The organism is Streptomyces enissocaesilis, assembly GCF_039533765.1.
Taxonomy (GTDB): domain Bacteria; phylum Actinomycetota; class Actinomycetes; order Streptomycetales; family Streptomycetaceae; genus Streptomyces; species Streptomyces enissocaesilis.
The window spans coordinates 113058-168756 of sequence record NZ_BAAAUD010000018.1 but is presented as its reverse complement, the minus strand read 5'-3'; the positions used below and the strand labels follow the sequence as shown (position 1 = coordinate 168756).

The window sequence follows — 55699 nt, the reverse complement described above, 5'->3', positions numbered from 1 at the left end:
ATGATGTCGACGAGGTTCTTGCCGATGTCGTGCACATCCCCGCGGACGGTGGCCAGCACGATCGTGCCCTTGCCCTCGTCGTCGGTCTTCTCCATGTGCGGCTCCAGATGCGCCACCGCGGTCTTCATCACCTCGGCCGACTGGAGTACGAACGGCAGCTGCATCTGCCCCGAGCCGAACAGCTCGCCGACGACCTTCATGCCCTCCAGCAGCGTGTCGTTGACGATGTCCAGGGCCGGGCGGGTCTGGAGGGCCTCGTCGAGGTCGGCCTCCAGGCCGTTCTTCTCGCCGTCGATGATGCGGCGCTGCAACCGCTCGTCGAGCGGCAGGGCCATCAGCTCCTCGGCGCGGCCGGCCTTCATCGACTTCATGTTGACGCCCTCGAAGAGGGCCATCAGCTTCTGGAGCGGGTCGTAGCCCTCGGCGCGGCGGTCGTGGATCAGGTCGAGGGCGACCTTGACCTGCTCCTCCTCCAGGCGGGCGATGGGCAGGATCTTGCTCGCGTGCACGATCGCCGAATCCAGCCCGGCCTTGACGCACTCGTCGAGGAAGACGGAGTTCAGCACCACGCGGGCGGCCGGGTTCAGACCGAAGGAGATGTTCGACAGGCCCAGGGTGGTCTGGACGTCGGGGTGGCGGCGCTTGAGCTCGCGGATCGCCTCGATCGTGGCGATGCCGTCGCCCCGGGACTCCTCCTGCCCGGTGCAGATGGTGAAGGTGAGACAGTCGATGAGGATGTCCGACTCCTCGATGCCCCAGTTGCCGGTCAGGTCGGCGATGAGCCGCTCGGCGATGGCGACCTTGTGCTCGACGGTGCGGGCCTGGCCCTCCTCGTCGATGGTCAGCGCGATCAGGGCGGCGCCGTGTTCCTTGGCCAGGGCGGTCACCTGGGCGAAACGGGACTCCGGGCCGTCGCCGTCCTCGTAGTTGACCGAGTTGATGACCGCGCGGCCGCCCAGCTTCTCCAGACCGGCCCGGATGACGGGCAGTTCGGTGGAGTCCAGCACGATGGGCAGGGTGGAGGCGGTGGCGAAGCGGCCGGCCAGCTCCGCCATGTCGGCCACGCCGTCGCGGCCGACGTAGTCCACGCACAGGTCGAGCATGTGCGCGCCCTCACGGATCTGATCGCGCGCCATCTCCACGCAGTCGTCCCAGCGGGCCTCCAGCATGGCCTCGCGGAACTTCTTCGACCCGTTGGCGTTCGTCCGCTCACCGATCGCCATGTAGGCGGTGTCCTGGCGGAAGGGGACCGACTGGTAGAGGGAGGCGGCGCCCGGCTCGGGGCGCGGGTCGCGCTGCGCCGGGGCCAGGCCGCGGGCCCGCTCGACGACGGCGCGCAGGTGCTCCGGCGTCGTACCGCAGCAACCACCGATCAGGGACAGACCGTAGTCGCGGACGAACGTCTCCTGGGCGTCGGCGAGGCCGTCGGGGCCGAGCGGGAAGTGCGCGCCGTCCTTGGTGAGCACCGGCAGGCCCGCGTTGGGCATGCACATCAGTGGCGTACGCGAGTGGCGGGCCAGATAGCGCAGGTGCTCGCTCATCTCGTCCGGGCCCGTCGAGCAGTTCAGACCGATCAGGTCGATGCCCAGCGGCTCCAGGGCCGTCAGCGCGGCGCCGATCTCCGAGCCCAGCAGCATGACACCGGTCGTCTCGAAGGCGAGCGAGCAGATCAGCGGTACGTCGATGCCCAGGGCGTCCATCGCGCGGCGCGCGCCGATCAGGCTCGACTTGGTCTGGAGCAGGTCCTGGGTGGTCTCCACGATCAGGGCGTCCGCACCACCGGCGAGCAGTCCTTCGGCGTTTCGCTGGTAGCCGTCCCGCAGCACGTCGTACGCGATGTGGCCGAGCGAGGGCAGCTTGGTGCCGGGGCCGATCGAACCCAGCACCCAGCGCTGGCGGCCGTCCCTGGCGACGAACTCGTCGGCGACCTCACGCGCGATGCGCGCACCCGACTCGGACAGCTCGAAGATCCGGTCGGCGATCTCGTACTCGTTCGCCGCCGAGTGGTTCGCGCCGAAGGTGTTGGTCTCCACGCAGTCCACACCGACCGCGAAGTACTCCTCGTGGACCGAGCGCACGATGTCCGGGCGGGTGATGTTGAGGATCTCGTTGCAGCCCTCGAGATTCTCGAAGTCCTCCAGGCTGGGGTCCTGCGCCTGGAGCATGGTGCCCATCGCCCCGTCCGCGACGACGACTCGGCTGGCGAGCGCTTCGCGGAGGGCGTCTGCGCGGCTGCTGTGGCTGGCAGGCGTGGGGGTCGGCAACGAGGCCATGGATCTGCTCCCTGGAGTGCGACGGCTGTCGGCTTTGCCCTTTCCCGGCGGAAGGGGCACCCGGCCAGCGTAACCGTGCCCCCGCCCGCGGCGTGAAGGCGTCCCACGGGGCGGACGGGCACCGTGTTCTGATGGCTCCGGCCGTCGGCGCGGCCGTCGACGGAGCGGTCGGCAGAGCGACTGACGGTGACGCCAGGTCGACATGAGCCGATAGTGTTCAGCATTGTCGAACCGAGGTGGAGGTGCCCGATCGTGGCGAAGAACATCCAGTCGCTCGAGCGGGCGGCGGCGATGCTGCGCCTGCTCGCCGGCGGCGAGCGCAGGCTCGGCCTGACCGAGGTGGCCTCGTCCCTCGGCCTCGCCAAGGGTACGGCGCACGGCATCCTGCGCACCCTCCAGGCGGAGGGTTTCGTCGAGCAGGACCCCGCCTCCGGCCGTTATCAGCTGGGCGCCGAACTGCTGCGCCTCGGCAGCACCTATCTGGACGTGCACGAGCTGCGCGCCCGCGCGCTGGTGTGGACCGACGACCTGGCCCGCTCCAGCGGCGAGAGCGTCTACCTCGGCGTCCTGCACCACAAGGGCGTACTGATCGTCCACCATGTCTTCCGCCCGGACGACAGCCGGCAGGTGCTGGAGGTGGGCGCGATGCAGCCGCTGCACTCCGCCGCCCTGGGCAAGGTCCTCTCGGCGTACGACCCGGTGGCCCACAACGAGGTCCTCGAGAACGAGCGCGAGGCATTCACCCCGCGCACGATCACGGACCCGGAGGGTTTCGAGGCGGTGCTCGACCTGACCCGGGCGCGCGGCTGGGCCGCCGACGTGGAGGAGACCTGGGACGGGGTGGCCTCGATCGCCGCCCCCATCCACGACCGGCGGCGGATGCCCGTCGGCGCGGTCGGTGTCACCGGCGCCGTCGAGCGGATCTGCGCGGGCGGAGAGCTCCGCCCCGACCTCGTGGCCGCCGTACGGGACTGTGCGCGCGCGGTGTCGCGGGATCTGGGCGCCGGGCGCTTCTGAGGCGCGTACCACCCTCTCCCGCCCCGCCGGTAACGATCGCGATACCGGTCGCAGAACCCTTGACGTGTGTGGTGACGGGGACAAAACTGCCGTTCATCGGTCGGCATTGTCGAACACCTACCGGCAATACGCGTTAGAGTGTGGCAACGCCAAGGGACCGGCTAGGCCCTCGATGAGGGCGCGAACCACCGGAGGGACCCGGAGTTCGCCTTTCCCCTGGACGAAGGACAAAGGAGTCGCGGGTGTCCAGCTCCGACATCTTCATCGGCGAGACCATCGGTACCGCCGTGCTCATCCTGCTGGGCGGCGGCGTCTGCGCCGCCGTCACGCTCAAGCGCTCGAAGGCCCAGAACGCGGGCTGGCTCGCCATCACCTTCGGGTGGGGTTTCGCCGTGCTGACCGGCGCCTACCTGGCCGGCGGCGTCTCCGGCGCGCACCTCAATCCCGCGGTCACCGTCGGCCTCGCGATCGAGGGCGGGACCCAGTGGAGCGACGTACCGCTCTACTTCCTCTCGCAGCTGTTCGGCGCCATGATCGGCGCGGTGCTCGTCTGGCTGACGTACTACGGCCAGTTCCGCGCGCACCTCACCGACCCCGAGATCGTCGCGGCGCAGCCCGCCGAGGAGGGGATGGTCGACCAGAAGGCCGCCCCCAAGGCCGGCCCTGTGCTCGGCGTCTTCTCCACGGGCCCCGAGATCCGCAACGCCGTGCAGAACGTCATGACCGAGGTCATCGCGACCGTCGTGCTGGTCCTGGCCATCCTCACGCAGGGCCTCAACGACGACGGCAACGGCCTCGGCACGCTGGGCGCGCTGGTCACCGCCCTCGTCGTGGTCGGCATCGGCCTCTCGCTCGGCGGCCCGACCGGTTACGCGATCAACCCGGTGCGTGACCTCGGCCCCCGGATCGTGCACGCTCTGCTTCCGCTGCCCAACAAGGGCGGTTCGGACTGGGGCTACGCGTGGGTCCCGATCGTGGGTCCGCTGATCGGCGGCGCCGTCGCCGGCGGCATCTACCGGATCGCCTTCGCCTGAGCCCCCTGCCGGACAGAGCCCGTACCGAGCCGTACAGACTTCATGGAGCACACCGTGACCGACGCACACACCACCGGCCCCTTCATCGCGGCCATCGACCAGGGCACCACGTCCAGCCGCTGCATCGTCTTCGACAAGGACGGCCGGATCGTCTCGGTCGACCAGAAGGAGCACGAGCAGATCTTCCCGAAGCCGGGCTGGGTCGAGCACGACGCGGCCGAGATCTGGACCAACGTCCAGGAGGTCGTCGCCGGCGCCATCCGCAAGGCGGGCATCACGCCCGCCGACGTCAGGGCGATCGGCATCACCAACCAGCGCGAGACCACGCTGCTGTGGGACAAGAACACCGGCGAACCCGTCCACAACGCCATCGTGTGGCAGGACACCCGCACCGACGCGCTCTGCAAGGAGCTCGGCCGCAACGTCGGCCAGGACCGCTTCCGCCGCCAGACCGGCCTGCCCCTCGCGTCGTACTTCGCGGGCCCCAAGGTGCGCTGGCTGCTCGACAACGTCGAGGGCCTGCGCGAGCGCGCCGAGGCCGGCGACATCCTCTTCGGCACCATGGACTCCTGGGTCATCTGGAACCTGACGGGCGGCACCGACGACGGCGTGCACGTCACCGACGTCACCAACGCCTCGCGCACCCTGCTCATGAACCTGCACGAGATGCGGTGGGACGAGAAGATCCTGCAGTCGATGGAGATCCCGGCCGCCGTGCTGCCGGAGATCCGTTCCTCCGCCGAGGTGTACGGCGTCGCCAAGGCGGGGCCGCTGGCGGGTGTGCCCGTCGCCTCCGCGCTCGGTGACCAGCAGGCGGCGCTGTTCGGCCAGACGTGCTTCTCCGAGGGCGAGGCCAAGTCGACGTACGGCACCGGCACCTTCATGCTGATGAACACCGGTGACAAGCCCGTCAACTCCTACAACGGCCTGCTGACGACCGTCGGTTACCAGATCGGCGACCAGAAGCCCGTCTACGCCCTCGAAGGCTCGATCGCCGTCACCGGCGCGCTCGTCCAGTGGATGCGCGACCAGATGGGCCTGATCAAGTCGGCCGCCGAGATCGAGACGCTGGCCTCCTCGGTCGAGGACAACGGCGGCGCGTACTTCGTGCCCGCCTTCTCCGGCCTCTTCGCCCCGTACTGGCGTCCCGACGCCCGCGGTGTGATCGCCGGCCTCACCCGGTACGTCACCAAGGCGCACATCGCCCGTGCCGTCCTGGAGGCCACCGCCTGGCAGACCCGCGAGATCAGCGACGCCATGACCAAGGACTCCGGGGTCGAGCTGACGGCCCTCAAGGTCGACGGCGGCATGACCTCCAACAACCTGCTGATGCAGACGCTCTCGGACTTCCTGGACGCACCGGTCGTGCGCCCGATGGTCGCCGAGACCACCTGCCTCGGCGCCGCCTACGCCGCCGGCCTGGCCGTCGGCTTCTGGACCGGCACCGACGAACTGCGCGCCAACTGGCGCCGGGCCGCCGAGTGGACCCCCCGCATGGACGCGGCCACGCGGGACCGCGAGTACAAGAACTGGCTCAAGGCCGTGGAGCGGTCCATGGGCTGGCTCGACGACGAGAGCTGACGAGGAGTTACCCACCATGACCATCCTGCAGAGCGTTCCGGCCCTCGGGACGCACCCGGCCGACGGTTCCACAGCGAGCCGCGCCGAGACCCGGGACCAGCTTTCCAAGGCGGCGTACGACCTCCTGGTGATCGGTGGCGGCATCCTGGGCATCTCCACCGCCTGGCACGCCGCGCAGTCCGGGCTGCGGGTGGCCCTGGTGGACGCCGGCGACTTCGCCGGCGCCACCTCCTCCGCCTCCTCCAAGCTGCTCCACGGCGGACTGCGCTACCTCCAGACGGGCGCGGTCAGGCTGGTCGCGGAGAACCACTTCGAGCGCCGGGCCGTCTCGCGCGACGTGGCGCCGCACCTGGCCAATCCGCTGACCTTCTACCTCCCCGTCTACAAGGGCGGCCCGCACGGCGCGGCCAAGCTCGGCGCGGGCGTCTTCGCCTACTCGGCGCTGTCCGCCTTCGGGGACGGGGTCGGCCACGTCATCAGCCCGTCGAGGGCGGCGCGTGACGTCCCGGAGCTGCGTACGGACAACCTCAAGGCCGTCGCCGTGTACGGCGACGACCAGATGAACGACTCGCGCATGGCCCTGATGACGGTCCGCGCCGCCGCCCAGTCGGGCGCGACCGTCCTCAACCACGCCGAGGTCACCGGCCTGCGCTTCACCCGCGGCCGGGTCACGGGCGCGGAGCTCAAGGACCGGCTGGACGGTTCGGAGTTCGGCGTCGACGCCCGTCTGGTGCTCAACGCCACCGGCCCGTGGGTCGACCACCTGCGCAAGCTGGAGAACCCGGACGCGGCCCCCTCCATCCGGCTCTCCAAGGGCGCGCACCTGGTCCTCAGGCGCACCGCCCCCTGGCGGGCCGCGCTGGCCACGCCGATCGACAAGTACCGCATCACCTTCGCGCTGCCGTGGGAGGACCAGCTCCTGCTCGGCACGACCGACGAGGAGTACGAGGGCGACCCGGCGGACGTAGCCGTCAACGAGAAGGACATCGCCCAGATCCTGGACGAGGCCGCCTTCTCGATCCGCGACCAGCAGCTGTCCCGCGACCTGATCACGTACTCCTTCGCGGGCCTGCGGGTGCTGCCGGGCGGTCCCGGCGACACCTCGAAGGCGAAGCGCGAGACGGTCGTCACCGAGGGCCGCGGCGGCATGCTGTCGGTCGCGGGCGGCAAGTGGACGACGTTCCGTCACATCGGCCGCACCGTCATGAACAAGCTCGCGGCCCTCCCCGGCCACCCGCTGGGCGAGGACATGGAGCCGATCTCGCGCCTGCCCAGGAAGCTGCCGCTGCCGGGCATCTCCAACCCGAACGCGGTGGCCCACCGGCTGCTCGTCGACGGCGGTACGCCGGGCCCCCGGATGTCCGCCGACACCGCCCGTCACCTGGCCACGCACTACGGCTCGCTGTCCTTCGACATCGCGCGCCTGGCCAACGAGGACGCGGCGCTGGCCGAGCGCATCCACCCGGACGCGCCGGAGATCTGGGCGCAGGTGGTGTACGCCCGTGACCACGAGTGGGCCGAGACGGCGGACGACGTGCTGCGTCGCCGTACGACGCTGACGATCCGGGGCCTGGCCACGGACGAGGTCCGCGCCAAGGTCGAGGACGTGCTGGGCAAGAAGGCCTGACCGCGCGCCCTTCCGCAGTGGCGTGGGTGAGGGGCGGCCGTCGGGACGGCCGCCCCTCACCCACGCCACTCGTCACCCACATAATGGGCTCATACACCGGATGTCCGAGCGACCGGGAGACCCGCCGTGGCCGTCACCGACGAGGCGATCGAAAAGATCAAGGAAATGATCGTCTCGGGGGCCCTGGGCCCCGGTGACCGCCTCCCCAAGGAGAGCGAGCTCGCCGCCGGGCTGGGCCTGTCGCGCAATTCGCTGCGCGAGGCGGTGCGGGCGCTGTCGCTGATCCGGATCCTCGACGTACGGCAGGGCGACGGCACGTACGTCACGAGCCTCGCTCCGCACCTGCTGCTCGAAGCGATGAGCTTCGTCGTGGACTTCCACCGGGACGACACCGTGCTGGAGTTCCTCGCCGTACGCCGCATTCTGGAGCCCGCCGCCACCGCAATGGCCTGTTCCCGGATCACCGAGGCGGAACTGGACGCGCTGAGCAGCCAGTTGGACTGTCTGGGGCCGGCCCCCTCGGTCGAGGAGCTGGTCGCGAGCGACCTCGAATTCCACCGCCGCATCGTGCAGGGCTCCGGCAACTCGGTGCTGTGCTCGCTGCTCGACGGGCTCTCCGGGCCGACGACCCGGGCCCGGATCTGGCGCGGGCTGACCCAGGAGGACGCGGTCAGCCGGACGCTGCACGAGCACCGCGCGATCCTCGCGGCGCTGCGCGACCAGGACGCGGAGGCGGCCAGGGCGTGGGCGACGGCGCACATCGCGAGCGTCGAGCAGTGGCTGCGCTCCACTCTCTAGTACGTCATCCCGCACGTCGGAGCTCCTCCGGCCGGCCGGACTCGAATGATTCGGCGGGCGCAGGGCACGCTTTCCGCGTGCGCGGCAGCCGCCACCGGGTCCGCCCGGTCGTGTACGGGGGCTGCGGCCGGACCTGCTGGACGCCGTAAGGTTGATGCGTGGACAAGAGAACTTCGGAAGGAGGCACTGGGTGATCGAGCTCGAGGGGGTTCCCGAGCTGATCGACCCGGTCATGGTGGCCGCGTTCGAGGGCTGGAACGACGCCGGCGACGCCGCCTCCACCGCGGTCGCGCACCTGGACCGGGAGTGGAAGGGCGAGGTCTTCGCGGCGCTCGACGCCGAGGACTACTACGACTTCCAGGTCAACCGGCCCACGGTGTTCCTGGACGGCGGGGTCCGCAGGATCACGTGGCCCACCACCCGGCTCTCGGTGGTGCGGATCGGCGGCGACAAGCCCCGTGACCTGGTGTTGGTGCGCGGCATCGAGCCCTCCATGCGCTGGCGTTCGTACTGCAACGAGATCCTCGGTTTCGCGCACGAGCTGGGCGTCGAGATGATCGTGATCCTGGGCGCGCTGCTCGGCGACACCCCGCACACGCGGCCGGTGCCGGTCAGCGGCGTGACGTCGGACGCGGACCTGGCGCGGACCATGGACCTGGAGGAGACCAGGTACGAAGGCCCCACGGGCATCGTCGGAATCCTCCAGGAGGCGTGTACGCACGCGGGCGTACCGGCGGTGAGCCTGTGGGCCGCCGTGCCGCACTACGTCTCGCAGCCGCCCAACCCGAAGGCCACGCTGGCGCTCCTCAACCGCCTCGAAGACCTTCTCGACCTGCGGATCCCGCTGGGCGAACTGCCCGAGGACGCGCGGGCCTGGCAGGTCGGCGTGGACCAACTGGCCGCGGAGGACAGCGAGGTCGCGGAGTACGTGCAGTCGCTGGAGGAGGCGCGGGACACCGCGGAGCTTCCCGAGGCGTCGGGCGAGGCCATCGCCCGCGAATTCGAGCGCTACCTGCGGCGGCGCGACGGCGGACCCGGCGCGGGGCCCGGCACCGGCCCCGGGCACGCCACGGACGGCGGCGAGGGCAGCGGCACGTACCTGCGGGAGAACTCCGGCGGCCGTACGCGGCCTCCCAGGCCGCCGCGCGCGGAGCCCGGCGCCGCGGAAGGCACGGACGGCACGGACGGCACGGCGGAAGACGCCTCGGAGGAGTAGCGGAGCAACTGCCGCCGCCGCGGGCCGTGGTGACGTCCGCGTGAAGCGGCAGGGCGCGACGAACGCGACCGCCCCTGGTCCTCTCCGTGGGGGGACCAGGGGCGGCAGGGCGAAAAGCGACTACAGAGCCACGCCCAGCAAGGCGTCGACGGCACGCGACACCACACCGGGGGCGCCCTCGTCCGTACCGCCGTCGGACGCCTGGCGTGCGGCCCAGCGGTCCACGGCGGCGAGTGCGGCGGGGGCGTCGAGGTCCTGGGAGAGCGCCTCGCGGATCTCCTCGACCACGGCGTCGGCGGACGGCCCGTCGGGACGGGAGACGGCCGCGCGCCAGCGCCCGAGCCGCTCCAGGGCGTCTTCGAGCACCTGGTCCGTCCACTCCCAGTCCGCCCGGTAGTGGTGGGCGAGCAGGGCGAGGCGGATCGCGGCCGGGTCCACGCCGTCGCGGCGCAGCTTCGACACGAAGACCAGGTTCCCCTTGGACTTCGACATCTTCTCGCCGTCCAGGGCGACCATTCCGGCGTGTACGTACGCCTTGGCGAACGGGTGCTCGCCGGTCAGCGCCTGGGCGTGGGACGCCCCCATCTCGTGGTGCGGGAAGGCGAGGTCCGATCCCCCGCCCTGCACGTCGAAGCCCATCCCCAGGTGGTCCAGGGCGATCGCCACGCACTCGATGTGCCAGCCGGGCCTGCCGCGGCCCAGCGAGGCGCCCTCCCAGCTCGGCTCGCCGTCGCGGGCGGCCATCCAGAGCATCGGGTCGAGCGGGTTCTTCTTGCCGGGCCGCTCGGGGTCGCCGCCGCGCTCGGCGGACAGCAGCCGCATCGCCTCGGCGTCGAGCCCGGAGACCTGGCCGAAGTGCGGGTCGGCCTCGACGGAGAAGTACACGTCCCCTTCGAGCTCGTACGCCGCGCCCGCGTCCCGCAGCCGCTCGACGAGCGGCACGATGCCGGGTATCGACTCGACGGCGCCGATGTAGTGCTGCGGCGGAAGCATCCGCAGGGCGGTCATGTCCTCGCGGAACAGGGCGGTTTCACGCTCCGCCAGTTCGGTCCAGTCCTGCCCGTCGCGGATCGCCCGCTCCAGCAGCGGATCGTCCACGTCCGTGACGTTCTGGACGTAGTGAACCTGCCGCTTGGTGTCGAGCCACACGCGCTGTACGAGGTCGAACGCGTTGTAGGTCGCCGCGTGACCGATGTGGGTCGCGTCGTACGGCGTGATGCCGCAGACATAGATACGGGCGACGGGACCGGGGTCGAGGGTGATCAACCCACTGGTCGCGGTGTCGTGGATCTGGAGGTCGCGGCCCTTGCCAGGCAGGGCGGGGACCTCAGAAGCGGGCCAGGCATGCATGCCTTGAGCGTAACCGGACGCAGCTTCCGGATACGAACCGGATACGGAAACGTGTCCGGTAAGCCACTCTTGCGCAGGCGCGCCGACCGACCGCACCGGGTCTGGGCCGGGACTAGACCGGTGGCCACGGGATGGCCGGCCACTCCCCGCTCGGCTCCGGATGGCGGGCGGTCGTACGCAGCGCCGTCACCCGGTCCCGCAGCGCCTCCACCTCCGCCGGGGTGATCAGTTCGGCCATACGGGTGGCGAGCGGGCCTCCCGGCGCCAGTTCCTCCGACAGCCGGGCCAGCACCTCGACGGCCTCCGCCGTCAGCGGCTCCCCCGCCCAGCCCCACAGCAGGGTGCGGAGCTTGTCCTGCGCGTGGAACGTGACGCCGTGGTCGATGCCGTACAGCTTCCCGCCCGCGGCCGGCAGCAGGTGACCGCCCTTGCGGTCGGCATTGTTGATGACCGCGTCGAGGACCGCGAGGCGGCGCAGGCGCGGGTCGTCGGCATGGACGAGAAGCGCCGTGCGCCCCTCCCCCACCTCGGCGAAGGCGATCGCCTTCCAGCCCTCGGCGGGCTCGTCGTCCTCGACCAGGGCCAGCAGGCCGCCGTCGGCCCCTTCCGGGTCCGTCTCGATCCACAGCTGGCACATGCCCTCGCCGTACGGACCGTCACGCAGCACGGTCGGCGGCACCAGGCCCCACCCGGTCGCCTGCGAGATCTCGTACGCCGCGACCTCGCGCTGGGCGAGCGTGCCGTCGGGGAAGTCCCACAGCGGCCGCTCGCCGGCGACCGGCTTGTACACGCAGGACGCCGTCACGCCCTCGTACTCGATGCCGCAGTGGAGCACCGCGTTGGACGCCTCACGGACGCGTCCGCGCACCGTGAGCTGCCCCTTCACCAGCACGGTGAGGAGGTCGTCCGCGGCGGTCACGCTCCGCGGCGGTATCCGTTCTGGCGCGGGCATACGTGTCCCTCCGGGTCGAGCGGCAGGCTGCACAGCGGGCACGGCGGCCGGCCCGCGTTGACAACGTCGAGGGCGCGCTTGGCGAAGGCCCTGGCCTGCGCGCCGCTGAGCCGGACCCGCAGCATCGGCGGGCCGTTCTCCTCGTCCTGGAGCAGACGCTCCTCGGCTTCCGCGAGATCCTCGTCGGTCTCCACGTCCAGCTCGACGAGGGCCTGCGCCTCGATGATCATGCGCTGTTCCTGGCCGTCCCAGGCCAGCGCCATGGTGCCGACGCGGAACTCCTCCTCCACGGGGGCGTCCAGCGGCGCGCTGTCGGTGACTTCGGCGGGGGCCACGGCCGGCACGGGGGCGCTGCCCCCGGTGCGGCGTACCACTTCGTCGAGCAGCTCGTCGATCCGCTCGGCGAGCGCGGCCACCTGGGCCTTCTCCAGGGCGACGCTGGTGACACGGCCGGCCGCGGATGCCTGCAGGAAGAACGTACGGCGTCCAGGCAGCCCGACCGTACCGGCCACAAAGCGGTCCGGCGGGTCGTAGAGGAACACCTGACGGGACACGTTCTGTCTCCCTTGAAATCGTCTGTATGCGCGGTCTGGGGCGCGTCCACCCTACTGCGCGGAGCGATCACGGTGCGCCCGCGCCGCCCCCTACGGCCGCGTCTCCGTCGGTGCCGCTCTCCCGCGGCGCCAGCGGGGCGAGGTCCCCGGTGTCGCCGAGGCGTACGAGAAAGGGGCGGAGCCCGGTGTACCGGATGGCCGTCAGGGAACACGGATCCACGTGAATCCGCTGGAAGAGGTCAAGGTGAAGGCCCAGTGCGTCCGCGACGACGGACTTGATGATGTCGCCGTGCGAGCACATCAGGTAGACGGCGTCCTCGCCGTGCTCGGCCTCGATGCGCGCGTTCCATTCCCGTACCGCGTCGACCGCGCGCGCCTGCATGGCGCGCATCGACTCCCCGCCGGGGAACGTGACCGAGGAGGGGTGCTGCTGCACGGCGGCCATCAGGGGCTCGTCGGAGAGCTCGGCGAGTTTGCGGCCCGACCAGTCGCCGTAGTGGCACTCGCCGATCCGCTCGTCGGTGTGCAGCGGGAGGCCGGGCCGCGCGTCGAGCAGCGGCTGGAGGGTCTGCCGGCAGCGCTCCAGGGGGCTGCTGACGGCGGCGGCCAGCGGCAGCTCGGCCAGCCGGCCGGGAAGAGCGGCCGCCTGGGAGGCGCCGCGCTCGTCGAGCGTGACACCTGGCGTCCAGCCGGCGAGCAGCCCGGCGGTGTTGGCGGTGGAGCGTCCGTGGCGTACGAGGATCAGCGTGGCCATGACGGCCAGCCTAGGCGGAGAAGGGCTCCGGGGTGCGCCCGGGGCCGTACCGGGGGAGAATGCGCGCCGTGATCGTCGACTGTGCCATCTACCGGGAAGGCTGCCGCACCCAGGGCCCTTCCGACTTCTCCGACGCGCTCGCCGAGGCGCGGGCCGGCGGCGACGCCTTCCTGTGGATCGGGCTGCACGAGCCCACCGAGAAGGAATTCGACCTTGTGAGCAGCGAGTTCGGCCTGCACCCGCTGGCCGTCGAGGACGCCCTGTCGGCCCATCAGCGGCCCAAGCTGGAGGTGTACGACGACTCGCTCTTCGCGGTGCTGAAGCCGGTGATCTACGAACCGGAGAGCGACACCGTGACGACGGGCGAGCTGATGGTCTTCGTGGGCGACTCGTTCGTGGTGACGGTGCGGCACGGCGAGGGGGCGCCGCTGGCCGCCGTGCGCCACCGCCTCGAAGCCGATCCCGGCGTCCTGCGGCACGGCCCCACCGCCGTCCTGTACGCCGTGAGCGACGCCGTCGTCGACGCCTACATAGAGGTCGGCGCGGAGCTCCAGACCGACCTGGAGGAGCTGGAGGCGGAGGTCTTCGCACCGAACGGCGGAGAGTCCAAGAACACCGCTTCGCGGATCTACACGTTCAAGCGGCAGGTGCTCGAATTCCGCCGCGCGACCGTGCCGCTCGCCCAGCCCATGCTGCGGCTGTCGAGTCCTGGCCTGCCGTTCGTCGACGAGCACGCGCAGCCGTTCTTCCGGGACGTCAGCGACCACCTCACCCGTGCGAACGAGCAGGTGGAGGCGCTCGACCGGCTGCTGTCCGACATCCTGTCCGCGCATCTCGCGCAGATGAGCGTGCGGCAGAACGACGACATGCGGAAGATCTCGGCGTGGGCCGCGATGGCGGCCGTCCCCACGATGGTCGCGGGCGTCTACGGCATGAACTTCGATCACATGCCCGAGCTGGAGTGGGTGTGGGGCTACCCCGCGGTGATCCTGTTGATGGTGGTGTGCGAGGTCGGCCTGTACCGCCTGTTCAAGCGCCGGGGCTGGCTCTGACGGACGGCCGCCGTGCCGGTCGGGCGATTTCCGGCGGAGGCCGCCGGACCTCCCGCCGGGTCTCCCGGCGCGTCGCGCCGTTGCGGTGTCGTCAGGCCGGCCACGCGCCGCCGGCCGCCGGGGCGCTCGTACGCGTCCATGGCGTGGATTCCCGCCGTGCGGGCGGCGGACCGGGGCCCGGGCCGCTTCAGGAGGCGCTCCGAGCGGGCCATGACGGCGGGGCCGACGTCCCGGTGGACGCGGCTCTCCGCCACGGCGCACTCGCGCAGGACCCGCCGGAGCGTACGGCCGTGTCCGGCGCGGGCCGGCCGGAGCAACTCCTCGTGGCAGTGGGTGAGGTGGTTCTCCTCGGTCAGCGGCTCGTCGCGGCGCAACTTGTCGTGGGCGAGGCCGGGCTGTCGAGGATTTCCTGGAAAGGGGTCCGGGGCGAGAGCACCGACCGACACCTCCGTGCGGGCATCCGCAAAGAGCAAGTCAATTCCGCCACGGAACGGCAGGCGACAGCTGCGCCCGTCAACACGGCCGGAGAAAGGAACCCCCCGGGTGGCGCGGACGCGTAACCCCACCGGCCCGTACGGCGTTGTTGTGCATGACGGCCGTGGCGGGGAAGACCCCCGAGCCCCCACCACGGCCGCAGACTTTCCTTCCGGTTCCCCGCCCCGGTTCCCCGCTCCGCCGGTTACGCGAGACCCGCGCGCTCCAGAGCCTCGGTGCCGGCGCGCAGGGCCGTGATCCGCTCGTCGAGCGTGAACCCCGCGGGGGCCAGCGTCAGCGTCGTCACTCCGGCGGCCGCGTACGCCGCCATCCGGTCGGCGATCCGCTCCACGGAGCCCAGCAGGGTGGTCTGGTCGATCAGCCGGTGCGGGATCGCGGCGGCGGCGCCCGCCTTGTCGCCGGACAGGTACTTGTCCTGGATCTCGACGGCTTCCTTCTCGTAGCCCATGCGCTGCGCGAGCCGGTTGTAGAAATTCTGCTCGCGGCTGCCCATGCCGCCCACGTACAGCGCGGTGTACGGACGGAACAGGTCGGCCAGCGCGTTCACGTCGTCGCCGACCGCGAGCGGCAGCGTGGGGCAGACGTCGAAGTCCTCCATGGTCTTGCCGGCCTTCTCCCGGCCCGCGCGCAGGTACTGGATCGCCGTGTCCTCGATGTGCTCGGCGGAGGGGAAGATCAGCAGGGCGCCGTCGGCGATCTCGCCGGTCTGCTCCAGGTTCTTGGGGCCGATCGCGGCGATGTAGAGCGGAATGTGCTCGCGCTGCGGGTGGACGGTGAGCTTCAGCGGTTTGCCGGGGCCGCCGGGCAGCGGCAGCGTCCAGTGCCGCCCCTCGTACGACAGGCGCTCGCGGGTCATGGCCCTGCGGACGATCTCGACGTACTCACGGGTGCGGGCCAGCGGCTTGTCGAACTTCACGCCGTACCAGCCCTCGGACACCTGCGGACCCGAGACGCCGAGTCCGAGGCGGAAGCGGCCGCCGGAGAGGGAGTCGAGGGTGGCGGCGGTCATCGCCGTCATGGCGGGCGCACGGGCCGGGATCTGGAAGATCGCGGAGCCGACGTCGATGCGCTCGGTCCGGGCCGCGACCCAGGAGAGCACGGTGGCGGCGTCCGAACCGTAGGCCTCGGCGGCCCAGCAGACGTCGTAGCCGAGCCGGTCCGCTTCCTGGGCGACGGCCAGATTGTCGCCGTCCATCCCCGCGCCCCAGTAACCGAGATTGATGCCGAGCCGCATGCCACTCCCCTTACTGATCAGTAACGTACCTGTGCGGGGACTCTAGCGCGCGGGGCCCCGATCCGTCAGGGGCGTGGAGGGCGGGCACTCGGGTGCCGGTTGTCCACAGGTCACCTGCCGGACGGCCCCCGGCCAGTAATCTCGCGCCCATGGAGCAGAGGCATCTCGGCCGCACGGGCCTGCGCGTATCGAGGATCGGGCTCGGCACTCTCACCTGGGGGCGGGGCACCGACGAGCACGACGCCGCCGATCTGTTGAAGGCATTCTGGCGCGCGGGCGGCACGCTCGTCGACACGGCGGACGTGTACGGCGACGGGGACGCGGAACACCTGCTCGGACACCTCATGGAACGGCTCGTTCCGCGGCGGGACCTGGTCATCGCGACCAAGGCGGGCAGCGTGCCCGACCCCGACCGGCGTTTCGACGGCTCACGCGGCCATCTGCTGGCGGCGCTCGACGCGTCGCTGGCGCGGCTCGGCACGGACTACGTCGACGTGTGGCAGGTGCACGCCTTCGACCCGGCGACGCCGCTCGACGAGACGCTCCAGACGCTCGACATCGCGGTCGGCAGCGGCCGGGCGCGGTACGCGGGGGTCTCCAACTTCTCCGGCTGGCAGCTGGCGAAGGCCGCCACCTGGCAGCTCGCCGCGCCCGGTGCGCGCACCCGGCTCGCCAGCACGCAGATGGAGTACTCGCTGCTCCAGCGGGGCGTGGAGCGGGAGGTACTGCCGGCCGCGCTCGATCTGGGGGTCGGGCTGCTGCCGTCGTCGCCGCTCGGCCGGGGCGTGCTCACCGGCAAGTACCGGCACGCTGTACCGCCCGACTCGCGCGGTGGGTCGGAGCAGCTGTCGGGGTTCGTCGCGCCGTACCTCGGCGACGCGGCGAGCCGGATCGTGGACGCGGTCGCGACGGCCGCGGACGGGCTGGCCGCGACCACGCTCCAGGTGGCCCTCGCCTGGGTCCGGGACCGGCCGGGCGTGGTGGCCCCGATCGTGGGCGCGCGCAACGCGCAGCAGCTCACGGAGGCATTGTCAGTGGAGACGCTTAGTCTTCCGGATGAGATCTGCCGGGCGCTCGACGACGTGTCGGCGCCCGTGCACCGCTACCCCGACCAGGACTGGAGCACGCTGTGACTGCGCTTCCCCGGGGGGCAACCCCCGGACCCACGGCCGAAGACCGCGACGCCACCGCGGCGGACGGCGCCGACCCGACCGCCGATTCCGCGGTCCCGGCGCCGGGAGCCGCGGTGGACGGCGCGACGGACGAGGCGACGGAAACCGTCGGGGGCCCTGCGCCCACCGGCGAGGACGCGGGAGCCGGCGCCGGAGAACCGGCGGGCGGTGCCGGTGCCGGTGCCGGTGAAAGCCCGGTGGGCGCCGAAGGGCCGTCGAGCGATGGCGAGGCCGCTGCTGGGACCGGCGGTGTGCCGCAGTTGTCGGAGACCGAGGCGGAGCTTGCCGCCCAGCGGGCGTTGCGGGAGAAGATCGAGCGGCGCAAGGCCGAGAAGACCGCGCCCGTCGAGGCCGGTGCCAAGCTGAGCGGGCAGGCCGCCGAGCTGCTCGCGGCGGTACGGGCCGTGGAGAGCGGCGCGAAGTCCGGGGAGGCGTTCTTCGCCTCCCCGGCGCCCACGCCGCGCCGCGCCGCGCCCGAGCCCGGCCCTGTCGCGGCCGCGCCGGTACGGGCTGCCGAGCCCGCCCCCGCCGCACCGGAGACCGTGGCGTCCGTACGGGCCGTACTGGCCGAGGGCGGTGCCCCCGAGGCACTGGCCGGGCCGGTCGCGGGCGTACTCGGGGAGCAGGCCGGGCAGGTGCTGCGCGAGGACCCGTGGCAGCTGCTGTCCGTGCCCGGGGTGCGGCCCGAACAGGCCGACGGATTCGCGCGCGCCCTGCTCGGCGCCGAGTGCGGCCCCGGCGACGGGCGCCGGACGGCGGCGCTCGTCGGATGGCTCCTGGAGTGGGCGGCGGTCCGGGGCCACACCGCCCTGGAGTCGGGCGCCGTCCGCAAGGCGCTGACCGAACACAAGGTGCCCGACCCGGACGAGGCCGTTCAGAACGCGGTCGCCGAGGGTGTGGTGCTGGCCTTCCAGGACGGCGCACAAGGCGACGCGGCCGGCGAGCCCGCCGAGGGCGAGTCGCCGGTGGAAGTCCTGTTGGGGCTCGACCGGTACGCCCTCGCCGAGGAAAGCCTGTCCGAGGGCCTCGCCCGGCTGGCCAGTACGTTCGACAACGGGGCGGCGGAAACGGCCGGCTGGGACGTCGGCGGCGTCCCGCCCTCCGCCGCCGAACTGATCCGCGCCGTCGCCGCGAACGGCCTGGTCGCCCACAGCGGTGGTGAGGCCGCCCGCGCCGAACCGGCCGCGCTGGTCGCCGCGGCGCGCGGCCTCGGTCTGCGGGCGTACGCCGCGTCGCACAGCGCCGACGGCCGCCGGCGTCTCGCCGCCGCGCTCGACGACGCGTCGGCCTCGGTCACCGTCTCCGGCCTGCTCGCCGGGGTCGAGGGCCCCGGCCGGGACGAGGACGGCGCGTTCGCCCTCGATCTGCTGGTCGTACTGGACGCCCCGCAGCTGGACGTGGAGCGCGCCGCGGTCCTCGTGGAGTCGCTGGCGGACGGCACCCGGTTCGTCCTCAGCGGCGATCCGAACGTGCTGCCGTCCGCGGGCGCGGGCCGGGTCTTCGCGGACCTGCTGGCCTCCCGCGCGTGCCCGCACATCGTCTCGCGTACGCCCGACCCCGGGCCGATCGGCGAGCTGGTCTCCGGTGTCGGGATCGGCGAGCTCAACCAGGTCGGGGCGCCCGGCAGGGAAGTGGTGATCGTTCCGGTCCGTGACGCCGGGGAGGCCGTGCACCGGACCGTCCAGCTGGTCGCCGACTCGGTGCCGCGCGCCTTCGGGGTGTCCACCGCGCAGACCCAGGTGATCACCCCCGGGCACGGCGGTTCCGCGGGCACCCGCGCGCTCAACGCGGCGCTCAAGCAGCGGCTCAACCCCGGCCCGGGCCGGTTCGGCGGCTTCGACCCGGGAGACCGGGTCGCCCATGTCCCGGCGCCCGGCAGGACGCTGCCCGGCACGGTCGTCTCGGCGGACGCCGTCGGCCTGCACCTCGACTGCGAGGGCACGCCCGTCGTCGTACCGAAGGACCGGGTGGAGACCGAGGTGCGGCACGCCTGGGCGCTCACCGCGCACCAGACGGCCGGGATGCGGTGGCCCGCGGTCGTGGTCGTCCTGCCCGGTGACGCCGCCCCGGCGCTGAACCGCCCGTGGATCTACACCGCGTTCAGCCGCGGGGAGCGGCACCTGTCCGTGGTCCACGGCGTCGACCAGGCACTGCCCCGCGCGGTGGCCGAGATCCCGGACCGGCCCCGCACCACGCGTCTGCGCACCTTGCTCCAGCCCCCCGCCGCACAACCGGACGAGCAGCGGGGCGAGCAGCCCGCCCCCTAGGGAGGCGGCGGAGGCCGACGGTCAGCGCTGGTCGTGACCGTCGGCCTCGTCCAGCTCGTCGTCGAAGACGGAACTGACGTCGAAGCGGCACACGACCCGCTGCGGATCGGCCTGCTCGAAGGGGGCGTTCAGCCACTCCCCCGGCTCGGGCAGGTCTTCCGCTGCGGCGACCCAGAGGGTGGAGTCGCCCTCCTCCAGCCCGAACTCCTTGTGGCGGGAGGCGATTTCATCCGGTTCGTACTCGCCGAAGAGCACGCCCAGAGCGGCATGGACGCTGCCGCCGACGATCGCCGCCGTACCGCTCCGCTCTTCGGCGGCGAGATCGGCGTCGTCATCGATCACCGGGCCGTCGACGTCCGGGTCGAGATCGGCGATCCGCTGCGCCTGGACGAGCAGCCGTTGCGTCTCCACCACCGCGTAGTCGCGACGGATGAGGACGGTCACCGCATTGGGCTCCTCGGGCCCGGTGTACGGCGGCATGGAGTCGTCCGACCCCGGGATCTCGAAGGGTGTGACCTCGTCGTACCGGTCGTAGAGCCGCTCGTCGTACGCCTCGGCGGCCGCGGCGAGCTCGTTGAACGCGTCGTAGACGGCCGGATCGTCGTCCCCGGTGCGGCGTTCGACCGCGTCGAGGTGACGGTCGAGCGCGACTTTGACCGCCTCGGCGGCGGCGCGTACCTCGGCAGCGGTGGGATGCGCAGCATCAGACATAGTGCAGACGCTATCCGTACTGGGGCTCCGCCCGCACAGTAGATACGCATCCGACGCTGAGGTGACCTGCGGAAAAGGCGGACTTACCCTTCTGATCAGGTAAAACGCTTCTCCTCATCTTCCTCGGCCTCCACACAGCTTCCTGCTGTCATATGTACGGAACATGTACGGCCGTACAACGGCTCCTCCTCTGAGCCGCGGCAGATGCGAAGGCGCCGCGTACGCCCTCGATGGCAGGCCCGAGCTGTGGGCGCCGCTCGCCGGCGCTGTCGCGGGACACGACATGAGCGAGGACATCGCGGGCGCCGTGCAGCTCGCCGGGCCGTTCGTACTGGCACCGGGGACCGGTGAGAACGGCGACCCCCTACTGCCGCGTCTCCTGCACCCTGCCATCGGGGACGACATCCGCGCCCGTCTGCAAAGCGTCGGCGCCGCCCAGTCACGGATCGCGATGGCGCTGCTCGAAGCGGTGCCGGAACAGGACTGGGGCAACGCCGACCCGTACGTACGCGATCACATCGCCGGCCACACCCTCGAGGCCGGCCTGCTGCCGCGACTCCTCACGGATCCGGGCCTGTTCGTGCATGCCGACCCGGTTGCGTCGAGGGCGGCAGTCGAAGCCGTCCCGCTCGAAACCCTCGACGCGCCTGCCCGCACGTATCTCCGCATCGCTCCCCTGCTGACCCACACCGAGGTTCCGGCCCCGCTGCGTGCCGCCCTGCTGGAAACCGCATTCGTCGAGGACTGTCTGCCCGAGTACGCCGAGGCCGTGCACCGACTCGGATTCGACCTGCCGTGAGCGGCTCTGAACGCACCTGAAGCGATGCAAGATCGATAGCGGTGTGTACGTCATCCGTACTGCCCGCCCCTGCCGGATCGGGCCCGCGAACGGCACTCGGCCCGTGACCAGGATTTCTGCCCGATCAGGGCCGTTGCTGCTCCAGGCCGCTGCCCGCACAATAGATGCGATGCCGGAATACGAATTTGTCGACGTGTACGTACCTCGCGGGGTCTCCCGCAAGGACGCGACCCGTCTGCTGACCGACCACGCCGAGTACGGACACTGGGAGTTGGACCGACTGAGTCTGCACCGGGACGGCAGCCGCCGCGTGCGGCTGCGCAGGCGGATCATCCGCCAGCTTCGCGCCACCTGGTGAAGACGGAGCGGGCCCCGCGATCGCGGGGCCCGCTCCGTTTCGTGCCGGTCCTGCCGGTGCTTTTCCCGCGTTACGCCGCGGAACGCGTCCTGCGGTACAGCACCGCACCTGCCAGCAGCAGCCCCGCCCCGGCCGGGACGACCAGGCCGAGCGGAGCGCCGGCGCCGGTCTGCGCGAGCGCTTCGGTGCCCTTGGGCTGGGTGACGGTCTGGGTGCCCGGGCCGTTCGGAGTGCCCGGCTTGCCGGGCTCCCCGGGCTCTCCCGGCTCCGCGGGCACGTCCGGCTTCTCGGGGTCTTCCGGCGAGCCCGGGTTGCCCGGCTCTCCGGGGTTGCTCGGCTCACCAGGATTGCCCGGCTCACCAGGATTGCCCGGCTCCCCGGGATTGCCCGGCTCACCAGGATTGCCCGGCTCCCCGGGATTGCCCGGCTCACCAGGCTCACCAGGATTGCCCGGCTCCCCGGGGTTGCCCGGCTCGCCCGGCGGCTCCTCGGGGCCCGGCCCCGGCGGAGTCCCGGTGGAGTCGTTGCCGCAGCCGTTGTTCACGGCGGGGTTGGCGAGGCTGCCGACGGTGACGCTGTTTCCGCAGACGTTCACGGGTGCGTCGACCGGTGCCTGGACGTGGTTTCCCGAGCCGACACCGGGTGAATTGCTCGCGTGCCCCTCGGCCGCCGCTCCGCCCCCGCCGTGGTTCTTGCCGGGCTTCGAGCCCTTGGATCCCTTCGCGCCATTGGCACAGCGGTTGCCGACGGCGGGATTGAGCACTCCGACCACATTCACGGTGTTTCCGCACACATTGACCGGGGCGTGCACGGGAGCCTGCACGGAATTCCCGGACAGTACGCCCGGGGAATCCGAAGCGGACCCTCCGGCCCCCGAGCCGGCGTGCGCGTTTCCGCCGCCCACAGCCAGCAGACCGCTCGCGGCCGCCATGGTGATCAGGCTGTTTCTCGCTACCTGACGCATTCGTACGTTCCCCTGACTTTTATCTTCACCGAGTGCCCACGGGACGTTGCCGACCGCAGGCCGCATACCCAGCGGCCCCGGAGTGCATGGCGCGCACTCCGGGGCCGCCCGGGACTTCAGACCCTTACGGGTTCATGCCCAACGTCACTTGTTGATGCAGGTGTTGCCGAAGGCGGGGTTCAGCAGCCCGATCACGGAGACCGTGTTGCCGCACGCGTTCACCGGCACGTGGATCGGGGCCTGCACGACGTTGCCCGAAAGCACGCCGGGGGAACCGACAGCAGCGCCCTGGGCACCCGAGTCGGCAACAGCCATACCCGCGCCGGCGAGAACCAGACCACCAGTAGCAGCCGCAGCAGCGACGACCTTCTTGATCATTACTTTTCCTCCTTGTTGGCAAATGCGGTTCAGCCGCGAACCACACCCCTCGTAACGAAGAGGAAGCAATTGGGCTACTAGCGTATGGTCGCATTCACTCTTTTCGGTTGAATAGCACACTCGGCCGATTATTTGGATTTTCGTTTCAGCAGTTGTCCAGGAAACGGTCCAGGACGCGCACGCCGAACTTCAGCCCGTCCACCGGGACCCGCTCGTCGACACCGTGGAACATTCCGGCGAAGTCCAGCTCGGGCGGCAGCTTCAGCGGCGCGAAGCCGAAGCAGCGGATCCCCAGGTCGTCGAAGGACTTGGCGTCGGTGCCGCCGGAGAGCATGTACGGGACGGCGCGCGCGATGGGGTCCTCGGCCCTGAGCGCCACCTGCATCGCGTCGACGAGGTCCCCGTCGAAACTGGTCTCCAGGGCCTTGTCGCCGTGCACGTCCTCGCGCCGCACGCGCGGGCCGAGGATCCGGTCGAGGTCGGCGAGGAACTCGTCCTCGTACCCGGGCAGGAAGCGCCCGTCGACGTGCGCGGTCGCCTGCCCGGGGATCACGTTCACCTTGTAGCCGGCGCCGAGCATGGTCGGGGCGGCGGAGTTGCGCAGCGTGGCGCCGATCATCTTCGCGATGCCGCCGAGCTTGGCGAGCGTCGCGTCCATGTCCTCGGGGTCGAGTGGGGTGCCGAGCGCGTCCGAGAGCTCGTCCAGGAAGGACCGTACGGTCTTGGTCATCCGCACCGGCCACTTGTGCCGCCCGAGCCGCCCGACGGCCTCGCACAGCTCGGTGATCGCGTTGTCGCTGTTGGTCATCGAACCGTGGCCGGCCGTGCCGTCCACGGTGAGCCGCATCCAGTGCATGCCCTTCTGCGCCGTCTCGACGAGATACAGCCGCAGGTTCTCGTTGACGGTGAAGGAGAAGCCGCCGACCTCGCCGACGGCCTCCGTGACGCCGTCGAAGAGGCCCGGGTGCTTGTCGACGAGATGCCGGGCCCCGTACGTGCCGCCCGCCTCCTCGTCGGCGAGGAAGGCCAGCACGATGTCGCGCGGGGGCTTGCGCCCGCTGCGCATCCTGTCGCGTACGACCGCGAGGGTCATCGCGTCCATGTCCTTCATGTCGACCGCGCCCCGGCCCCACACGCAGCCGTCCGCGATCTCGCCCGCGAAGGGGTGGTGCGTCCAGTCCTGGGCGTTGGCCGGTACGACGTCGGTGTGCCCGTGGATGAGCAGTGCGGGCCTGGACGGGTCCTCGCCCTCGATCCTGGCCACGGTGGAGGCCCGTCCCGGGTGGGACTCGAAGATCTGCGGTTCGAGCCCCACCTCGGCGAGCTTCTCGGCGACGTACTCCGCCGCGGCGCGCTCTCCCGGTCCCGAGTGGTCCCCGTAGTTGCTGGTGTCGATCCTGATCAGGTCACGGCAGAGATCGACGACCTCGTCCTCGCCCGGAACCGTCCGGTCCGTCTTCGACTCGCTCACGCTGCTTCCTCCCACTGGCGTTGCTGGTGGCCGCCCTCATCCTCCCGCTGCCGGTCCGGGGGTGTGATCAGGGGGTCTGAATGTTTGCTATGGTTTTCCACGTCGGAACGGCCCGGGGCCGTGAGACAGACACCTTGTCCGGGTGGCGGAATGGCAGACGCGCTAGCTTGAGGTGCTAGTGCCCTTTATCGGGCGTGGGGGTTCAAGTCCCCCCTCGGACACCAGCGAAGAACCCCCAGTGGAACTGGGGGTTCTTCTGTCTTTCAGTGCCCTCTGGTGATCCACTCCTGGAGGTGGGGGGCCTCCGTGCCGATGGTGGTGCCGTCGCCGTGGCCGGTGCGGACCGCCGTGTCCGGGGGCAGGGTGAGCAGGCGGTCGCGGATCGAGTCGACGATCGTGGGGAAGTGGGAGAAGGACCGGCCGGTGGCGCCGGGGCCGCCGGCGAAGAGGGTGTCGCCGGTGAAGACGGTGGCCAGCTCCGGGGCGTACAGGCAGACCGCGCCGGGGGCGTGTCCCGGGGTGTGCAGGACGGTCAGTGCGGTGCCTGCGACGGTGAGGGTCTGGCCGTCGGTGAGTTCGCCGTCGGGGGCGCGGCCGGGGTGGGTGTGCTTCCACAGGGGCAGGTCGTCGGGGTGGAGCAGGATCGGTGCGCCCGTGGCGGCGGCGAGGGCCGGTGCCGCGCCGATGTGGTCGTTGTGGGCGTGGGTGCAGACGACGGCGCGCAGGGTGCGGCCGTCGAGGGCGGTCAGGATGGCGTCGGCGTCGTGGGCGGCGTCGATGACGATCGCCTCCGTGTCGTCGCCGACGATCCAGACGTTGTTGTCGACCTCCCAGGTGCCTCCGTCGAGGGAGAAGGTGCCGGAGGTGGTCAGGTGGTCGATGCGTGCGGATGCGGATGTCATACGAATTCCACCACCGAGCGCAGTACGTCGCCCTGGTGCATGCGGGTGAAGGCCTTCTCGACGTCGCCGAGGCCGATCGTCTCGGTGACGAAGGCGGCGAGGTCGATGCGGCCCTGCTGGTGCAGGTCGATCAGCATGGGGAAGTCGCGGGAGGGCAGGCAGTCGCCGTACCAGGAGGACTTGAGGGCTCCGCCGCGGCCGAAGACGTCGATCAGGGGGAGGTCGAGCCGCATGTCGGGGGTGGGGACGCCGACGAGGACCACGGTGCCGGCCAGGTCGCGGGCGTAGAACGCCTGCTGGTACGTCTCGGGGCGGCCCACCGCCTCGATGACCACGTCGGCGCCGAATCCGCCGGTGAGCTCGCGGACGGCCTCGACGGGGTCGGTGGAGCGGGAGTTGACGGTGTGGGTGGCGCCCATGGTGCGGGCGGTCGCCAGTTTGCGGTCGTCGACGTCGACCGCGATGATCTTCGATGCGCCCGCGAGCCGGGCGCCCACGATCGCCGCGTCGCCGACGCCGCCGCAGCCGATGACGGCGACCGAGTCGCCGCGGGTGACCTGGCCGGTGTTGACGGCGGCGCCGATGCCCGCCATGACACCGCAGCCCAGCAGCCCGGCGACGGCGGGCGGGACGGCAGGGTCGACCTTGGTGCACTGGCCGGCCGCGACCAGGGTCTTCTCGGCGAACGCGCCGATGCCGAGCGCAGGGGACAGCTCGGTTCCGTCGAGCAGGGTCATCTTCTGCCGGGCGTTGCGGGTGTCGAAGCAGTACTGGGGGCGGCCGCGCAGACAGGCCCGGCACTGGCCGCACACCGCACGCCAGTTGAGGATGACGAAGTCGCCGGGGGCGACGTCGGTGACGTCTTCGCCGACCGTCTCGACGATGCCCGCCGCCTCGTGGCCGAGGAGGAAGGGGAAGTCGTCGTTGATGCCGCCCTGCTTGTAGTGCAGGTCGGTGTGGCAGACCCCGCACGCCTGGATCCTCACGACGGCCTCGCCGGGGCCGGGGTCGGGGACCAGGATCGTCTCCACCCGCACCGGCTCGTTCTTCCCCGGGGCGATTACCCCCTGGACCTGCTGTGTCATACGTGAACTTCCTTCCTCGGGCGTGGAGTAGTGGAGTACGGGCACCGCATCCGCACCGTACTCGCTCCACGGACCGGCGTCGCAGACCCGCTGTCCGCCCAGGCAGGTGCCGGCGACGCGGGTCTCGGCGGTCTCTCCGGGCGGCGCCGCGTACGGGTCGCGGTCCGGCACCATCAGGTCGGCCAGGGCGGTGAAGCTGGTGCCGCGGTTGGCCGTGGGGCAGCCGCAGCCGTCCGGGTACGGGGCGAGGAGGGCCGCCGTGCCCGTCTCGGCGACTGGGGCGCAGCGGGTGTCCGGCCGCGCCGGAGATGGTGCTGGCGGCGGAGGCCCGGCTGGGGGCGGTTCCTTCCCACCGCCCCGGCCGTTCCCACCGCCGGGGCTCCGCCCCGGGCCCCGGTCCGTGAACGCCGGACGGGCTGAAGTCGCCCGACTTCAACCCGTCCGGTGATCGCGGGCACGCCCGCGCAGGCACGTCCTAGAGGCTCTTGCGCTCCGCCGCGATCGTGTCGACCCGCTTGCGGACCACGAACCAGCCGCCGACCAGGGCCGCCGCGATCAGCGGAAGGCACATCACGGTCGTACGGCCGATGCCGCCGCCCCACCACATCAGGACGACGACGCTGGCGAGGAAGGCCAGCGTGACGATCTGCGTGTACGGGGCCCAGGGCAGCCGGTAGGAGGGGCGGGTGACCCTGCCTTCCTGGGCGCGGCGCCAGAAGAGCAGCGAGCACAGCATGATCATGCCCCAGGTGCCGAGGATGCCGATCGACGCGAAGTTGAGGACGATCTCGAAGGCCTCGCCGGGCATGACGTAGTTGAGGCCGACGCCGAGGACGCCGAAGCCGGCGGTGAGCAGGATGCCGCCGTACGGGACCTGGCCCTTGTTCATGCGGCCCGTGAACTTCGGCGCGGAGCCCGCCAGCGCCATGGAGCGCAGGATGCGGCCGGTGGAGTACAGGCCGGAGTTCAGGCTGGAGAGGGCCGCCGTCAGCACGACGAGGTTCATGACGTCGGCGGCGCCTGCGACGCCGAGCTTGTTCATGACGGTGACGAAGGGGCTCTCGTCGCCGGAGTACGCCGTGTACGGGAGCAGCAGCGCGAGCAGGACGACGGATCCGACGTAGAAGATGCCGACGCGCCACATGATCGAGTTGATCGCCTTCGGCATGATCTTCTCGGGGTTCTTGGTCTCGCCCGCGGCGACGCCGCACAGTTCGACCGAGGCGTACGCGAAGACGACGCCCTGGATGACCAGGAGCATCGGCAGCATGCCGACCGGGAACAGTCCGCCGCCGTCGCTGACGGTGGAGAAGCCCGGGGTGTGGCCGTCGAGCTGGTGCTGGGTGACGACGAGGTAGATGCCGATGGCCATGAAGACCACCAGGGCGGCGACCTTGACGATCGCGAACCAGAACTCCATCTCGCCGAAGTACTTCACCGAGATCAGGTTCGCGGTGAGGACGACGGCGAGGGCAATCAGGGCGAGGATCCACTGGGGTACGTCGCTGAACATGGCCCAGAAGTGGGCGTAGGTCGCGGCGGCCGTGATGTCGGCCACAGCGGTGGTCGACCAGTTGAGGAAGTACAGCCAGCCCGCCGCGAAGGCGCCCTTCTCCCCCATGAACTCACGGGCGTACGAGACGAAGGCGCCGGAGGAGGGGCGGTAGAGGACCAGTTCGCCCAGGGCGCGGACGACGAAGAAGGCGAAGACGCCGCAGACCGCGTAGGCGATGGCCAGGGACGGGCCCGCGCCCGCCAACCGCCCGCCCGCGCCCAGGAACAGGCCGGTGCCTATCGCTCCGCCGATGGCGATCATGTTGATGTGGCGGGACTTGAGGTCCTTGCTGTAACCCTCGTCACCGGCGTCGACATGTGGGGATGTCGACACGGGGTCGGCGGGACCGGCCGGGGCCGCAGACAGAGTGCGGTCACTCATGAATTTCTTCGCCTTCATTTGGGGGGAGTGCGGCACCGGGCCGCACGATCGCGTGAAGAGTGGACTCGACGTGTTCGAGGTGGGCGGCCATCGCCTGTACGGCCGCCCCCTCGGAGCCGCGGACGATGGCGTCCACGAGGGCCCGGTGTTCGAGGTCCGACTGGCGTCGCCGGTCCCCGAGCTGGTTCAGGAAGGTGGACTGCCGGGCAAGGGCGTCCCTGATCTCCTCGATGATCTTGCGGAAGACAGGGTTGCCCGAAGCCTGTGCGACACGGGTGTGGAAGAGCGTGTCCAGCGTCACCCACGCGGCGGGATCGGACTCCTGCTCCATCTTCCCGATCAGATGCGTCAGCAGGTCGACATCGTCCCGCGTCCGCCGAAGAGCAGCGTAACCCGCGACGGGGATCTCGACGTGCCGCCGCACTTCGAGCAGGTCGCGCGAGGAGTACGCGCCGAAGACCGGATTCTGGTCGGGCCCGTTCGCCGCGACGTACGTGCCCTTGCCAGCCCGGGACACCGTGAGACCGAGCGCCTGGAGGGCGCGCAGGGCCTCCCGCACGACGGAGCGGCTGACCCCGAAGCCCTTGCCGAGCTCCGCCTCCGTGGGGAGTTTCTCGCCGACGGCGAGCTCTCCCCGCTCTATCGCGTCCCGGAGGTGGGTGAGGACGGCTTCCATCGCGCTGATGCGCCGGGGTGCGCCGCCACCTGTCCGGCTGTCTGACAAGACCATGCGGAGAATGCTCGGAGGTCGAACACGCAAGCGTCAAGAGTGACCGAAGAGTTGATTTAAAGCGAAAAAAAGGATAATGGGGCGGACATTGAGGACGTATCACGGGGCGAGGACATCGAGCTCCTGGAGGGCGCCGACGGTGATCTCGCGGGTGAGCCGCTCGGCCCGTACCGCGTCGCCTTCCCTTACGGCTTCGGCGACTTGGACGTGCAGCGTGACGGCCGCGGGGTCCGGGTCCTCGAACATCACCTGATGCCTGGTGCGCCCGCTGAGGACCTCCGCCACCACGTCGCCGAGCCGGGCGAACATTTCATTGCCTGATGCACGCAGTACCGCGCGGTGGAAGGCGATGTCGTGCACGAGGTACGCGTCGAGCTGCCGGCCGCGCGAGGTGGCGACCATGCCGAGCGCGCGTTCGGTGAGCTCCGCGCACTGCCCGGGGGTCGCGAACCGCGCGGCGAGTCCGGCGGCCACCGGCTCCACGGCGGAGCGCAGGACGGTCAGGGAGCGCAGCTGGCGGGGGCGGTCGGCGCCGGCCAGCCGCCACCGGATGACCTGCGGGTCGTAGACGTTCCACTCCTCGGCGGGGCGCACGGTCACGCCCACCCGGCGCCGGGACTCCACGAGGTGCATCGACTCCAGGACCCGGACCGCCTCGCGGATCACCGTGCGCGAGACGTCGAAGCGCTGGGCGAGCTCGTCCGTACGCAGCACGCTGCCGGGCGGGTACTCACCGGCGGTGATCGCGGGACCGAGGCTTTCCAGCAGCTGGGCGTGCAGCCCCCGGGCCTGGTTGGTCATGGGGTCAGCGTACGGGGCGCCCTTCGGGAACAAAAAGTACGACGTTTATGTCACAGCCTCTTGAATACGTCGTACCTAATAGGTTTCAGTAGCGCGACGGACCGATGTCGAAGAAGACAGCGAGGCACTCCACTCATGAACAGCCCCCACGTCGTCGTGGTGATGGGCGTGGCAGGGACCGGCAAGACCACCATCGGTCCCCTGCTCGCCGAACGGCTCGGCGTCCCGTACGCCGAGGGTGACGACTTCCACCCCCCGGCCAACATCGCCAAGATGTCCGCCGGCACCCCGCTGGACGACGCGGACCGGTGGCCCTGGCTCGACTCGATCGGCCGGTGGGCGCACGGCAGGGCCGGGCTCGGCGGCGTCGTGAGCAGCTCCGCGCTCAAGCGGTCCTACCGCGACCGGCTGCGGGCGGCCGCCCCCGGCGCCGTGTTCCTGCACCTCACGGGCGACCGGGAGCTGATCGAGGAGCGGATGCGCGAGCGCAGGGGCCACTTCATGCCCACCGCGCTGCTCGATTCGCAGTACGCCACCCTGCAGCCGCTCCAGGAGGACGAGGCGGGCGTGTCCGTGGACGTCTCCGGCACCCCCGGGGACATCACCGGGCGAGCCGTCGCGGCCCTGCGCCGGCTCGACAGCGGCCGGCTCGACAGCGGCCAGTAAGACTTCAGGAAGAACTTCAGAAAGAAGAAGACCGTGACCAGTCTCAGCGTCGAGACGCTGGCAGCGGACGTCGTCGAGCCGATCACCTCGGCGGGCAACGGCCAGTTGGGGATAGCAGTCCTCGCGGGCATCGCCGTCATCGTCCTGCTCATCACGAAGTTCAAGCTCCACGCCTTCCTGGCGCTGACCATCGGGTCGCTGGCGCTCGGGGCGTTCTCGGGCGCCCCTCTCGACAAGGCCATCTCCAGCTTCTCGACCGGCCTCGGCAACACCGTCGCGGGCGTCGGCGTGCTGATCGCGCTCGGCGCGATCCTCGGCAAGCTGCTCGCCGACTCCGGCGGCGCGGACCAGATCGTCGACACGATCCTCGCGAAGGCGAGCGGCCGGGCGATGCCCTGGGCGATGGTGCTGATCGCGAGCATCATCGGTCTGCCGCTCTTCTTCGAGGTCGGCATCGTGCTGCTGATCCCGGTGGTGCTGCTGGTCGCCCAGCGCGGCAACTACTCGCTGATGCGGATCGGCATCCCGGCGCTGGCCGGTCTCTCCGTGATGCACGGGCTGATTCCGCCGCACCCCGGCCCGCTGGTCGCGATCGACGCGATCGGCGCCAACCTGGGCGTCACGCTGGCGCTCGGTGTGGTCGTCGCGATCCCGACCGTGATCATCGCGGGTCCGCTCTTCTCGAAGTACGCCGCCCGCTGGGTGGACGTACCGGTGCCCGAGAAGATGGTTCTCCAGCGTCCGTCCGAGGACCTGGAGCGCCGTCCCGGCTTCGGCGCGACCGTCGCCACGGTGATGCTGCCGGTCGTTCTGATGCTGGCCAAGGCGCTCGTGGACATCGTGGTCAACGATCCCGAGAACGTCGTCCAGCGGGTCACGGACGTCATCGGCTCGCCCCTGATCGCGCTGCTCGCCGCCGTACTGGTGGGACTCTTCACGCTGGGCCGCGCCGCCGGCTTCACCAAGGACCGCCTCTCCTCGACCGTCGAGAAGTCGCTCGCCCCGATCGCGGGCGTGCTGATGATCGTCGGCGCGGGCGGCGGTTTCAAGCAGACGCTCATCGACGTGGGCGTCGGCCAGATGATCCTGGACTTCTCCGAGGACTGGGCGATCCCGACGCTGCTGCTGGCCTGGCTGATCGCCGTCGCCATCCGGCTCGCGACGGGCTCGGCGACCGTGGCCACCATCTCGGCGGCCGGTCTCGTCGCCCCGCTCGCGGCCGACATGTCGACGGCGCACGCGGCGCTGCTGGTGCTCGCGGTGGGGGCGGGCTCGCTCTTCTTCAGCCACGTCAACGACGCCGGGTTCTGGCTGGTGAAGGAGTACTTCGGCATGGACGTCGGCCAGACCGTCAAGACCTGGTCGGTGATGGAGACGATCATCTCGGTGGTCTCGCTGGTCTTCGTGCTGCTGTTGTCACTCGTCCTGTAGACGCCGGTGGCCTGTAGGCGCCGGTGGTGCGGAGCCTGATGTTCCGCTGCCCGCAGCGGGTGTTCCCGTTCCGTCCACTGGCGGTCCACAGTCCCGGTGCGCACGAAGCGCCGGGACTGTGGGCGCGTCAGGGCCGTCCCCACGTGTCCGGCGACAGGGACCACGGGTGTCCGTCGGACCTCCGCCCGGCTCGCGTCCGGCTCGTCCCGGGTGCCGTCAGGCTTCGGTGGCCTGCTTCTCCAGCTGGAACGCCTCGTTGCCCAGGCCGATCCGGGCGTGCACCTCGGGCTTCGCGCGGCGCAGTACGGCGCCGTACACCAGGCCCGCGACGAGTGCGGCGCCGATGACGCCCGGCAGGACCCAGCTCAGTGCGGAGCCCGGGCCCGCGCCCACGAGTACGTCGAAGTCCTTGACCGTGTAGAACGCGATGACCAGCAGGGCCGCCCCGGCGATGCCGGAGGCCACCAGACGCCCCGCCTGCGCCCGGCCGGCCCCGCGGCGTACGAAGAAGGCGATGACCGCGAGCGACGCGGCGGCCATCAGCGCGATGACGCCGAGCGCGCCGACGTTGCCCATCCAGGTGAACAGGTGCAGCACCGGCACGGTCGGGTCGCCGGCCGGTGTGTCGTCGGTGAGCGCGAAGGCGAGGACGACGGCCGCGGACACGCCGGACTGGAGCAGCGAGCCGGCGGCGGGCGCCCCGCTCGTCTTGTTTGTACGGCCGAAGGAGGCGGGCAGCAGTCCTTCGCGGCCCATCGCGAAGGCGTACCGCGCGACGACGTTGTGGAAGCTGAGCAGCGCCGCGAACATGCCGGTCACGAAGAGGATGTGGAGCACGTCGGTGAAGGTGGAGCCGAGCCTGCTCTCGGTGAGGGTGAAGAGAAGGCCGGGCCCCTGCTCTCCGGCGACCTCGACGATCCGGCCGGGACCGGCGGCGACGCTGAGGGCCCAGGCGCTGAGGGCCAGGAAGAGCGCGGCGTAGCCGACGGCGAGGAACATCACGCGGGAGACGACGATCTGCGGGCGGCTGGTCTCCTCGGCGTACACCGGGGCCTGCTCGAAGCCGACGAAGGCGGCGATGCAGAAGCAGAGCGCGGTACCGAGTCCGGCTCCGGTCAGGGTCTCGGGGTGGAACGCCTGGAGGGACAGGCCCTCCTTGGCCGGGTCGGCGACGGCGGCCACGTCGAAGATCACGACGAGCGCGCACTCGACGACCAGCAGGACGCCGAGCACCTTGGCGTTGAGGTCGATCTTGAGCCAGCCGAGCGCGCCGACGACCAGCACGGCGAGGAGCGCGGGAATCCACCAGGCGAGGGTGATGTCCAGGTAGGTGGCGAAGATCCCGGAGATCTCGAAGCCGAGGATGCCGTAGATGCCGACCTGCATGGCGCTGTACGCGACGAGGGCGACCAGGGAGGCTCCGGCGCCGGCGGTCGGGCCGAGGCCGCGGGCTATGTAGGCGTAGAAGGCGCCGGCGTTGTGCACGTGGCGGCTCATCTCGGCGTATCCGACGCTGAACAGCATCAGGACCACGCCGAGGATGACGAAGAGGAGGGGCTGTCCGACGATGCCCATCACGCCGTATGTGGTGGGCATGACACCCGCGACGACCATGAGCGGGGCGCTCGCGGCCAGCACGGACAGCAGGAGGCCCGTCGTACCGAGGCGGTCGGCCCGCAGCGCGCGTTCCTGCCCCTTGTACGTGCGGATCTCGCCGCTCGCGCCGGCGCTTCTGCTCTTCTCACTCGTGCTCGAACTGCCCCTCGGCATAGCGGGGTTGTCCCTTCGCTTCGGTGTCGTGTCGTGCGGAGTCATGCGGTGCGCGGTCATGCGGTACCGAGCGCGGCACTGCGCGCGGCCCGGAAAGCCTGCTGCGGGTCCCGGCCGGGGTACGACCACGGGGCTTCGGTGGCGTGCGGGCCGATGCGGCCCAGCAAGGCGGCCGCCTCGGCGGGCCTGCCCTCGCAGAGCTTGGCGTGGGCCAGGAAGTTGAGGTCGACGAGGCGGCGCGGGTGGCCCTCGTGCTCCCACTCCAGCCACCAGTCGAACGCCGCCTTCATCACCTGGCGGGCGCGGCGGCCGGTCCAGTGGCCGGACGCCTCGGGGTCCGTCGACTCCCGGCCCGTGGCGGCGAGGGCACGGTAGCGCTCGGCGTGGGCGACCACGGGGAGTACGGCGAGCGGGGAGTCGGCCGGGGCCTGTTCGGCGGCCCAGGCGGCGAAGTCGTACACCTCGTGGAGCGGGTCACTGCCGGTGTCCGGCCTGCGTTCGGCGAGGCGGGCCGCCATCAGGTGGTGGGCGTGGTGGTGCTCGGGGTGGCGCAGCCGTACCTGGTCGAAGAGCTGGGTGACCTCTTCCTCCGTACCGAGGGAGCGGGCCAGGAGCAGCAGGGCGAGCCAGGGGGTCGGGTCGGCGGGCGCGCGTTCGGCGGCGCGGCGGCACGCCTCGCGCGCCAGGACCTCGGGCTCCTTGCCGCGCAGCGCGCCGAGGACGGCGGCGCAGGCGACGAGGGTGACGGCGTCGGCGCTCTCGGGCTCGGCGAGCAGCCAGTCCCCGGCCCAGGCGGCGGCGCCTGCGGCCTGGGCGAGTACGACGAGGCGGTGGCCCCGGCGGTCCCAGTCGTCACCGGTCTCGGCGATCAGGGAACGGGCCCTGGTCCAGCGGCCCTGGATCAACTGGGCGCGCACCTCGACGAGTGCGATGTCGTCGAGGGCGGGGTCGAAGGAGCGGTCGGTACGGCGGCGCGAGCGGCCGAGGGGTGGCGGAAGTGGGGGCATCCGCAAGTCCTCCACGGCGCAGTGTGCGAGCGTCTGATCACGCACAGCAAACCGGTAGGGGATGCTTCACGTCAAGGCCGGTCTAAACCAACTTTGATCTGCGGCGCGGTAGTTGAAAACGCTCCGACCTCCCGCTTCCCGCTTCCCGCTTCCCGCTTCCCGCTTCCCGCTTCCCGCAAGCCCTAGGCTTGGCCCATGCCTGAACGCTCATCGCTGCCGCCGTGCCTGTTCGCCTTTCCCGGGCCGCTGCGCGACCGGCTGGTCGCCGCCGTGCTGGCCGGCGAGAAAGTGTCGACGACCGGTCTGCTCGCCGAGTACGAGGTGGAGAAGGAGGAGCTGCCGCCGGTCGGTGAGCGTTCCGTGGTGATCGACTCGGACGGCCGCGAGGTCGCGGTGGTCGAGCTGACCGAGGTGCGGGTACTGGCGCTCGGCGACGTGGACCTCCAGCACGCGCTGGACGAGGGCGAGGGGTACACGTCGGTCGCCGCCTGGCGTGCGGGGCACGAGAGGTTCTGGCACAGCGAGGAGATGCGGGAGGCGCTGGGCGACCCGGAGTTCACGGTCGACGACACGACGGTGGTCGTCGCCGAGCGCTTCCGGGTCGTGGAGCGGCTGGACGGGGTGGCGTCGGCGTAGGCGGTGCGCGTCGGCATGGGCGGTGCGCCTGCCCCACCGCCCGCACCACCCTCCTGCTCCGCCGACGCCACCGCCCGCACCACGCTCCTACGCCACCGCCATCGGCTTCGTCGCCGCCCATGCCACCGCCTACGCCACCGCCTTCGCCGCCGCGCGGCCCGCCGTGCGGCCGGAGAAGAGGCAGCCGCCCAGGAAGGTGCCCTCCAGGGAGCGGTAGCCGTGCACGCCGCCTCCGCCGAACCCCGCCGCCTCGCCCGCCGCGTACACGCCGGGCAGTGCGTCGCCTCCCTCCGTGAGCACTCGCGAGGACAGGTCGGTCTCCAGGCCGCCGAGCGACTTGCGGGTGAGGATGTGCAGGCGTACGGCGATGAGCGGGCCCGCCTTCGGGTCGAGGATGCGGTGCGGCGGGGCCGTACGGATGAGCTTGTCGCCCAGGTAGTTGCGGGCGCCGCGGATCGCCGTCACCTGGAGGTCCTTGGTGAAGGTGTTGGTGATCTCCCGGTCGCGGGCGGTGATTTCGCGGCGCAGCGCGGCCTCGTCGATCAGCGGTTCCTCGGTGAGCGCGTTCATGCCGCGCACCAGTGAGGCCAGGTCCTTCTCGACGACGAAGTCCGCGCCCTTGTCCATGAACGCCTTGACGGGGCCGGGGACATCGGCCCGCGCGCGGCCGATGACGTCACGGACGGACTTCCCCGTCAGGTCCGGGTTCTGCTCGGACCCCGAGAGCGCGAACTCCTTGCCGATGATCTTCTGGTCGAGGACGAACCAGGTGTGGTCGTACCCCGTCTTCATGATGTGGTCGAGCGTGCCCAGGGTGTCGAAGCCGGGGAAGAGGGGTACGGGCAGCCGCCTGCCGAGGGCGTCGAACCAGAGGGACGAGGGGCCGGGGAGGATGCGGATGCCGTGCTTGGCCCAGATCGGGTTCCAGTTCTGGATGCCCTCCGTGTAGTGCCACATCCGGTCGCGGTTGATCACGCGGCCGCCGGCCGCCTCCGTGACGCCGAGCATCAGGCCGTCGACGTGCGCGGGTACGCCGGAGAGCATCGAGGCGGGCGGCGTGCCGAGCCGTCGCGGCCAGTTGGCGCGTACGAGATCGTGGTTGCCGCCGATGCCGCCCGAGGTGACGATCACCGCCTGGGCCCTGAGTTCGAAGGACCCGGCCGTCTTCCGGCTGCTGGCGGCGCCGCGCACGGCGGTCGAGGGCTCCAGGATCTCCCCGGTGACGGTGTCCACCGACCCGGCGCTGCGGGCGAGGCCGGTGACGCGGTGGCGGAACCCCAGCCGGACCAGACCGCGCGCCACCCCGTCGCGCACACGGCGCTCGAAGGGGGCGACGAGGCCGGGGCCCGTGCCCCAGGTGATGTGGAAGCGGGGTACGGAGTTGCCGTGCCCGGTGGCGTCGTAGCCGCCGCGCTCGGCCCAGCCGACGACCGGGAAGAAGCGCACGCCCTGCCCGTGCAGCCAGGCCCTCTTCTCACCGGCGGCGAAGTCGACGTACGCCGCGGCCCACTCGCGCGGCCAGTGGTCCTCCTCCCGGTCGAAGCCGGCCGTGCCGCGCCAGTCCTGGAGGGCCAGCTCGCGGCTGTCCCTGATGCGCATGCGGCGCTGCTCCGGCGAGTCGACGAAGAAGAGCCCGCCGAAGGACCAGTGCGCCTGGCCGCCGAGGGACTGCTCGGGTTCCTGGTCGAGCAGGATCACCTTGCGGCCCGCGTCGACGAGCTCCGCGGTGGCCGCCAGGCCGGCGAGGCCCGCCCCGATCACGATCACATCAGCGTCGTACGCCATGGTTTCCGTCCTTGCCGGGGCGAGTGGAACGATCCGAGCGCGAAGTTACTCGTGCGTCAGATCTTCGGCAGCGGCGAGCGGAGCGTCAACAGGTCCACGGGGGTGGGATTGGATGGCCCGTATGAATCCTGCGCGTCCCGAGGGCCCCGGGCATCCGGTGAATCCCGCTGACGAAATCCTGGACATCGTCGACGAGAACGACGAGGTGACCGGGCAGGCCCCGCGCGGTGAGGCGTACGCGCGCGGTCTGCGCCACCGCTGCGTCTTCGTCCTGGCGCGGGACGGCGGGGGCCGGTACTTCGTGCACCGCAGGACGCCGGTGAAGCTGGTCTTCCCCTCGATGTACGACATGTTCGTGGGCGGGGTCGTCGGCGCGGGCGAGTCGTACGACGAGGCGGCGCTGCGGGAGGCGGAGGAGGAGCTGGGCGTCTCGGGGCTGCCCGCCCCCGTCCCGCTGTTCAAGTTCCTGTACGAGAGCGACGACGCCACGCGGACCTGGTGGTCGTACGTCTACGAGGTGCGCTGCGACCTGCCGGTGGATCCGCAGCCGGAGGAAGTCGCGTGGTACGGCTTCCTGACCCGGGCGGAGCTGGAACGGCGGCTCTCCGGTCCGGGGCGGGAGTGGGTGCCGGACGGCCTGGCGGCGTGGGAACGGCTGCGCGCCTTCGAAGGCGGTTCGACCGAATCCGGCCGGTAGGGTGCGGTGGGTGATCGAGTCTGCGCGGAGTCTGCGGCTGTGGTTCGCGCCGCAGCGCATCAGGGAAGAGGGCGAGACCCCCGACTACCGCTTCTCGCTGGCCAACGAGCGCACCTTCCTCGCCTGGATCCGTACCGCGCTGGCTCTCATCGGCGGCGGGTTCGCGGTCGACCAGTTCCTGCCGGACCTGGCCTGGGGGGTCCGGGCCGGCATGGCGCTCGGGCTGCTGGCGGCCGGGGTGCTGTGCGCGCTGCGGGCGGTCAACCACTGGGTGCGCTGCGAGCGGGCCATGCGGCGCGGCGAGGACCTTCCCGTCACCCGCTTTCCGACGCTGCTGGGTCTCGTGGTCGCCGTCGTCGCGGTCGCCATGGTGGTGGTCGTCCTCTTCGGCCGGGGGGGCAGCCGTTGACCGCCACCACTCCCGTCCCGGCCAGGGACCCCGGTCTTCAGCCGGAGCGGACCCGGCTGGCCTGGCGCAGGACCACACTGTCCTGCACGGTGGTGGCCGTGCTCGCGGCGAAGCAGGCGGTCCAGGACGGGGCCGGCGTGGCCCCGGTGATCGCCGCGGCGCTCTGCGTGCTCGTCTGGCTGGGGTTCCTGGGGGTCGCCCACCGCCGCATCCAGGCCGTCGGCGGCACGGCCCGGCCGGCCCCGATGCCGGTGGGCGCCGCGCTGACGGCGGCGGCCTGCACGATCGCCCTCGCCGGGTTCGCCGTGGCGATCGTGGTCTGACCCGGAATCGGACCCGGAATCGGACCCGGCCCCGGCCCCGGAGCCGGAACCGGAGACGGAACCGGAGACGGGTCCGGACGAAAAGGGTGTTCGGGACTAGCCTTGAAGTACCGCAAAGCATCCGGAACCGCACCAGAGGTGAATGCGATGACCCCCCTCCACCAGGAGCACGCCACCCACGGGCACGCGCACGGTCAGGACTGCGGGCACGCCGCGGTGCCGCACGGCGACCACACCGACTACGCGCACGACGGGCACATGCACCGGGAACACTCCGGGCACTGGGACGAGTGCGAGTCCGCGGATCACATCACGCACGGCAGTCACACGCATCAGCACGGACAGGACTGCGGGCACAGCGCCGTCACCCACGGCGACCACCTCGACTACGTCCACGACGGCCACCGCCACGCCGCTCACGACGGCCATTGGGACGATCACTGATCACAGGATTCCGTTCCGGCCCCGGCCTCCCTTCCCCCGGACGGCCGTCGACTGGCAGGCTCGGTCCGACCAGTTCGGCCACCGACCGGGGGGAACCCCATTGCCCGCCACCGACCCGTACACCGTCCGGCTCGCGCCCCACGTGCACGCCTACGTCCAGCCGGACGGCGGATGGTGCCTGAACAACGCCGGATTCGTCAGCGACGGCGCTTCGACCCTCCTCGTCGACACCGCCGCCACCGAACGCCGCGCGCACGCCCTGCGCGAAGCGCTCCTCGCGACCGGCGCGCCACTCCCCCGCACCGTCGTCAACACCCACCACCACGGCGACCACACCTACGGCAACAGCGTCTTCCTGCCCGAGGCCACCGTCGTCGGGCACGACGCCTGCCGCGCCGAGGTCCTGGCCGCCGGGCTCCAGCTGCACCTGGTGTGGCCGCACAACGACTTCGGCGACATCACCGTCACCGCCCCCGCCCTCACCTACAGCGAGCGGCTCACCGTCCACGCGGGCCGCACCGAGGTGCGGATCCTCCACCCGGGCGTCGCGCACACCACCGGCGACTCGGTCGTCCACCTGCCGGAGTACGGGATCGTCTTCACCGGCGACCTGGTCTTCCAGGGCGGCACGCCCTTCCTCCCCATGGGGTCGCTCAGCGGTTCCCTGCGCGCGCTCGACCTGCTCCGCTCGCTCGGCGCCGACACCGTCGTGCCCGGCCACGGTCCCGTCACCGACCCGTCGGCCTACGACGCGACCGAGCGCTACCTGCGGTACGTCGCCGAGCTCGCCGAGGCCGGGCACGCCGAGGGGCGTACACCGCTGGAGACCGCGCGGGAGGCCGACCTCGGGGACTTCGCCGAGCTGCGCGAGAGCGAGCGGCTCGTCGCCAATCTGCACCGCGCGTACGCCGAACTGGACGGTCTGCCGGAGGGCTCGCCACTCGATCCGGTGCTCGTCTTCGGTGACATGGCGGTCATGAACGGCGGGAAACCGGTCGCCTGCCACGCGTGATCCCCGTCTCGGGGCACGTCGGCACACTGGACGGCATACCGACTGGTCGGCATGATGAGGCGCGACGATTGTTCGCCCCCGGAGGTGCCCCCATGAGCGCAGTGAGCGCAGTCCACCCGCCAGGTCTCGATCCCGATCGGCTGCGCGGTCACCTCGACCGCGAGCGGCCGGGGCTGGTGCGCGGACCGCTCGGCGCCCGGCTCATCGAGGGGGGCCGATCGAACCTGACGTACGCCGTCACGGACGGCACGTCCCGGTGGGTGGTGCGGCGGCCGCCGCTCGGCCACGTGCTGGCGACCGCGCACGACATGAAGCGCGAGTTCCGGGTGATCAGCGCCCTCCATCCGACGGATGTGCCGGTGCCCGCGCCGGTGCTGCTGTGCGAGGACGAGACGGTCCTCGGGTCGCCGTTCTACGTCATGGAGTTCGTGGAGGGCGTTCCGTACCGTACGGCCGACGAGCTCACCGCGCTGGGCGCCGAGCGCACCCGCGCCGCCGTACTGGGTCTCGTCGACACCCTCGTCGCCCTGCACGCCGTGGACCCCGAGGCGGTGGGCCTCGGCGACTTCGGCCGCCCCGAGGGCTTCCTGGACCGGCAGCTGCGCCGCTGGGGCAAGCAGCTCGACGCCTCCCGCAACCGCGAGCTGGCGGGCATCGACGAGCTGCACGCCGCACTCGGCCGCTCCCTGCCCGTCTCCCCCGTGCCCACGGTCGTGCACGGCGACTACCGGCTCGACAACGTCCTGATCGGCGGCCCGGGCGACCGGATCAACGCCGTCCTCGACTGGGAGATGTCGACGCTCGGCGACCCGCTGACCGACCTCGGGCTGCTCGTGATGTACAGCTCCGAGCTGGGCCTGCCCGACTCCCCCGTCTCCACGACGTCCGGCGCCCCGGGCCACCCGTCGGCGCGCGAGATCGTCGAGCGGTACGCCGCCGGGTCCGGCCGGGACACCTCCGGCATCGCCTGGTACACGGCGTTCGCCTGGTTCAAGCTCGCCGTGATCCTCGAAGGCATCCACTACCGCTACACGCTCGGGCAGACCGTCGGCGCCGGCTTCGACCGGATCGGCGACCTCGTGCCCGTCTTCATCGAGCACGGTCTGACCACCCTCCAGGAAGGCTGAGGCACCATCATGGACTTCGCATACGACGCCCGGACCGAAGAGCTCCGCGCCAGGCTCCTCGTCTTCATGGACGAGTTCGTGTACCCGGCCGAGGCCGTCGCCCACGAGCAGCGCGCGCGGCTCGCCTCGCCGTGGGACACCCCGCGGGTGGTGGAGGACCTCAAGGCACAGGCGCGCCGGCAGGGCCTGTGGAACCTCTTCCTCCCCGATGCGGAGTACGGCGCCGGGCTGACCAACCTCCAGTACGCGCCGCTCGCGGAGATCACCGGCCGCAGCCCCCAGTTGGCGCCGACGGCCCTCAACTGCGCGGCTCCGGACACCGGGAACATGGAGCTGCTCGCCCAGTTCGCCTCGGACGAGCAGAAGAAGCAGTGGCTGAAGCCGCTGCTCGCGGGCGAGATCCGGTCGGCGTTCGCGATGACCGAGCCGGAGGTCGCCTCGTCGGACGCGACGAACATCGAGACCCGGATCGAGCGCGATGGCGACGAGTACGTCGTCACGGGACGCAAGTGGTACATCTCCGGGGCGATGAACCCGGACTGCAAGGTCTTCATCGTGATGGGCAAGACCGACCCGGACGGCGCGGACGTCCGCCGTCAGCAGTCGATGATCCTGGTACCGCGCGACACGCCGGGCGTCGAGGTCCGGCGCGCGATGCAGGTGTACGGGTACGAGGACCACTCCCACGGCGGCCACGCCGAGGTCGTCTTCGACGGGGCGCGCGTGCCCGCGTCCGCTCTCGTCGGCGAGGAGGGCGGCGGCTTCGCCATCGCCCAGGCCCGCCTCGGCCCGGGGCGGATCCACCACTGCATGCGGCTGATCGGCATGGCGGAGCGGGCGATCGAGCTGATGTGCCGCCGGGCGGTGGAGCGCACGGCCTTCGGCAAGCCGCTCGCCCAGCAGGGCGTCGTGCACAACTGGATCGCGGACGCGCGGGTGACGGTCGAGCAGCTGCGGCTGCTGGTGCTCAAGACGGCGTGGCTGATGGACACGGTGGGCAACCGCGGGGCGCACACCGAGATCCAGGCGATCAAGATCGCCACGCCGCGGGCGGTCGTCGACATCATCGACAGGGCGGTGCAGCTGCACGGCGCGGGCGGGGTCAGCCAGGACTTCCCGCTGGCGGAGCTGTGGGCGGGGGCGCGGACGCTGAAGCTGGCGGACGGGCCGGACGAGGTGCACCAGCGGTCGCTGGCGCGGCGCGAGCTGAAGAAGTACGTCTAGCGAGGAGTGGGGGGCGGGGGACGGGTGCGCCTGCGGCGGGCCTGCTCCCCACCCCGCCCCACCCCACCTCGCCCCTCCCCGTGCCGGGGTGCTGCCCCGGACCCCGCTCCTCGAACGCCGGAAGGGCTGGGCGGGGAAAGCCCCGCGCGGCGCCACCCGCCCCCGGACCCGGCGCCGTCCCCTACGGCCGCAGCGCCCTCAGCAGCAGGTCCGCCAGCTGGTCCGCCACCTGCTGCGGTGTGAGCGGGCCGTCCGGGCGGTACCACGTCGACAGGTGGTGGACCGAGCCGAAGTGGTAGTCCACCACCAGGTCGGCCGGGGTCGCCGTCGAGAAGACACCCGCCTTCTGGCCCTCTTCGACCAGCGCGCGGAACCGCTCGTGGTAGCGGCGCCGTTCCGCCCGTACCTGCTTGTCCTTCTCCGGGCTCAGGTGGTGCATGGAGCGGAAGAAGATCGACGCGTCGTCCAGGTTGTCGATGGTCGTGACCACCACGTCCGCCGCCGCGTCCCGCAGCCGCTGCTCCACCGGCGCCTCGGCGTCGGCGAACGCGTCGAGGCGCTCCTGCTGGAGGCGCAGGACACGGGCGTACACCTCGTGCAGCAGGTCGTCCTTGGAGCCGAAGTAGTGGTAGAGCGCGCCCTTGGTGACACCGGCCGCCTCGACGATCTCCTGCACCGACGTGCGGTCGTAGCCGCGCTCGGCGAAGAGGCGGGTGGCGGCGGCCAGCAGTCGCTGGGGGACGGGGATGCCGCTCCCGCCCGTCGTCCTGGCCATTGCCGCCACCTGCCTTTCGTCGAGACAACCTGGGGAGAGTGTGGAGGGTTCAGGAACGGGAACGCAGTTCCCGCCTGAGGATCTTCCCACTCGTCGTCTTGGGAAGCTCCGGCAGGATCTCCACCGCGCGCGGGTACTTGTACGCGGCCAGCCGCTCCTCGCAGTACGCCGAGATCTCCGCCGGCGCCACCTCGGCCCCGGGGCGCAGGCTGACGTACGCCTTGACGCTCTCCCCCCGGTACGCGTCGGGGACGCCGACGACGGCCGCCTCGCGCACCGCCGGGTGCGTGTAGAGCACGTCCTCGACCTCGCGCGGCCAGACCTTGAAGCCGGAGGCGTTGATCATGTCCTTCTTGCGGTCGACGACGTAGAGCCAGCCGCCCTCGTCCATGAAGCCGATGTCGCCGGTGCGCAGTTCCCCGCCGGGGATGGCCTCGGCGGTCGCCTCCGGGCGGCGCCAGTAGCCGGGGACCACCTGCGGGCCGCTGACGGCGATCTCGCCCTGCTCGCCGAAGGGCACGTCCTCGCCCTTCTCGTCGACGATGCGCACCACGGTCTCGGGACCCGGCACGCCGACGGAGAGCGTGCCGGAGACCGGGTCGACCGGGGCCTCCTTCTCGGGCGGCACGGACGCGCAGGGCGCGGTGCACTCGGTGAGTCCGTAGCCGTTGCGGATGTACGGGCCGAAGTCCGCCCGGAACTTCTCCACCAGGGCGGGCGGCAGCGGGGCCCCGCCCGAGGAGATCACCTGGAAGGAGGCGAAGTGCTCGCGGGTGACGCCCGGGGTGGCGGCGAGCGCCATGAAGGCGGTGGAGGGGCCGACGGTGTAGGCGGGGCGGTGCTCGGTGAACGCGTCGAGGACGACGCCGGGGTGGAAGCGGTAGGCAAGGACGAGGGTGCCGGCGTTGGCGACGCAGGTGGCCAGTTCGCAGACCATGCCGGTGATGTGGAAGAGCGGGGCCAGGGCGAAGTACGCCGAACCCTCGGCTATCGGGTGCCCGGTGCGCTGGCGCTCGGCGTTGTACATGATCCCGCCGTGGGCGTTCATGGCGCCCTTGGGGGTGCCGCTGGTGCCCGAGGTGTAGCTGATCAGCGCCACGTCACCGGCGGTGAGTTCGCGGTCGGCGGGGGCGGCGAGCCCCTGGCGGGCGACGGTCACCAGGTCCTCGGCGTCGGACGCCCGCGGCGCCACCCGCTCGAAGTTCAGGACCCGGGTGTCGTTCCTGGTCTGGAGGTCCAGCTCGCAGGCGGTGAGGGCGATGCGTACGGGCGAGTCCGCGGCGGTGTCGCGCAGGTACGCCTCCCACGCGCGGTCCGAGCAGATCAGCGCGGTCGCCTCGGCGTCCCGGAGCGCGTGGGCGACCTCGGCCGACTTGTACATCGGGTTCAGGGGCACGACGGTGGCGCCGGCCTTCCAGGCGCCGAGGAGCGCGATGACGAAGTGCGGGCTGTTCTGGAGCATGACCGCGACCCGGTCGCCGCGCCGCAGGCCCTTGGCCGCCAGGTGGCCCGCGACGGAGTCCGAGAGCGCGCCGGTCTCGCGGTAGGTCAGCCGGCCGTCGAAGTAGGCGAGAGCGGGGTGGTCGGGTGCGCGCTCCACCGCTCCGGCGAAGGCGTGCAGCAGGGTGGCCGGCGGGTCCACGGGCGTCCGCTGGGCCTCGCCGAGCTGGGCGAGCCAGGGCCTGGCCGCGTAGATCGACGCGCGCGTCGCCCTGCCCGTCCTGTCCGACCCGCTCGTCTTGTCCGACTCACCCGGCTTGCCCGGCTTGCCCGTCGTCCCGCTCATCGGCCGGCCTCTTCCCACTTCTGCTGCAGGTGGTTCATGCCGGTCAGCCAGCGGTCGGGACTCCCGGCGCGTGCCTGGTAGTACCCGGCGACCTCGGGGTGCGGCAGGATCAGGAAACGGTCGGCCGCGATGCCGTCGAAGAGCGCCTCGGCGACGTCCTCCGGCTCGACGGCGGTGGGCGCGAGGACCAGAGCGCCGGCCGAGCCCGCGGCGGTCAGCATATCCGTGCGTACGCCCTGCGGGCAGATCGCGTGGACCTTGACCCCGCGGTGGCGGTAGGTCAGCGAGAGCCACTCGGCGAACGCCAGCGCGCCGTGCTTGCTGACGCTGTACGGGGCCGCGCCGACCATGCTCAGCAGGCCGGCCGCCGAGACGGTGGACACGAACCGGCCGCTGCCGCGCTCCAGCCAGTCGGGCAGCAGCGCCCTGGCCGCCCTGACGTGGGCCATCACGTTGACGTCCCAGGCCGCGGCCCAGACGGCCTCGTCGGCGAAGGCGTCGCCGGGCGAGGCGAGGCCCGCGTTGGCGCAGTACACGTCGACCGTGCCGCCGAGCGCCTCGCGGGCCTCTTCGACGATCGCGGAGGCGTCGCCCGCGACGGCGGTGGCGCCCGTCTCGTCGGCGATCGCCTCGGTCTTCCGCGGGTCGAGGTCGTTGACGACGACGCGCGCGCCCCCGGCCGCGAATCTGCGCGCGAGCGCGGCTCCGATGCCGCCTCCCGCACCGGTGACGACGACTCCCGCGTCCTGGAACTGGCTCATCCTTGAGGCCCGCCTCTCCTGCCGACAACCTCAGCAGACTAACCAGTCGGTATGGACCGGCGGAAGGGGTGCGGAGGCCCGAACCCGCCGTGTCCGCCTCGTTCCCCGGGACCGCCACGCGCGCTAGCGTGCGTGACCATGACAGACGGCGCCGATCACGGAGGTACGGGAATGAGCCTGTCCAGACGCGGACTGCTGGCCGCCACGGGAGCGGCGGGCGCCGCCGGAGCGCTCGCCGCCGCGGCCCCCTCGGCCGCCGCCGGCCGCCCCGGCCGCTTCCGGGTGCGTACCGGCTTCGACCGGCTGGCCGCCGACGGGTACGCCCTCCTCGCGGGGCAGAAGGTCGGCGTCGTCACCAATCCGACGGGCGTCACCTCGGACCTGCGCCACATCGTGGACGTCATGCACGCCGACGACCGGGTGAACCTCACCGCCGTCTTCGGACCCGAGCACGGTTTCCGCGGCACCGCGCAGGCGGGCGGCTCCGAGGGGCGCTACGACGATCCGGCGACCGGGCTGCCCGTGTACGACACGTACGTGAAGAGCGGGCAGCCGCTCGCCGACATCTTCACGGCGTCGGGCGTGGACACGATCGTGTTCGACATCCAGGACGCGGGCGCGCGTTTCTACACGTACATCTGGACGCTGTACGACTGCATGGTGGCCGCCGTGCTCGCGGGCAAGCGGTTCGTGGTGCTCGACCGGCCGAATCCGGTGTCGGGGCGCGCCGCGCTCGGGCCCGTCCTCGACAAGGCGTTCGCGACGTTCGTGGGGCGCGAACCGATCGCGCAGGCGCACGGGATGACGGTCTGTGAGCTGGCGCGGCTCTTCAACGGCGAGTTCCTGACGCGGCCCGTGGCGCTGGAGACGGTGCGGATGACGGGCTGGCGGCGCGGCGACTTCTTCGACGCGACCGGTCTGCCGTGGGTGCCGCCGAGCCCCAACATGCCGACGCCCGACACCGCGCTGGTGTACTCCGGCACCTGTCTCTTCGAGGGCACGAACCTGTCGGAGGGGCGGGGCACGACCCGGCCCTTCGAACTGCTGGGCGCGGAGGGTGTCGGCCGCGAGTGGGCCCGGGCCGCGAACGCCGCCGGGCTGGAGGGCGTGCACTTCCGCGAGGCGTACTTCGCGCCGGTGTTCTCCAAGTTCCAGGGGAAGACCGTGGGCGGCGTACAGCTGCACGTGTACGACCGGGAGGCGTACGACCCGGTGCGCACGGGCATCGCGCTGCTCGTGACGGCGAAGAAGAGCTGGAGCGGCTTCGCGTGGCGGGCCGACCACTGGATCGACAAGCTGACGGGCGGCACCCGGGTCCGCACGATGATCGACGCGGGTGCCGGGACGGACGAGGTGGTGGACGCCTGGCGGTCCGGGCTGGCGGCGTTCGGCGCGATGCGCCGGGAGTACCTGCTCTACCGCTGACGGCCGACCCGGTCCCACCATGTGGGACGAACCGGGCCGGTACCCCACTCTTTTCTCATTGATGACGGCCATTCAATTTTCGATGGAGCCGATCGGGGCACCCGTACGTCCACTCTGTGACGCCGAAGCACCAGCGACGGAGGTGGCAAGGGCAATGGCCGGTTTCCGCAGTCTTGCGAGACAGGTGCGCGACCCGCGGTGCGATCTGGCACTGCGGCGGTATTCGCTGCGCAAATGCCTGGAACGGTTCGCCCCTTACGGGCACCGGGCGACCTGGGACCATCTGTGCTCACGGCACAGGATCGAACCGGAGGACAGGGCACCCGATCCGGCGCGGCTGGTGGCCGCGCTCGACGAGTTGGAGGAGGCGCGGGCCGTCTGGCTCGCGTACGAGGTGGAGTTCGCCCGGCGCCGCAAGCGCGAGAAGCACGACGGGCTGCGGCGGCCCGGTTCCTTCGACGACTGGCACCGCCGTACCTGGGGAGGGTTCGGCGTGGCCTGGTGCGACGATCCCTCGGTCCATCCGGTGGCGCCGCTCGGCGACGTACTGCGCCGCCTGATCTCCGCCCTGGAGAGCGGGCCCGGGGCCGGCTGCCCGGTGTGCGCGGAGAGCGAGATCGTGTGGGAGCAGGGGCTGGCCCATGATCCGTGGTTCGGGCCGGTCTGCACGGGCTGCGGCATTCTGGTGCCGCAGCCCGTCCTGACGCCCGAGGCCCTGGCGGAGTCCAAGAGGGCACGACGACGGGAACTCGCGTCGGTGGCGTGAGCGCGCGGGGGCGCGGCGCCGCTCGTCACGCCGCCGTGCCTCCGCGTCGCCTGTGCCCCCGTGTGGCCCGTACAGGCGCCCGCCGTCGCCCGCCTCGTCGCCGCCCACCGCCTCGCGGGGGGGGGCGCCGCCGCGGCTCAGGCGCCCGGTTGCTTCTTGCGGTCCCGCGAGGAGCTCCGGCGTTCGGGGAGCAGCCGGGAGCCGGACATGCGCTCGCCGAAGACGTCGTCCGGGTTGGACAGCACGCAGGTCTCCAGCGACAGACAGCCGCAGCCGATGCAGTCGGTGAGGTGATCGCGGAGCCGGCCGAGCTGCTTGATCCGCTCGTCCAGTTCCGAGCGCCACGCCTCGGAGAGCCGCGCCCAGTCCTCGTGGTTGGGGGTGCGCTCCTCGGGGAGTTCCGCCAGGGCGTTCCTGATCGTCGCGAGCGGGATGCCGACGCGCTGCGCCGCGCGCACGAAGGCGACGCGGCGCAGCGCGTCACGGCCGTAGCGCCGCTGGTTGCCCGTGGTCCGGCGGCTGCTGATCAGGCCCTTGGACTCGTAGAAGTGGAGGGCGGACACGGCGGCGCCGCTGCGCGCTGACAGCTGGCCGACCGTGAGTTCGTGGATCTTCTCTGGTATCTGCGGCACTCCTCGAACCCTACTGCCCCGTCGTTGACAGAACACCGGAGCCGAACCATGCTGAGCAAGCGCTTAGACAAGCCGTCGGAACGCGCGTACGCAGCCGCATGAGAGGCAGGGGCCGGGACATGGCAGAGCCGAGGATCTTCACTTCCGCCGAGGAACTGCGCGCCGGGGTGGGCGAGCAGCTGGGGCACAGCGAGTGGCTGGACGTCGACCAGAAGCGGATCGACCTCTTCGCCGAGGCCACCGGCGACCACCAGTGGATCCATGTGGACCCGGAGAAGGCCGCGGCGGGCCCGTTCGGAACGACGATCGCGCACGGCTACCTGACCCTGTCGCTGCTGCCGGCGCTCGTACCGCAGATCATGCGGGTCGAGGGCGTGAAGATGGGCATCAACTACGGCACCAACAAGGTGCGCTTCCCGTCCCCCGTGCCGGTCGGCTCGCGGCTGCGCGCGACGGCGGTGCTCAAGGAGGTCACGGAGGCGGGCGGCGGCGTACAGGTGACGGCCGTCGTCACGGTGGAGCGCGAGGGCGGCGACAAGCCGGCGTGCGTGGCGGAGTCGGTGTCCCGCTACTACTTCTGAGCCGCTGCGACTGCTGCCGCCGCTGCCGTCGCCGCTTCCGGGTTACTTCTGAGCGGTGACCATCCGCAGGACGAGGTCGGCGTACAGCGCGCCGACCTCGTCGGGCGTCCTGCGCCCCTGCGCGTTGAACCAGCGTGCCACGTCGATGCACAGCGACAGCACGGCGAGGGTGGTGCCCGGGACGTCCGGGACGTCGAACTCCCCGGCCTTCACACCGTCGTTCAGGATGCGGCGTACGGCGGCGTCGCTGCGGCGGCGCAGTTCGACGATCTCGGTGCGGTGCTCCTCGCTGAGCGCGTCGAGTTCGTACTGGACGACGCGCGCCGTGGTGTGCCGCTCCGCGTGCCAGCGGACGAAGGAGCGTACGGCGCCGTCGAGCCGCTCGGCGGCCGTGCCGGAGCCGTCCGCCGCTGCCTGGAGGATCTTCAGGGCCTTGTCGTGGCCGATGCGGCTGATCCGGTGAAGGAGCTCTTCCTTCGTCTTGTAGTGGATGTAGAGCGCGGCGGGGCTCATCCCCGCGCGGCCGGCGATGTCGCGGGTCGTGGTCGCGTGGTAGCCCCGCTCGGCGAACGCCTCGACGGCGGCGACCAGCAGCTTCCTGGCCGCCTCGGGGGTGACCTCGCCCCACGGCTTGTCCACGCCGTCGGCCGTCTCGTCGGTCGTCTGGCCGGCCGTCCCGTCCGCCGCGCTCATGGCTCGCCCCTTCCGTCTTCCGTCCCGCAGGAACGCACACCATACCCCGAAGGTGAGCAAGCGCTTAGAGCCTGCCCGGTCTCAGAGGTCTCAGAGCTTCTGGAACGGGTCGTGCTCGGCGAGGAGCTTCTCCAGGCGGGCCTGGTCGACGCGGCTCACGATCTGCCCGGCCTCCTGCCGGTCCCTGATCACCTTGGCGAGGGTGAAGGCGGAGGTCACCAGGTACAGGACGCCGATGCCGAGGAAGGCGCGCACCCAGGGGTCGGCGTCCATGGAGAGGATGCCCAGGGTCACCGCGCCCAGGGCCGTCACGAAGGCGGCGACGGCCTGTCCGTAGTACGCCGTCGTGTTCTGCTGCTTGACCGGTGTGTCGCTCATGACCGACAGCATGGGCGGGGGCGGCGCGGGCCGCATCCGCTCCCGTACTCACTTCACGTACTCACTCACTCCACGTGCGCGCTCACTTCGCGCCCTCGGAGCCGCCGGACCGGGTTTCCCTCCAGGAAGGCGGCGATGTCCTCCACCGCCTGCTCGTAGTAGGTGCGGTAGTTGCGTCCGGTCACGTAGCCGAGGTGCGGCGTGGCGAGCAGGTTCGGCAGCGAGCGCAGCGCGTGGCCGTCGGGGAGCGGCTCCGTTTCGAACACGTCCACGCCGGCGCCGGCGATCCACCCCTCGCGCAGCGCCCGGACGAGCGCCGCCTGGTCCACGACGGCGGCGCGCGAGGTGTTGACGAGGTAGGCCGAGGGCCGCATCCGCTTCAGCTCGTCCGGGCCGAGCAGCCCGCGGGTCCGGTCGCCGAGCACCAGGTGGACCGAGACGAAGTCGCTGGTTTCGAGCAGCTCCTCCTTGGAGGACGCGAGCCGGACGTCCTCGGCCCGCGCCCGCTCGGCGGTCAGGTTCCGGCTCCAGGCCGTCACCTCCATGCCGAAGGCCCTGCCGATCCGCGCCACCCTGCTGCCGGTCCTGCCGAGACCCAGCAGCCCCAGGCGGCTGCCGTACAGGTCGGCGCCGACGGTGCTCTGCCACGGGCCGTGCTCGCGCAGGGCCGTGTTCTCCCGTACCACCTGCCGGGCCAGCCCGAGGATCAGCGCCCAGGTGAGCTCGACCGGCGGCTCGGAGCTGCTCGCCGTCCCGCACACCGTGACTCCGCGCCGCGCGGCGGCGTCGAGGTCGATGGACGCGTTGCGCATCCCCGAGGTGACCAGGAGCCGGAGGCGGGGCAGCCGGGCGAGCAGCCGGCCGGTGAACGGCGTGCGCTCCCTCATCACGACGACGATCTCGCAGTCGCCGATCGCTTCGGCCAGCTCGTCCTCGTCGGCGAAGTGCCGCCGGTACGACGTCACTTCCACCGCGTCGGCCAGGCGGGACCAGTCGGCGGCGGACAGGGCGACGCCCTGGTAGTCGTCGAGCACGGCGCAGCGCAGCTTCATCGTCATCCCTCCGGTCACGGAGGTATGACGTTAGTACGCAGGCCGGTTCAGAAAGCGGAGACCCCCGTCAGGGCGCGGCCGATGACGAGCTTCTGGATCTGGCTGGTGCCTTCGTAGAGCGTCATCACACGGGCGTCGCGCAGCAGCTTGCCGGCCGGGTACTCGTCGATGTAGCCGTAACCGCCGAAGACCTGGAGGGCGTTGTTCGCGGCGCGCACGGCGGCCTCGGAGGCGAAGAGCTTCGCCTTGGACGCCTCGGTGACGAACGGTTCGCCGCGGTCGATCAGGTCGGCGACGCGCCAGGTCAGCAGGCGGGCGGCGTCCACGTCCACCGCGATGTCGGTGATCAGCTCCTGGACGAGCTGGTGGTGGGCGATGGTCCTGCCGAACTGCTCGCGCTCGGACGCGTACTTCACCGCCGCGTCCAGGGCCGCCTGGGCGATGCCGACACAGCCCGCCGCGACCGACATGCGGCCCTTGGCGAGAGCGGACATGGCGACCGAGAAGCCCTTGCCCTCGCTTCCCAGCATCGCGGAGGCGGGGACCCGTACGTCTTCCAGGAACAGCTCGGCGGTGGCCTGGCCGCGCAGCCCGAGCTTGCCGTGGATCTCGCGGCGGGTGAGGCCCGGGGTGTCGGTGGGCACCAGGAACGCGGAGACGCCCTTGTGGCCGGGGGCGTCGGTGGAGCGGGCGAAGAGCAGCACCACGTCGGCCCAGGTGCCGTTGGTGATGAACATCTTGGAGCCGTTGACGACGTACGTGTCGCCGTCGCGCACGGCGCGGGTGGTGAGGTTGCCGGCGTCGGAGCCCGTGCCGGGTTCGGTGAGTCCGAAGCAGCCGACCAGGTCGCCGGAGGTGAGACCGGGCAGCCACTGCCGCTTCTGCTCCTCGGTGCCCCAGTGCGCGATGGTCTTGGCGACCAGACCGAGCGATACGGACACGATGCCGCGCACCGAGGAGTCGCCGCGGCCGAGTTCCTCGGTGACGAGGCAGTACGCGAGGTGGTCGCCGCCGGAGCCCCCGTACTCCTCGGGGATCGTCAGACCGAGGAAGCCGAGGGCGCCGAGCTTCTTCACGACTCCGCGGTCGACGCTCTCGGCCCGGTCCCAGGCGACGACGTGCGGCGTGATCTCGCGGTCGGTGAAGTCCTTGGCGAGCTGCCGCACCGCGGTCTGTTCCTCGCTGAGCTCCAGATTCATCCCGGCACCCCACTTTTCATGAGCGTTTAATTAGCACTGCTAGTTTCTTGTTGGCATGCCTACTATGTGCCGCATGGCCCGACCGCGCAAGCCCCTCCTCAGCCGTGACCGCATCGTGGGCGCGGCGGGTGCGCTCGTGGACTCCGAGGGGCTCGACGCGGTCTCCACGCGCCGGCTCGCCGCCGAGCTCGGGGTCAGCGGGCCGTCCCTCTACAACCACTTCCGCAACAAGGACGAGATCCTCGACGCGGTCGCCGACACGGTCAGCGCCAAGGTCGACCTGTCGATGTTCGATCCGGCGGACGGCCGCGACTGGCGGACCGCGCTGCACGACTACGCCGTCTCCTACCGCGCGGCGCTCACCGAACACCCCAACATCGTCCCGGTGCTGGCGCGGGGGCCGGGGCGGCGGCCCGCGGGACTGCGGGTCGCCGACGCCGTGTTCGGCGCGATGGTCAGGGCGGGGTGGCCGCCGGCCCAGGCGACGTACATCGGTGCGCTGATGCGGTACTTCATCACCGGATCGGCGCTCGGCTCGTTCGCGAGCGGCTTCGTCGACGACGAGACGGCGTACGACCCGGCGGACTATCCGCACCTCGGCCAGGCCCATCTGCTCGCCGAGCGGCGGCAGAAGGTCGACGAGGGCGCCTTCGAGACGGGGCTGCGAGCGCTCGTCGACGGCTTGGCGCTCCAGTACGCGCAGTTGGGAACGGTTCGGCCCGCGCCGAACCGTCCGTGACGCACCCTGGGACCATGGCGCCCCACGACTCCCCCGCCCCTTCCCCTTCCCGTTCCCCTTCTCCCGCCTCCTCCCCCTCCCCCTCTTCCCCCGCGGGCCGCCTCGCGGCGCTCGCCGCGCTCCTCGCCGACGAGACCCGGGCCTCCTTCTGCCTGGCACTGCTCGACGGGCGGGCCTGGACGGCCGGCGAACTGGCGCGCCACGCGGGGGTGGCCGCGTCGACCGCGAGCGAACACCTCGGCAAGCTCGTCGGTGGCGGGCTCCTCGCCGAGGAGCGGCAGGGCAGGCACCGGTACGTCCGGCTCGCCGACGCGCGGGCGGCGCACCTCGTCGAGGACCTCGCCGCACAGGCGGCGCCACCGGCCGGCGAGCGGCCGGGCCCGCCCCGCTCACTGCGGGCGGCGAGTGCGAGCAGCGCCATGGCGCGCGGGCGCACGTGCTACGACCACCTGGCCGGGCGGATCGGCACCGTGATCGTGGACGCGATGACCGCGCGCGGCCTGCTGCGGCAGGACGCGGGCTTCGCCCTCACGGACGAGGGAGTGGGCTGGTTCGGCGCGCTGGGCATCGGTCTGGAGCACACGGGCCGACGGCCGCTGGTGCGCGCCTGCCTCGACTGGACGGAGCGCCGGCCGCACCTGGCGGGGGTGGCGGGAGCGGCGCTGTGCCGTCATGCGCTGGATGCGGGATGGTGCGTACGGATCGGTTCGGGGCGGGCGGTGAAGGTGACGCCGGAGGGGGGACGGGCGCTGCGCGAGGCGCTGGGGATCGAGCCGGGGACGCTCCTGCGGACGCCGGCCCGCGACTGAGGCGGGCCGGAACTTCGTTGCTCCGGAGCGGCACGCTCCGGCCCCCCAGCCCCTCCGCGCCTCCGCTCCTGCCGGGGCCGCCCTGCACGGCCGGCCCGTATACCCGAGGGCAGCGAAGCATCCCTGGACCTGGCGTCCGCCGGCGCCCCCTTCGGCCACGGCATCCGCCCGTGCCCCGGATCTCGGCACGCCCTGGCACTGGCCTGCGGCGTACTCGACGTACTCCTGGAGGAGACCCGCTCATGAACCGGCACCGGTACGACGTGTTCCGCGCCCTGCACCACCGCCCCGGCAACCCGCTGGTCCTCCCCAACGCCTGGGACCACGCCTCCGCCGCCGCGCTCGCCGAGGCCGGTTTCGCCGCCGTCGGGACGACCAGCCTCGGGGTCGCGTCGGCGGCCGGAAAACCGGACGCGACCGGCGCGGCACGCGAGGAGACCGTCCGTCTGGGCACCTCGCTCGCCCGGCTGCCGGTCCCGGCGACCGTGGACATCGAGGGCGGGTTCGGCCTGGACCCGGCCGGGGTCGCGGAGCTGGCGGCGGAGCTCGCACGGGCGGGGGTGGCCGGGGTGAACATCGAGGACGGGCGCCCCGACGGCACGCTCGCGCCGGTGGCGTACCAGCAGGAGCTGATCGGCGCGGTGAAGGCGGCCGCGCCGGCGCTGTTCGTCAACGCGCGCACGGACACGTACTGGCTGCCGGGCCACGCGGACGGGACGACGCGCCGGCTGTCCGCCTACCAGGAGGCGGGCGCGGACGGCTTGTTCGTGCCGGGGTTGCGGGACGAGTCCGTCATCTCGGCCCTGACGGCCGGGTACGAGGCGCCGCTCAACATCCTGTACGCCCCGGGGCGGTCGACGCTCGCACGGCTGGCCGAACTGGGCGTGGCCAGGGTCAGCACGGGGTCCCTGCTGTTCCGGGCGGCCGTTCAGCACGCGGTGGACGTGGCGGGGGCGGTGGCCCGGGGCGGCGGGGTGGACGTCGCGGGCGTGCCGGCGTACGCGGTGGCTGACGGATGGGCGGACTCGTACGGGAAGCAGGACGAGGGTCCGCCCCGCGGGGGTTCGTCCCCCGGTTCGGGAAGCCCCGATGTCCCAAAGTACGTGTTCTACGGGAGCCCCGTCCGGCGCATGGTCCGGACGGGGCGTCTTGCTCTCCGCGAGGGGCTACGCGCCCCGCTCCAGCTCTCCGGGCACGGGACCAGGGGCGAGTTTTCCGCCGCATGGTCCGGGCACGCGTAGAGGGTTGTTCCGGGGCCGCTGTTGCTCTGAATCCAGCGGACAGCCACCGGGGCGTTGGTGAGCTTGTGGCACTCGATGCAGAGCGCCACGTTCACGGCGGGCAGTTCGTTGGTGAGTGCTTCGCGGGTCACGCGCTCACCCCCGCAGCGGCGAATGCGGACCGGGGGAAGGGGGCTCCGGGGTAGCTGTACGGGTAGTCCACGCCGAGCGTTGCGAATGCGGCAGCCCGGCGACGTTCCCCGATCACCCCGAGTTCCATCGTGGTTTCGGCGAGGACGTACGGGCGGGTGAGTGCCACGTCTTCACCCCGCAGCGGTGTGTACAGGGCTCGGATGTGCTCGGGGGTCGGCGTCGGCCACGGCTTGGACCACGGGTCAACCGGGGCGGGCTCGGCGGTCGGCTCGGGCAGTTCGGCGAGGAATGTGGCGGAGTGGCGTCCGGGCCGGCGAGGGGCGAGGACGGAGAGCACCCAGGAAAGGGCACGGGCGATAACATCGCGCATAGGTCGTTCAGCTCCTACAAGCTGTCTCGGCTTAGCCCCGGCGAACCGGTCCTACGCGGTTTGTCGGGGCATTTTCATGCCTGACGCTAGGGCAACCGGTATAGGCACGTCTAGCCCTGTTCAACCCTGTCCAGGTGTGTGCTGAGTATTGGCCGGTTGTCTACGCTTCAGCCCATGGCAGCGCGCGAAATCGATCACCGGGCACCCGAACCGCCCTTCCGGCAGATTGCCGCCGACCTGACGCAGGACATCGAGCGCGGAGAGCTGCCCCCCCGGCAGTCCGGTCCCGTCTGAGAAAGAGTTGGTGGAGCGGTACGG

General features: G+C 71.6%; 55 protein-coding genes, 1 tRNA gene and 1 pseudogene (2 of these 57 only partly in view). 29 read left to right on the top strand and 28 right to left on the bottom strand.

Going from position 1 to position 55699, the window contains the following annotated elements:
* Nucleotides 1–2273 carry the 5' portion of a methionine synthase gene (metH, locus tag ABD374_RS09275; RefSeq protein ID WP_344493333.1) on the bottom strand. Its footprint begins 1243 nt before the window's first position, so only the first 2273 of its 3516 coding nucleotides appear in the window; it begins with the start codon at nt 2271–2273; its stop codon lies beyond the left edge, outside the window.
* A gap of 252 nt (nt 2274–2525) precedes the next feature.
* On the opposite strand from metH, the gene ABD374_RS09270 reads away from it, so the two are divergent.
* From ABD374_RS09270 to ABD374_RS09245, 6 genes are all read left to right on the top strand, one after another.
* The gene (locus ABD374_RS09270) at nt 2526–3290 is read left to right on the top strand and encodes an IclR family transcriptional regulator (RefSeq protein WP_344493331.1); all 765 of its coding nucleotides are present in this window, start codon (nt 2526–2528) and stop codon (nt 3288–3290) included.
* Between the two features lie 242 nt (nt 3291–3532).
* Nucleotides 3533–4324 carry an MIP/aquaporin family protein gene (locus tag ABD374_RS09265; protein WP_344493329.1) on the top strand — a complete coding sequence of 264 codons (792 nt, stop codon included), beginning with the start codon at nt 3533–3535 and terminating at the stop codon, nt 4322–4324.
* A gap of 54 nt (nt 4325–4378) precedes the next feature.
* Nucleotides 4379–5905, top strand: coding sequence for a glycerol kinase GlpK (gene glpK, locus ABD374_RS09260; protein WP_344493327.1), 1527 nt, complete (start codon nt 4379–4381; stop codon nt 5903–5905).
* A 16-nt stretch (nt 5906–5921) separates the two neighbouring features.
* On the top strand, nt 5922–7532 hold the full coding sequence (locus ABD374_RS09255) for a glycerol-3-phosphate dehydrogenase/oxidase (protein ID WP_344493325.1): 1611 nt from the start codon (nt 5922–5924) through the stop codon (nt 7530–7532).
* Between the two features lie 126 nt (nt 7533–7658).
* Nucleotides 7659–8330, top strand: a complete 672-nt coding sequence (locus ABD374_RS09250) for a FadR/GntR family transcriptional regulator (RefSeq protein ID WP_344493323.1) — start codon at nt 7659–7661, stop codon at nt 8328–8330.
* Between the two features lie 190 nt (nt 8331–8520).
* Nucleotides 8521–9546, top strand: coding sequence for a PAC2 family protein (locus ABD374_RS09245; RefSeq protein WP_344493321.1), 1026 nt, complete (start codon nt 8521–8523; stop codon nt 9544–9546).
* A gap of 120 nt (nt 9547–9666) precedes the next feature.
* On the opposite strand, the gene mshC is transcribed toward ABD374_RS09245, so the two are convergent.
* The 4 genes from mshC to ABD374_RS09225 all read right to left on the bottom strand — a co-directional run bounded on the left by mshC (nt 9667) and on the right by ABD374_RS09225 (nt 13156).
* Nucleotides 9667–10896: a cysteine--1-D-myo-inosityl 2-amino-2-deoxy-alpha-D-glucopyranoside ligase gene (gene mshC / locus ABD374_RS09240; protein ID WP_344493319.1), complete on the bottom strand. Its 1230-nt coding sequence runs from the start codon at nt 10894–10896 to the stop codon at nt 9667–9669.
* A gap of 112 nt (nt 10897–11008) precedes the next feature.
* Nucleotides 11009–11848 carry an SCO1664 family protein gene (locus tag ABD374_RS09235; RefSeq protein ID WP_344493317.1) on the bottom strand — a complete coding sequence of 280 codons (840 nt, stop codon included), beginning with the start codon at nt 11846–11848 and terminating at the stop codon, nt 11009–11011.
* On the bottom strand, nt 11812–12402 hold the full coding sequence (locus tag ABD374_RS09230; RefSeq protein ID WP_093801625.1) for a DUF3090 domain-containing protein: 591 nt from the start codon (nt 12400–12402) through the stop codon (nt 11812–11814). Before ABD374_RS09230 ends, ABD374_RS09235 begins: the two co-directional genes overlap by 37 nt.
* 67 nt (nt 12403–12469) lie before the next feature.
* Complete coding sequence (locus ABD374_RS09225) at nt 12470–13156, bottom strand: histidine phosphatase family protein (protein ID WP_344493314.1); 687 nt, start codon at nt 13154–13156, stop codon at nt 12470–12472.
* Nucleotides 13157–13215: 59 nt separating this feature from the next.
* Between ABD374_RS09225 and corA the strand changes: the two genes are divergently transcribed.
* Nucleotides 13216–14208: a magnesium/cobalt transporter CorA gene (gene corA, locus ABD374_RS09220; RefSeq protein WP_344493312.1), complete on the top strand. Its 993-nt coding sequence runs from the start codon at nt 13216–13218 to the stop codon at nt 14206–14208.
* Nucleotides 14209–14261: 53 nt separating this feature from the next.
* Here corA and ABD374_RS09215 read toward each other — a convergent pair.
* Together ABD374_RS09215 and ABD374_RS09210 are read right to left on the bottom strand one after the other, a co-directional pair.
* Nucleotides 14262–14600 (bottom strand): annotated as a pseudogene (locus ABD374_RS09215) (ferritin-like domain-containing protein); the annotation flags it as partial.
* A gap of 287 nt (nt 14601–14887) precedes the next feature.
* On the bottom strand, nt 14888–15937 hold the full coding sequence (locus tag ABD374_RS09210; protein ID WP_344493310.1) for an LLM class F420-dependent oxidoreductase: 1050 nt from the start codon (nt 15935–15937) through the stop codon (nt 14888–14890).
* A 149-nt stretch (nt 15938–16086) separates the two neighbouring features.
* Between ABD374_RS09210 and ABD374_RS09205 the strand changes: the two genes are divergently transcribed.
* The gene (locus tag ABD374_RS09205) at nt 16087–17070 is read left to right on the top strand and encodes an aldo/keto reductase (RefSeq protein ID WP_344493309.1); all 984 of its coding nucleotides are present in this window, start codon (nt 16087–16089) and stop codon (nt 17068–17070) included.
* Nucleotides 17067–19376 (top strand): helix-hairpin-helix domain-containing protein, encoded by a 2310-nt coding sequence (locus ABD374_RS09200; protein ID WP_344493308.1) that lies wholly within the window; start codon nt 17067–17069, stop codon nt 19374–19376. The genes ABD374_RS09205 and ABD374_RS09200 overlap by 4 nt, the downstream gene beginning before the upstream one ends.
* Before the next feature lie 21 nt (nt 19377–19397).
* On the opposite strand, the gene ABD374_RS09195 is transcribed toward ABD374_RS09200, so the two are convergent.
* Complete coding sequence (locus ABD374_RS09195; RefSeq protein ID WP_344493306.1) at nt 19398–20087, bottom strand: hypothetical protein; 690 nt, start codon at nt 20085–20087, stop codon at nt 19398–19400.
* Between the two features lie 283 nt (nt 20088–20370).
* Here ABD374_RS09195 and ABD374_RS09190 point away from each other — a divergent pair, with 283 nt between their 5' ends.
* A complete protein-coding gene (locus ABD374_RS09190; RefSeq protein ID WP_344493305.1) occupies nt 20371–20886 on the top strand; it encodes a hypothetical protein in 516 nt (171 codons plus the stop codon).
* A 169-nt stretch (nt 20887–21055) separates the two neighbouring features.
* Nucleotides 21056–21244 carry a DUF5703 family protein gene (locus ABD374_RS09185; RefSeq protein ID WP_093801618.1) on the top strand — a complete coding sequence of 63 codons (189 nt, stop codon included), beginning with the start codon at nt 21056–21058 and terminating at the stop codon, nt 21242–21244.
* Between the two features lie 70 nt (nt 21245–21314).
* Here ABD374_RS09185 and ABD374_RS09180 read toward each other — a convergent pair whose 3' ends face one another.
* The 3 genes from ABD374_RS09180 to ABD374_RS09170 all read right to left on the bottom strand — a co-directional run bounded on the left by ABD374_RS09180 (nt 21315) and on the right by ABD374_RS09170 (nt 24057).
* A complete protein-coding gene (locus ABD374_RS09180) occupies nt 21315–22208 on the bottom strand; it encodes a chaplin (RefSeq protein WP_344493304.1) in 894 nt (297 codons plus the stop codon).
* A gap of 144 nt (nt 22209–22352) precedes the next feature.
* Nucleotides 22353–22586 carry a chaplin ChpH gene (chpH, locus tag ABD374_RS09175; protein WP_344493302.1) on the bottom strand — a complete coding sequence of 78 codons (234 nt, stop codon included), beginning with the start codon at nt 22584–22586 and terminating at the stop codon, nt 22353–22355.
* Between the two features lie 145 nt (nt 22587–22731).
* Nucleotides 22732–24057 (bottom strand): M20/M25/M40 family metallo-hydrolase, encoded by a 1326-nt coding sequence (locus ABD374_RS09170; protein WP_344493301.1) that lies wholly within the window; start codon nt 24055–24057, stop codon nt 22732–22734.
* A 136-nt stretch (nt 24058–24193) separates the two neighbouring features.
* Here ABD374_RS09170 and ABD374_RS09165 point away from each other — a divergent pair.
* A tRNA-Leu gene (locus ABD374_RS09165) sits at nt 24194–24281 on the top strand.
* A gap of 39 nt (nt 24282–24320) precedes the next feature.
* Here the strand turns inward: ABD374_RS09165 and ABD374_RS09160 are convergent.
* The 5 genes from ABD374_RS09160 to ABD374_RS09140 form a co-directional block, all read right to left on the bottom strand.
* A complete protein-coding gene (locus ABD374_RS09160; protein ID WP_344493299.1) occupies nt 24321–24959 on the bottom strand; it encodes an MBL fold metallo-hydrolase in 639 nt (212 codons plus the stop codon).
* Nucleotides 24956–26044 (bottom strand): S-(hydroxymethyl)mycothiol dehydrogenase, encoded by a 1089-nt coding sequence (locus tag ABD374_RS09155; RefSeq protein ID WP_344493297.1) that lies wholly within the window; start codon nt 26042–26044, stop codon nt 24956–24958. The genes ABD374_RS09160 and ABD374_RS09155 overlap by 4 nt, the downstream gene beginning before the upstream one ends.
* A gap of 475 nt (nt 26045–26519) precedes the next feature.
* Nucleotides 26520–27980, bottom strand: a complete 1461-nt coding sequence (locus tag ABD374_RS09150) for an amino acid permease (protein ID WP_344493295.1) — start codon at nt 27978–27980, stop codon at nt 26520–26522.
* Nucleotides 27973–28710 (bottom strand): FadR/GntR family transcriptional regulator, encoded by a 738-nt coding sequence (locus ABD374_RS09145; protein WP_344493293.1) that lies wholly within the window; start codon nt 28708–28710, stop codon nt 27973–27975. Before ABD374_RS09145 ends, ABD374_RS09150 begins: the two co-directional genes overlap by 8 nt.
* A gap of 99 nt (nt 28711–28809) precedes the next feature.
* Nucleotides 28810–29511: a FadR/GntR family transcriptional regulator gene (locus tag ABD374_RS09140; RefSeq protein ID WP_344493291.1), complete on the bottom strand. Its 702-nt coding sequence runs from the start codon at nt 29509–29511 to the stop codon at nt 28810–28812.
* Between the two features lie 135 nt (nt 29512–29646).
* Between ABD374_RS09140 and ABD374_RS09135 the strand changes: the two genes are divergently transcribed.
* A complete protein-coding gene (locus ABD374_RS09135; protein WP_344493289.1) occupies nt 29647–30177 on the top strand; it encodes a gluconokinase in 531 nt (176 codons plus the stop codon).
* A gap of 33 nt (nt 30178–30210) precedes the next feature.
* Nucleotides 30211–31608, top strand: a complete 1398-nt coding sequence (locus ABD374_RS09130) for a GntP family permease (RefSeq protein ID WP_344493287.1) — start codon at nt 30211–30213, stop codon at nt 31606–31608.
* Nucleotides 31609–31824: 216 nt separating this feature from the next.
* On the opposite strand, the gene ABD374_RS09125 is transcribed toward ABD374_RS09130, so the two are convergent.
* Complete coding sequence (locus ABD374_RS09125) at nt 31825–33378, bottom strand: APC family permease (RefSeq protein ID WP_344493285.1); 1554 nt, start codon at nt 33376–33378, stop codon at nt 31825–31827.
* A 56-nt stretch (nt 33379–33434) separates the two neighbouring features.
* Nucleotides 33435–34385 (bottom strand): hypothetical protein, encoded by a 951-nt coding sequence (locus ABD374_RS09120; RefSeq protein WP_344493283.1) that lies wholly within the window; start codon nt 34383–34385, stop codon nt 33435–33437.
* A gap of 195 nt (nt 34386–34580) precedes the next feature.
* On the opposite strand from ABD374_RS09120, the gene ABD374_RS09115 reads away from it, so the two are divergent.
* A complete protein-coding gene (locus ABD374_RS09115; RefSeq protein ID WP_344493281.1) occupies nt 34581–35021 on the top strand; it encodes an ASCH domain-containing protein in 441 nt (146 codons plus the stop codon).
* Nucleotides 35022–35150: 129 nt separating this feature from the next.
* Here the strand turns inward: ABD374_RS09115 and ABD374_RS09110 are convergent, their stop codons facing one another.
* Complete coding sequence (locus ABD374_RS09110; protein WP_344493279.1) at nt 35151–36806, bottom strand: FAD-binding dehydrogenase; 1656 nt, start codon at nt 36804–36806, stop codon at nt 35151–35153.
* A 112-nt stretch (nt 36807–36918) separates the two neighbouring features.
* Between ABD374_RS09110 and ABD374_RS09105 the strand changes: the two genes are divergently transcribed.
* From ABD374_RS09105 to ABD374_RS09075, 7 genes are all read left to right on the top strand, one after another.
* Nucleotides 36919–37503, top strand: coding sequence for an NUDIX domain-containing protein (locus ABD374_RS09105; protein ID WP_425577169.1), 585 nt, complete (start codon nt 36919–36921; stop codon nt 37501–37503).
* Nucleotides 37504–37513: 10 nt separating this feature from the next.
* A complete protein-coding gene (locus tag ABD374_RS09100) occupies nt 37514–37912 on the top strand; it encodes a YidH family protein (protein WP_344493276.1) in 399 nt (132 codons plus the stop codon).
* Entirely contained in the window at nt 37909–38235 is a 327-nt protein-coding gene (locus ABD374_RS09095; protein ID WP_344493274.1) for a DUF202 domain-containing protein, read from the top strand. The genes ABD374_RS09100 and ABD374_RS09095 overlap by 4 nt, the downstream gene beginning before the upstream one ends.
* Nucleotides 38236–38382: 147 nt before the next feature.
* Nucleotides 38383–38679, top strand: a complete 297-nt coding sequence (locus tag ABD374_RS09090) for a hypothetical protein (RefSeq protein WP_344493272.1) — start codon at nt 38383–38385, stop codon at nt 38677–38679.
* Between the two features lie 100 nt (nt 38680–38779).
* Entirely contained in the window at nt 38780–39691 is a 912-nt protein-coding gene (locus tag ABD374_RS09085) for an MBL fold metallo-hydrolase (protein ID WP_344493270.1), read from the top strand.
* Between the two features lie 101 nt (nt 39692–39792).
* Nucleotides 39793–40818 carry a phosphotransferase family protein gene (locus ABD374_RS09080; protein ID WP_344493443.1) on the top strand — a complete coding sequence of 342 codons (1026 nt, stop codon included), beginning with the start codon at nt 39793–39795 and terminating at the stop codon, nt 40816–40818.
* 9 nt (nt 40819–40827) lie between these two features.
* Entirely contained in the window at nt 40828–42042 is a 1215-nt protein-coding gene (locus ABD374_RS09075) for an acyl-CoA dehydrogenase family protein (protein WP_344493268.1), read from the top strand.
* 181 nt (nt 42043–42223) lie between these two features.
* Here ABD374_RS09075 and ABD374_RS09070 read toward each other — a convergent pair whose 3' ends face one another.
* The 3 genes from ABD374_RS09070 to ABD374_RS09060 are packed head-to-tail and all read right to left on the bottom strand — an operon-like array spanning nt 42224 to nt 45364.
* Nucleotides 42224–42817: a TetR/AcrR family transcriptional regulator gene (locus ABD374_RS09070; RefSeq protein WP_344493266.1), complete on the bottom strand. Its 594-nt coding sequence runs from the start codon at nt 42815–42817 to the stop codon at nt 42224–42226.
* A gap of 49 nt (nt 42818–42866) precedes the next feature.
* On the bottom strand, nt 42867–44603 hold the full coding sequence (locus ABD374_RS09065; protein ID WP_344493264.1) for a class I adenylate-forming enzyme family protein: 1737 nt from the start codon (nt 44601–44603) through the stop codon (nt 42867–42869).
* A complete protein-coding gene (locus tag ABD374_RS09060) occupies nt 44600–45364 on the bottom strand; it encodes an SDR family oxidoreductase (RefSeq protein ID WP_344493262.1) in 765 nt (254 codons plus the stop codon). Before ABD374_RS09060 ends, ABD374_RS09065 begins: the two co-directional genes overlap by 4 nt.
* Nucleotides 45365–45535: 171 nt before the next feature.
* Between ABD374_RS09060 and ABD374_RS09055 the strand changes: the two genes are divergently transcribed.
* Both ABD374_RS09055 and ABD374_RS09050 read left to right on the top strand, forming a co-directional pair.
* On the top strand, nt 45536–46789 hold the full coding sequence (locus tag ABD374_RS09055; protein WP_344493260.1) for an exo-beta-N-acetylmuramidase NamZ family protein: 1254 nt from the start codon (nt 45536–45538) through the stop codon (nt 46787–46789).
* A gap of 154 nt (nt 46790–46943) precedes the next feature.
* Nucleotides 46944–47555, top strand: a complete 612-nt coding sequence (locus ABD374_RS09050) for a hypothetical protein (protein WP_344493258.1) — start codon at nt 46944–46946, stop codon at nt 47553–47555.
* Nucleotides 47556–47692: 137 nt separating this feature from the next.
* Here ABD374_RS09050 and soxR read toward each other — a convergent pair whose 3' ends face one another.
* Entirely contained in the window at nt 47693–48187 is a 495-nt protein-coding gene (soxR, locus tag ABD374_RS09045; RefSeq protein ID WP_344493256.1) for a redox-sensitive transcriptional activator SoxR, read from the bottom strand.
* Between the two features lie 119 nt (nt 48188–48306).
* Between soxR and ABD374_RS09040 the strand changes: the two genes are divergently transcribed.
* Nucleotides 48307–48768, top strand: coding sequence for a MaoC family dehydratase (locus ABD374_RS09040; RefSeq protein ID WP_344493254.1), 462 nt, complete (start codon nt 48307–48309; stop codon nt 48766–48768).
* 42 nt (nt 48769–48810) lie between these two features.
* Here the strand turns inward: ABD374_RS09040 and ABD374_RS09035 are convergent, their stop codons facing one another.
* From ABD374_RS09035 to ABD374_RS09020, 4 genes are all read right to left on the bottom strand, one after another.
* On the bottom strand, nt 48811–49461 hold the full coding sequence (locus ABD374_RS09035; RefSeq protein ID WP_344493252.1) for a TetR/AcrR family transcriptional regulator: 651 nt from the start codon (nt 49459–49461) through the stop codon (nt 48811–48813).
* Nucleotides 49462–49551: 90 nt separating this feature from the next.
* Nucleotides 49552–49839, bottom strand: a complete 288-nt coding sequence (locus tag ABD374_RS09030; RefSeq protein ID WP_344493250.1) for a YiaA/YiaB family inner membrane protein — start codon at nt 49837–49839, stop codon at nt 49552–49554.
* A 65-nt stretch (nt 49840–49904) separates the two neighbouring features.
* Complete coding sequence (locus ABD374_RS09025) at nt 49905–50891, bottom strand: D-2-hydroxyacid dehydrogenase family protein (protein ID WP_344493441.1); 987 nt, start codon at nt 50889–50891, stop codon at nt 49905–49907.
* 47 nt (nt 50892–50938) lie between these two features.
* The gene (locus ABD374_RS09020) at nt 50939–52090 is read right to left on the bottom strand and encodes an acyl-CoA dehydrogenase family protein (protein ID WP_344493249.1); all 1152 of its coding nucleotides are present in this window, start codon (nt 52088–52090) and stop codon (nt 50939–50941) included.
* 73 nt (nt 52091–52163) lie between these two features.
* Here ABD374_RS09020 and ABD374_RS09015 point away from each other — a divergent pair, with 73 nt between their 5' ends.
* The 3 genes from ABD374_RS09015 to ABD374_RS09005 all read left to right on the top strand — a co-directional run bounded on the left by ABD374_RS09015 (nt 52164) and on the right by ABD374_RS09005 (nt 54879).
* On the top strand, nt 52164–52829 hold the full coding sequence (locus tag ABD374_RS09015; protein ID WP_344493247.1) for a TetR/AcrR family transcriptional regulator: 666 nt from the start codon (nt 52164–52166) through the stop codon (nt 52827–52829).
* A gap of 14 nt (nt 52830–52843) precedes the next feature.
* Nucleotides 52844–53638: an ArsR/SmtB family transcription factor gene (locus tag ABD374_RS09010; protein ID WP_344493245.1), complete on the top strand. Its 795-nt coding sequence runs from the start codon at nt 52844–52846 to the stop codon at nt 53636–53638.
* Between the two features lie 242 nt (nt 53639–53880).
* Nucleotides 53881–54879, top strand: a complete 999-nt coding sequence (locus tag ABD374_RS09005; protein WP_344493243.1) for an isocitrate lyase/PEP mutase family protein — start codon at nt 53881–53883, stop codon at nt 54877–54879.
* Between the two features lie 127 nt (nt 54880–55006).
* On the opposite strand, the gene ABD374_RS09000 is transcribed toward ABD374_RS09005, so the two are convergent.
* The gene (locus ABD374_RS09000; protein WP_344493241.1) at nt 55007–55381 is read right to left on the bottom strand and encodes a hypothetical protein; all 375 of its coding nucleotides are present in this window, start codon (nt 55379–55381) and stop codon (nt 55007–55009) included.
* 304 nt (nt 55382–55685) lie between these two features.
* Between ABD374_RS09000 and ABD374_RS08995 the strand changes: the two genes are divergently transcribed.
* A protein-coding gene (locus ABD374_RS08995) for a GntR family transcriptional regulator (RefSeq protein WP_344493240.1) crosses the window boundary here: on the top strand, nt 55686–55699 show its 5' end (the start). Its footprint extends 130 nt past the window's final position; 14 of the gene's 144 nt are visible here — the first part of the coding sequence; its start codon is at nt 55686–55688; its stop codon lies off the right edge, out of view.

Bases quoted from the DNA above. Each gene is read 5' to 3' on its own strand.
- ABD374_RS09255 (WP_344493325.1), top strand. From the start codon at position 5,922: ATGACCATCCTGCAGAGCGTTCCGGCCCTCGGGACGCACCCGGCCGAC.
- mshC (WP_344493319.1), bottom strand. From the start codon at position 10,896: ATGCATGCCTGGCCCGCTTCTGAGGTCCCCGCCCTGCCTGGCAAGGGC.
- ABD374_RS09235 (WP_344493317.1), bottom strand. From the start codon at position 11,848: ATGCCCGCGCCAGAACGGATACCGCCGCGGAGCGTGACCGCCGCGGAC.
- ABD374_RS09225 (WP_344493314.1), bottom strand. From the start codon at position 13,156: ATGGCCACGCTGATCCTCGTACGCCACGGACGCTCCACCGCCAACACC.
- corA (WP_344493312.1), top strand. From the start codon at position 13,216: ATGCGCGCCGTGATCGTCGACTGTGCCATCTACCGGGAAGGCTGCCGC.
- ABD374_RS09210 (WP_344493310.1), bottom strand. From the start codon at position 15,937: ATGCGGCTCGGCATCAATCTCGGTTACTGGGGCGCGGGGATGGACGGC.
- ABD374_RS09205 (WP_344493309.1), top strand. From the start codon at position 16,087: ATGGAGCAGAGGCATCTCGGCCGCACGGGCCTGCGCGTATCGAGGATC.
- ABD374_RS09195 (WP_344493306.1), bottom strand. From the start codon at position 20,087: ATGTCTGATGCTGCGCATCCCACCGCTGCCGAGGTACGCGCCGCCGCC.
- ABD374_RS09190 (WP_344493305.1), top strand. From the start codon at position 20,371: ATGAGCGAGGACATCGCGGGCGCCGTGCAGCTCGCCGGGCCGTTCGTA.
- ABD374_RS09185 (WP_093801618.1), top strand. From the start codon at position 21,056: ATGCCGGAATACGAATTTGTCGACGTGTACGTACCTCGCGGGGTCTCC.
- ABD374_RS09180 (WP_344493304.1), bottom strand. From the start codon at position 22,208: ATGCGTCAGGTAGCGAGAAACAGCCTGATCACCATGGCGGCCGCGAGC.
- chpH (WP_344493302.1), bottom strand. From the start codon at position 22,586: ATGATCAAGAAGGTCGTCGCTGCTGCGGCTGCTACTGGTGGTCTGGTT.
- ABD374_RS09160 (WP_344493299.1), bottom strand. From the start codon at position 24,959: ATGACATCCGCATCCGCACGCATCGACCACCTGACCACCTCCGGCACC.
- ABD374_RS09155 (WP_344493297.1), bottom strand. From the start codon at position 26,044: ATGACACAGCAGGTCCAGGGGGTAATCGCCCCGGGGAAGAACGAGCCG.
- ABD374_RS09150 (WP_344493295.1), bottom strand. From the start codon at position 27,980: ATGAGTGACCGCACTCTGTCTGCGGCCCCGGCCGGTCCCGCCGACCCC.
- ABD374_RS09145 (WP_344493293.1), bottom strand. From the start codon at position 28,710: ATGGTCTTGTCAGACAGCCGGACAGGTGGCGGCGCACCCCGGCGCATC.
- ABD374_RS09140 (WP_344493291.1), bottom strand. From the start codon at position 29,511: ATGACCAACCAGGCCCGGGGGCTGCACGCCCAGCTGCTGGAAAGCCTC.
- ABD374_RS09135 (WP_344493289.1), top strand. From the start codon at position 29,647: ATGAACAGCCCCCACGTCGTCGTGGTGATGGGCGTGGCAGGGACCGGC.
- ABD374_RS09125 (WP_344493285.1), bottom strand. From the start codon at position 33,378: ATGCCGAGGGGCAGTTCGAGCACGAGTGAGAAGAGCAGAAGCGCCGGC.
- ABD374_RS09120 (WP_344493283.1), bottom strand. From the start codon at position 34,385: ATGCCCCCACTTCCGCCACCCCTCGGCCGCTCGCGCCGCCGTACCGAC.
- ABD374_RS09115 (WP_344493281.1), top strand. From the start codon at position 34,581: ATGCCTGAACGCTCATCGCTGCCGCCGTGCCTGTTCGCCTTTCCCGGG.
- ABD374_RS09110 (WP_344493279.1), bottom strand. From the start codon at position 36,806: ATGGCGTACGACGCTGATGTGATCGTGATCGGGGCGGGCCTCGCCGGC.
- ABD374_RS09105 (WP_425577169.1), top strand. From the start codon at position 36,919: ATGGCCCGTATGAATCCTGCGCGTCCCGAGGGCCCCGGGCATCCGGTG.
- ABD374_RS09090 (WP_344493272.1), top strand. From the start codon at position 38,383: ATGACCCCCCTCCACCAGGAGCACGCCACCCACGGGCACGCGCACGGT.
- ABD374_RS09075 (WP_344493268.1), top strand. From the start codon at position 40,828: ATGGACTTCGCATACGACGCCCGGACCGAAGAGCTCCGCGCCAGGCTC.
- ABD374_RS09070 (WP_344493266.1), bottom strand. From the start codon at position 42,817: ATGGCCAGGACGACGGGCGGGAGCGGCATCCCCGTCCCCCAGCGACTG.
- ABD374_RS09065 (WP_344493264.1), bottom strand. From the start codon at position 44,603: ATGAGCGGGACGACGGGCAAGCCGGGCAAGCCGGGTGAGTCGGACAAG.
- ABD374_RS09060 (WP_344493262.1), bottom strand. From the start codon at position 45,364: ATGAGCCAGTTCCAGGACGCGGGAGTCGTCGTCACCGGTGCGGGAGGC.
- ABD374_RS09055 (WP_344493260.1), top strand. From the start codon at position 45,536: ATGAGCCTGTCCAGACGCGGACTGCTGGCCGCCACGGGAGCGGCGGGC.
- ABD374_RS09050 (WP_344493258.1), top strand. From the start codon at position 46,944: ATGGCCGGTTTCCGCAGTCTTGCGAGACAGGTGCGCGACCCGCGGTGC.
- ABD374_RS09040 (WP_344493254.1), top strand. From the start codon at position 48,307: ATGGCAGAGCCGAGGATCTTCACTTCCGCCGAGGAACTGCGCGCCGGG.
- ABD374_RS09035 (WP_344493252.1), bottom strand. From the start codon at position 49,461: ATGAGCGCGGCGGACGGGACGGCCGGCCAGACGACCGACGAGACGGCC.
- ABD374_RS09030 (WP_344493250.1), bottom strand. From the start codon at position 49,839: ATGAGCGACACACCGGTCAAGCAGCAGAACACGACGGCGTACTACGGA.
- ABD374_RS09025 (WP_344493441.1), bottom strand. From the start codon at position 50,891: ATGAAGCTGCGCTGCGCCGTGCTCGACGACTACCAGGGCGTCGCCCTG.
- ABD374_RS09020 (WP_344493249.1), bottom strand. From the start codon at position 52,090: ATGAATCTGGAGCTCAGCGAGGAACAGACCGCGGTGCGGCAGCTCGCC.
- ABD374_RS09015 (WP_344493247.1), top strand. From the start codon at position 52,164: ATGGCCCGACCGCGCAAGCCCCTCCTCAGCCGTGACCGCATCGTGGGC.
- ABD374_RS09010 (WP_344493245.1), top strand. From the start codon at position 52,844: ATGGCGCCCCACGACTCCCCCGCCCCTTCCCCTTCCCGTTCCCCTTCT.
- ABD374_RS09005 (WP_344493243.1), top strand. From the start codon at position 53,881: ATGAACCGGCACCGGTACGACGTGTTCCGCGCCCTGCACCACCGCCCC.
- ABD374_RS09000 (WP_344493241.1), bottom strand. From the start codon at position 55,381: ATGCGCGATGTTATCGCCCGTGCCCTTTCCTGGGTGCTCTCCGTCCTC.